This is a genomic window from Pseudoxanthomonas sacheonensis (assembly GCF_031455975.1).
Lineage (GTDB): Bacteria > Pseudomonadota > Gammaproteobacteria > Xanthomonadales > Xanthomonadaceae > Pseudoxanthomonas_A > Pseudoxanthomonas_A sacheonensis_A.
Map to the genome: position 1 here is coordinate 447,681 of NZ_JAVDTT010000003.1, position 42,464 is coordinate 490,144.

Below are 42,464 nucleotides of genomic sequence, written 5' to 3' on the forward strand. Positions count from 1 at the left end.
CGAACTGCCGGAACCGATCGCCAGCGGCCATGACGTGCTGGTTCGCGTCGAAGCGGTTTCGGTCAATCCCGTCGACACCAAGATCCGTTCGCCCAAGCCGCAGGTGGAAGCGCAGCCGAAGGTGCTGGGCTATGACGCCGCGGGCGTCGTCGAAGCCGTGGGCGAAAACGTCACTCTGTTCAAACCCGGCGACGAGGTCTACTACGCCGGCGACGTCACCCGCAGCGGCAGCAATGCGCAGTTCCAACTGGTGGACGAGCGCTTGATCGGCCGCAAGCCGGCGACGCTGGATTTCGCCCAAGCGGCCGCCCTGCCGCTGACCGCCATCACCGCCTGGGAATTGTTGTTCGAGCGCATGCCCTTCTCGATCGATACCGCCCCCATCGATATGGAAGGCAACACGCGTTCACTGCTGATCATCGCCGGCGCTGGCGGTGTCGGTTCCATCGCCATCCAGCTGGCCCGGCATGCCGGCTTCACCGTGATCGCCACTGCCTCGCGCAAGGAAACCATCGACTGGTGCGAGTCGCTAGGCGCTCATCACGTCATCGACCACCGGCAACCGCTTGCGCCGCAACTCGCGGCGTTGGGATACGCGCAGGTCGATGTGGTGCTCAACCTGGCCGATACCGACCGCTATTGGGAGACCGTCGGCGAAATCATCGCCCCGCAGGGCCACGTGGGCCTAATCGTGGAGCCTAGCGGCTTGTTGAAGATCGGCGATCCCTACAAGGCCAAATGCATCGGCATCCATTGGGAAATGATGTTCGCCCGCGCGCGCTTCAAGACACCGGACATGATCGAACAACATCGCCTGCTCAACCGCGTGGCGAGCCTGATCGACGCAGGCGAACTGCGGACCACGCACACCGAAACCATCGGCGCCATCAACGCCGCCAATCTGCGCAAAACGCACCGCCGACTGGAATCCGGAACCACCATCGGCAAGCTGGTGCTGGCGGGCTGGTAGGCGCATGGGATTCCTTCCTTTCGACAACCGAGGATACGGTGGATGAGCTTGTCCGCATGGTCGCTGTTCTGCGCTTTATCGCTGATCACCGCGTTCAGCCCCGGCCCCGCCGTTCTATTGGCGGTATCCAATGCAGCGACGCTGGGCATGCGTCGGGCGCTGGTCAGTTCGGCCGGCAATGCGGCCGGAGTCGTTCTGGTGTCGGCGACCGCGATGCTGGGTCTGGGCGCGCTGTTGAAGACGTCCGCATGGCTGTTCGGCGCGCTCAAGCTGGCGGGTGCGGTCTACCTGATCTATCTGGGTATTCGGCAATGGCGCAACCGGACCAGCGTCTTCGACGCGGCATCGCATGCAGTGGGAGCGAGGGCGCAGCCGATCGCACGGCTGTTCCTGCAAGGGTTGCTGGTGGCAACGACCAATCCCAAGAGCATCCTGTTCTTCACCGCGCTGCTTCCGCAGTTCATGAGCAGCGAAGTACCAGTGATGCGTCAGTTCCTGGTGCTGACCTTGACCTTCGCGGCCTGCACGGTGATCTCGCATCTCTGCTATGTCGGGTTGGTACGTGGCATGGGCCGCTGGTTCGCCAGCAGCGCCCGTGCGCGGTTGTTCAATCGCCTGTCCGGAGCGATGTTCGTGGTCCTCGGCGTCGGTTTGCTGCGCCTGCGCAACAATCACGCGGCCTGAGTAGCGCCGAAAACACCGACATGCGGAAGAAGGCAGCGCCGACTGGAACTGAGCGTCGCAGGCATGCGCTGCGTGCGGCCGATAGAATCGTTTTCCGCACCGGATAGCACGCATGGCTCTTCCTCCCCTGTTCGTACGCCGTTTCGCTCAACTCCTCCTAGGCCTCTTCCTCTATGGAATCGGCATCAGCCTGATGGTGCGCGCCAGCGTGGGCATCGCGCCGTGGGACGTGTTGACCCAGGGTCTATCCGAACAGACAGGCTGGTCGTTCGGCGCGCTGACCAACGTGATCGGCCTGGTGGTGCTTCTGCTGTGGATCCCGATTCGCCAGAAACCCGGGCTGGGCACCGTGCTCAACGTGCTGCTGATCGGACCCAGTGCGCAGTTGGGACTCTGGCTGTTCCCCGAGTTCCAGGGACTCTGGCAACAGGTGCCGGCCTTCGTCGCTGGATTGTTGGTTCTAGCGCTGGCCACTGGCATGTATATCGGCGCGAATTTCGGTCCCGGCCCGCGCGACGGCCTGATGACCGGCCTGCACCGGCGCACCGGCTGGCCGATCGGTCGGGTGCGCACGTTGATTGAAGCGTCCGTCCTGCTCGCAGGCTGGGCGATGGGCGGCGATGCGGGTTGGGGAACGCTGGTATTCGCCCTCTCCATCGGCCCGCTGTGCGCGGTCACGATGCGCTGGTTCGCGGCCAAACCGCGCGCGCTGGCCGGCGATGTCGTCGCCGAAGCCGCACCGCAGGAAAGCTGAGCACGCACGCCAGCCTTGCCGGAGGCGGGGATAACCGGCATCGTGCATGCTTCCGTACGCACACGTATCCGCTGCATGACGCCTTCGCCCAGCCCGCTGCCGTCCACGACGGAAGCCGCCAACCCGCATTACCCGCACCTGTTCGCGCCGCTGGACCTGGGTTTCACCCGGATCCGCAACCGGGTACTGATGGGTTCCATCCATACCGGGCTGGAGGACCGCGCCAGCGATTTCCCCAAACTGGCCGCCTACTTCGCCGAACGCGCCCGGGGCGGGGTGGGTCTGATGGTGACCGGCGGTTTCTCGCCGAACCTGGTCGGTTGGCTCAAGCCCTTCGGCGGAAAGTTGTCCTGGCCGTGGGAAGTGCGTCCGCACAAGTTCGTCACCCAAGCCGTGCACGACAACGGCAGCAAGATCTGCCTGCAGCTGCTGCACGCCGGGCGTTACGCCTACCACCCCTTTTCGGTCGCGCCGTCCAAGCTCAAGGCGCCGATCAATCCGTTCACTCCGCGCCAGCTTTCCGCGCGTGGCGTGGAGCGGCAGATCACCGCCTATGCTGACGCCGCGCGCCGCGCGCGCGAAGCCGGTTACGACGGGGTAGAGGTGATGGGCTCGGAAGGCTATTTCATCAACGAGTTCACCGCCCCGCGCACCAACAAACGCACCGACGCTTGGGGCGGCACGCCGGAGAAGCGCATGCGCTTCGCGGTGGAGATCGTGCGCCGCGTGCGCGAGGCCTGCGGTCCGGACTTCATCATCATCTACCGGCTTTCGTTGTTGGACCTGGTGGAAGACGGCAACCAGTGGGAAGAGATCGTGGCGCAGGCCAAGGCCATCGAAGCGGCGGGCGCGACGATCATCAATTCCGGCATCGGTTGGCATGAAGCGCGCATTCCCACTATCGTCACTTCCGTGCCGCGCGCGGCCTTCGTCAACGTCACCGCGAAATTGCGCCCGCACGTGGCGTTGCCGCTGATCGCGACCAACCGCATCAATATGCCGGAGGTCGCCGAACGCATCCTCGCCGACGGCATCGCCGACATGGTGTCGCTGGCGCGGCCGCTGTTGGCCGATCCGGACTGGGCCAACAAGTCGCGCGCCGGCAAACCGAATTCCATCAACACCTGCATCGCCTGCAATCAGGCTTGTTTGGATCACGTGTTCGAAAACAAGCACGCCAGCTGCCTGTTGAACCCGCGCGCCTGCGCCGAGACGGAGTTGAACTACCACAAGACCTTCGCGCCGAAACGCGTGGCGGTAGTCGGAGCCGGGCCTGCCGGCCTGGCGTGCGCGACGGTCGCCGCCGAGCGCGGCCATCGCGTGACCCTGTTCGACGCCTCCGGTGAGATAGGCGGGCAGTTCAACTACGCGAAAAAAATTCCCGGCAAGGAGGAATTCCACGAAACCCTCCGCTACTTCACCCACAAGCTGGAGGAAACCGGCGTGGAAGTGAAATTGGGCGTGCTTGCGACCGCGCAGGATCTTTCTGGTTTCGATGAAGTGGTGCTGGCCACCGGCATCCTTCCGCGTCAGGTGGAATTTCCCGGTTCCGATCACGCCAAGGTGATCAGCTATCTGGATGTCCTCAGCGGCCGGGTCAAGGTCGGCGGACGTGCGGCGATCATCGGCGCTGGCGGTATCGGTTTCGACGTGGCCGAGTACCTGGTGCACGAAAGCCCGCATTCCGACCAAGGCTCACCCACTCTGGACCCGGCACGCTGGATGGCCGAATGGGGGGTGGACCCGACCTTCGAAGCGCGCGGCAGCCTGGTGCCGCCTAGACCGGAGCCCCCCTCGCGCGAGGTCTGGCTGCTGCAGCGCTCGCCCGGCAAGCCCGGAGCCCGTCTGGGCAAGACCAGCGGCTGGGTGCACCGGGCCACTCTGAAGGCCAAGAAAGTGCAGATGCTGGGCGGGGTGGAATACCTGGGGGTGGACGACGCCGGCCTGAAAGTCCGGATCGACGGCGTCGAACAGGCCTTGCCGGTGGACCACGTCGTCATCTGCGCCGGCCAGGAGCCCCGCCGCGAGCTGCAGGTCGAGCTGGAAGCGGCTGGCATTTCTCCCCACCTGATCGGCGGCGCCGACGTAGCGGCGGAGCTGGACGCCAAGCGCGCGATCGACCAGGGAAGTCGACTGGCAGCCGCCCTGTAGGGCGGGCACTGCCCGCCGCTTTTTGCTGGCATTTGGAGGCGGCGGGCAATGCCCGCCCTACGTGCTTGCGGTCGAAGCTGACCCGGGTCCAGAGTAAAGACTCCATTTCCAATCAAGCACTTAGCCTGATTGTCAAGCTCACGGGTTCAGGCCAGGTTAGGTCTTCGGCCCTTACCTTGCGCCAACTTTTTCGGCCCGCCCCCGTTTCAACTGGCGAGCCATCCCGGCCCTGATCCACCTTTCTGGCCGGTCCTGGGCAGCTTGTCGCAGCAGCTGCCTCCCCATGACGCCCTGACGCCGTGTCTATCCAAACGCACCTTCCCCAAAGGAGGCGCGTGGACGCTGCCAAGACGGAGCAAGGAGTTCGATTAGTGAAACTGGCCTGGATCCTCTGGCTGTCGCACATGTTGCCGCAGCCTGCCGCAGACTCGCTCTGCCTCAGCACCACCGTCTACCTGGAAGCCCGCGACCAGACCCTCCGCGGCCAGCAGGCCGTGGCCGAGGTCGCCCTGCGCCGCCTCGACAGCGGCCTGTGGGGCGACTCGATGTGCGAGGTGGTCACCGCCCGCAAGCAGTTCGCCCCCACCCTGGTCGCCCCCGGCACTCGCTTGCAGAATTCGGATGCGTGGGCCGCCTCGATCAACGTGGCCCTGGGCGCCGAACGCAACTGGGCGCTGCCGCCCGGTCAGCGCAAGGAAATCGTCCCCGGCGCCAGCCACTTCATGGCGCACAACATCGCCAGTCCCAGTTGGCGCAACGCCTATCAGGTAGCGACCATCGGCGACCACACTTTCCTGCGCGTGCAGAAGCTCAAGCCGCGCTCGTAACGAAGTCTCCGACGAAGCATTGACGCTCGTCATCGACAACGTCGAAACGGACTGGGAAACTCCCGGTCCGTTTTCACTTGGAGACACGCATGAAGCTTTACACCAAACCGGGCGCGTGTTCGCTCGCCGACCACATCACATTACGTTGGATCGGCAAGCCGTTCGACCTGCAGGTAATGGACGGCGTGGGAATGAAAACGGCGGAATACCTGAAGCTCAATCCAGCCGGCGCCGTGCCTGTGCTCGAGGTCGATGGATGGGCATTGACGCAGAACGCGGCGATCCTGAATTTCCTCGCCGACAGTTTTCCGGAATCGGGACTCGGCGGCGACGGCACCTTGCGGAGCCGCGCGGAAATCAATCGCTGGCTCGCCTTCCTCAATGCCGATGTGCACCCCTCTTTCCACCCCATATTCGGATCGACGCGCTACCTGGGCGATGAGTCGCTCATCGAACTGAGCAAGAACAACGCACGGCAGAAACTGCGTGGCTTGTTCGAACGTCTGGATGCGCAGCTGCAGGGCAAGGACTGGCTTACCGGCACGCGCTCCATCGCCGATCCCTATTTGTTCGTGACACTGCGCTGGGCCAGGAGCACGCAGGTGGACCTGTCAGGCCTGGATAATCTGGAACGCTTCTTCGTCCGCATGCGCAGCGATGACGGCGTGGCCGCGGCGATGCAGGCCGAAGGCTTGTAGTGCTGCGTCGAGACGCGGTGACGTACCGCGTCTTCGATCAGGCCTGGACTTCGGCGCGCGTGCGCGTCAGCCACTCGGTGGCGAAGGTATGGTCCTTGGCTTTGGTGAGCGCGGTGGCGATCTCCGGAAGCAGCGCAAGCAAAGCGTCCACGTCGGCGCATTTCTCCACCTTGAGCTGCAGGAAATATCCCTTCAGGCCCAAGTGCCTCCGCACGGTGTCGGTCACGATTTCGTACAGCCGCCGATAGCGACCGAAGTCGGCCGGTAGCTGGACCTCGCCAGGCAAGGGGCCTGCGGCCGCAGCCAGTTCGGCTAGCGTCGCCGATGTCGGGGTCGGGGTCGGCGCAACGGGAGGCGCGGGAGAGGCAGGCGGCGCGGCGGGCGCTGGAGGTACGGCCGGATCATTGCGCTTGACCAGCCCCATGACCAGCAACTGTTCCAATGCATCCTCGGGCGCACGCAATCCGGTCATCAGGTCGCGCAGCTGTGCCTGGTCGCGCTGTCCATCGACCATCAACAACAGCGAACGCAGCGACGCGGGCAACTTGCGGCCGCGATCCTGGATTTCCTGCTTGCCCGCATCGGTCTTGTAATACAACTCGCCCACTCTTATTCCCCCAGACCGGCGTTGCGCACGGTCGTCCCATTACGGATATTTCCCCAAGTATAGGGTTGCAGAGAAGGTGCTGACGGTCCGTTATGGAAGTCACAGAAAGGCCACGGCCACACGCCGTGCGGTCGGAGTCCCCTTCCCCGTCTAGAGTCCCACCCGCGGTCGATATGGCGTTGGTCGGAGCGGGACCGGGCCTACGACTCCCGGCAGGAATCAGAACGCGTCGCCCGGCACCCGTACCGCGCCTTCCATCAGCACCCGTGCGCTGCGGCTCATGACCGCTTTGGTGACCGTCCATTGTCCATCGACCTGCTCCGCTTCCGCACCCACCCGCAGGGTTCCGGACGGATGGCCGAACGTGATTACCTCGCGAGTGCCGCCGCCGGCCGCCGCGTTGACCAGCGTCCCCGGCACCGCGGCGGCGGCGGCGATCGCCACCGAAGCCGTGCCCATCATCGCGTGGTGCAACTTTCCCATGGACATCGCACGGGCCAGCAGGTCGATGTCGGCCGCAGGCACGAGCTTGCCGCTGGAGGAGACGTAGTCCTTCGGCGATGCGACGAACGCTACCTTCGGCGTCAGCGGACGTCCCGCGGCCTGGGCCACGTCGCCGATCAATCCCATGCGCACGGCACCGTGGGCGCGGATCGCCTCCAGTTTGGCCAAGGCGGCCTTGTCTTCGTTGATCGCACCCTGCAGTTCGGTGCCGTCATAGCCCAACTCGGCGGCGTCGACGAAAATGGTCGGCACGCCTGCGTTGATCATGGTGGCTTTGAACGTCCCTACTCCGGGCACCTCGAGAGAGTCCATCAGGTTGCCTGTAGGGAACATCGCGCCGCCACCCTCGCCCTCGCCTTCATCGGCGGGATCCAGGAACTCCAGTCGCACTTCGGCGGCCGGGAAGGTCACGCCGTCGAGCTCGAAGTCTCCGGTTTCCTGCACCTCGCCATTGCTGATCGGCACGTGCGCGACGATGGTCTTGTCGATGTTCGCCTGCCAGATGCGCACCGTGCAGAGGCCGTCGCGCGGGACGCGTGCCGGGTCGAGCAGGCCGTTGGTGATCGCGAACGGGCCGACTGCCGAAGACAGATTGCCGCAGTTGCCGCTCCAGTCGATGAAGCTGTCGTTGATCGGAACCTGTCCGTACAGATAATCGACGTCGTGGCCTGGCTGCTTGCTCTTAGAGAGGATGACGATCTTGCTGGTGCTGGACGTCGCCCCGCCCATGCCGTCGGTGTGCTTGCCGTACGGATCCGGCGAGCCGATCACTCGCAACAGCAACGCGTCGCGCGCCTTGCCCGGCACCTGCGCCGCGGGCGGAAGATCTTCAAGGCGGAAGAACACGCCTTTGCTAGTGCCGCCGCGCAGGTAGGTGGCGGGGATGCGGATTTGCGGAACCTGAGACATGTGAGCGACCTAGTTGGAGTAATTTCATTTGAACCCCTCTCTCGCTTGCGGCGCCCGTAGGATGTGCAAGGCTGAGAAGGGTTCCTTCACAGTGCCTTGGATGATTCCAGGAAGTCCTGCGCGAAACGCTGCAGCACGCCACCCGCTTCGTAGATCGATACTTCTTCGTCGCTGTCCAGCCGGCAGGTCACCGGCACTTCGACGCGCTCGCCGTTCGTGCGATGGATCACCAGCATCAGGTCGGTGCGCGGCGTGCGTGCGCCGATCACGTCGAAGGTTTCGGTGCCATCAATGGCCAGCGTCTTGCGTGTCGTGCCTGGCTTGAATTCCAGCGGCAGCACACCCATGCCGATCAGATTCGTGCGGTGGATGCGCTCGAAGCCTTCCGCTGCGATAGCTTCAACACCGGCAAGACGCACGCCCTTCGCGGCCCAGTCGCGCGAAGAACCCTGACCGTAGTCGGCGCCGGCGATGATGATCAGCGGCTGCTTGCGTTCCATGTAGGTTTCGATGGCCTCCCACATGCGCATGACCTTGCCTTCCGGCTCCACCCGGGCCAGCGAGCCTTGTTTTACGCTCCCGTCCGGATTGCGCACCATTTCGTTGAACAGCTTGGGATTGGCGAAGGTGGCGCGCTGCGCGGTGAGATGATCGCCGCGATGGGTCGCGTAGGAATTGAAGTCCTCTTCCGGAAGACCCATTTTTTCCAGATATTCGCCGGCGGCGCTGTCCAGCATGATCGCATTGGACGGCGACAAGTGATCGGTGGTGATGTTGTCCGGCAGCACCGCCAGCGGCCGCAAGCCGAGCAGCGTGCGTTCGCCGGCCAGCGCGCCCTCCCAATACGGCGGACGACGGATGTAGGTGCTCTGCGGACGCCAGTCGTACAACGGCTCCACTTTCGGGCCGTGTTCCACCCGCAGCGCGAACATCGGGTTGTAGACGCTGCGGAACTGCTCCGGCTTCACCGATGCCTTGACCACCGCATCGACCTCTTCGTCGCTCGGCCAGAGATCCTTCAAGCGGATTTCCCTGCCCTCGACCACGCCCAGCACATCTTTTTCGATATCGAAACGGATGGTGCCGGCGATGGCATAAGCCACCACCAGCGCCGGCGACGCCAGGAACGCCTGCTTGGCGTAGGGATGGATGCGTCCATCGAAGTTGCGGTTACCCGACAGCACCGCGGTGGCGTACAGATCGCGGTCGATAATTTCCTGCTGGATCGCCGGATCCAGCGCGCCGGACATGCCGTTGCAAGTGGTGCAGGCGAAAGCCACGATGCCGAAACCCAGTTTCTCCAGCTCCGGCAGCAAGCCGCCTTCCTGCAGATACAGCGCTACCGCCTTGGAGCCGGGCGCGAGCGAGGATTTCACCCAGGGCTTGCGGCTCAGTCCCAGCCGGTTGGCATTGCGCGCCAACAGCGCCGCTGCGATCACGTTGCGCGGATTGCTGGTGTTGGTGCAGCTGGTGATCGCAGCGATGATCACCGCGCCGTCCGGCATCAGTCCGGGCACTTCTTCCCAGGCGCCGGCGATGCCTTTGGCCGCCAGGTCGCTGGTCGCGACGCGCGCATGCGGGTTGGACGGCCCGGCCATGTTGCGTACCACGCTGGAAAGGTCGAAATGCAGCGCGCGCTCGTATTCGACGTTCTTCAAGCTGTCGGACCATAGCCCGACGTGCTTCGCGTAGGTTTCCACCAGCCGCACCTGCGCGTCTTCGCGGCCGGTGATCCGCAGGTAGTCGAGGGTCTGCTGGTCGATGGAGAACATCGCCGCGGTGGCGCCGTATTCCGGCGCCATGTTGGAAATGGTGGCGCGATCGCCCAGGGTCAGTGCGGCCGCGCCCTCGCCGAAGAACTCCAGATAGGCACCCACCACCTTGGACTTGCGCAGGAACTCGGTCAGCGCCAGCACGATGTCGGTAGCGGTGATGCCGGGTTGCGGCTTGCCCGCCAGTTCCACGCCCACGATATCCGGCAGGCGCATCCACGAGGCGCGGCCGAGCATCACGTTCTCGGCCTCCAATCCGCCCACGCCGATGGCGAGTACGCCCAGCGCGTCGACATGCGGGGTGTGGCTGTCGGTGCCCACGCAAGTGTCCGGGAAGGCGACGCCGTCGCGCGCCTGCACCACCGGCGACATCTTCTCCAGATTGATCTGATGCATGATCCCGTTGCCCGGCGGGATCACTTCCATGTTCTTGAAAGCTTGTCGGGTCCATTCGATGAAATGGAAACGATCCTCGTTGCGGCGATCCTCGATCGCGCGATTCTTGGCGAACGCATCCGGGTCGTAGCCGCCGCATTCCACCGCTAGCGAGTGATCGACGATCAACTGCACCGGCACGACCGGATTGACCTGGGCCGGATCGCCGCCCTGCTCTGCGATTGCATCGCGCAGACCCGCAAGATCGACCAGCGCGGTCTGGCCGAGGATGTCGTGGCAAACCACCCGTGCCGGAAACCAGGGAAAATCCAGGTCGCGCTTGCGTTCGATCAGTTGCCGCAGCGACGCGGTCAATGCGGCCGGATCGCAACGGCGGACCAGATTCTCAGCCAGCACCCGCGAGGTGTAAGGCAGTTTGTCGTAGGCGCCGGACTGGATGGATTCGACCGCTTCGCGCGCATCGAAATAATCCAGCGAGGCGCCGGGCAAAGGTTTGCGGTATTGCTGATTCATGGCTGGCGATCCGAAAGAGATTGGCTGGCCGACTGGCGCAGAAGAGCAAAACTGCAGAAGGCGCGAGGAAGACGCGCCCGCCGCAGCGGTTCAGCGCTTGTCGAGCGGCACGAAAGCCAGATCTTCCGGTCCGGTGTAATTCGCGCTGGGACGGATGATCTTGCCGTCGATGCGCTGCTCGATCACGTGCGCGCTCCAGCCGCTGGTGCGGGCGATCACGAACAGCGGCGTGAACATCGCCGTGGGCACGCCCATCATGTGGTAGCTGACCGCGCTGAACCAATCCAGGTTGGGGAACATCCTCTTTATGTCCCACATCACCGTCTCCAGGCGTTCGGCGATGTCGTACATCTTGCGGCTGCCCTGCTCGTCCGACAATTCGCGCGCCACTTCCTTGATCACCTGGTTGCGCGGATCGCCGGTGGTGTAGACCGGGTGGCCGAAGCCGATCACGACTTCCTTGCGCTCGACACGCGCCTTGATGTCCTGCTCGGCTTCGTCGGGCGATTCGTAGCGCTTCTGCACCTCGAACGCGACTTCGTTGGCGCCGCCGTGCTTGGGGCCGCGCAACGCGCCGATGCCGCCGGCGATGGCGCTGTACATGTCGCTGCCGGTACCGGCGATGACGCGGCAGGCGAAAGTGGAGGCGTTGAACTCGTGCTCCGCGTACAGGATCAGCGAAGTGTGCATCGCCTGCACCCACGAGTCGCGCGGCTTCTCGCCATGCAGCAGGTGCAGGAAGTGGCCGCCGATGCTGTCGTCATCGGTATCGGTGTCGATGCGCTTGCCGTTATGGCTCCAGTGGTACCAGTACAGCAGCATCGGCCCCAGCGAGGCCATCAGCTTGTCGGCGATGTCGCGCGCGCCCGGATGGTTGTGATCGTCCTTCTCGGGGGATACGCAGCCCAGCACGGAGACACCGGTGCGCATCACGTCCATGGGATGCGCCGATGCGGGCAATTGTTCCAACGCCGCTTTCACCGCCGCCGGCACGCCGCGCAGCGATTTCAGCTTGGCCTTGTAGCTGGCCAATTCGGCGCGGTTGGGCAGCTTGCCGTGCACAAGCAGGTGGGCGATCTCTTCGAACTCGGAGGCCCGGGCGATATCCAGGATGTCGTAGCCGCGGTAATGCAGATCGTTGCCGCTGCGGCCCACCGTGCACAGCGCGGTGTTGCCGGCGGCGGTGCCGCTGAGGGCGACGGACTTCTTGGGCTTGAAGGGGACTGCTTCGGTCATCTCAACTCCTCGATGTGATGGAAGCCCCTCTCCCGTCGGGAGAGGGGTTGGGGTGAGGGGCTATGGAGTCCAGTTGATTCCGGCCTCATGACTGCGTTCGTCCCTCATCCGCCCTTTGGGCACCTTCTCCCGAGGGGAGAAGGGAAAAGCTATTTCTTGGCGGCAAACAGCGCATCCAACTTCTGCTCGAACTCGTGATAGCCGATGCGCTCGTACAATTCCTCGCGCGTCTGCATGAGGTCCACCACATTCTTCTGGTGGCCATCGCGACGGATCGCGGTGTATACGGCTTCGGCGGCCTTGTTCATGGCACGGAATGCCGACAACGGATAAAGCTGGATAGCCACACCAACCGAGGCCAATTCCTCGCGGGTGAACAACGGCGTCTTGCCGAACTCGGTGATGTTGGCCAACACCGGCACCTTCACCGCATCGACGAAGCGGCGGTAGGTCGGCAGGTCGTAGGCGGCTTCGGCGAAGATGCCATCGGCGCCGGCTTCGACGCAGGCGATGGCGCGCTCGATGGCCGCATCCACGCCGTCGACCTGGATGGCGTCGGTGCGCGCGATCAGGAAGAAGTCCGCATCGGTCTTGGCGTCGGCCGCGGCTTTCACGCGATCGGCCATTTCCCCGGCGGTGACGATTTCCTTGCCGGGACGGTGACCGCAACGCTTGGCGCCTACCTGGTCTTCGATATGGCAGGCGGCGGCGCCGGCCTTGATCAGCGATTTCACCGTGCGCGCGATGTTGAACGCGCTGGGGCCGAAACCGGTATCGATGTCCACCAGCAGCGGCAAATCGCAGACGTCGGTGATGCGGCGTACGTCGACCAGCACGTCGTCGAGCGTGTTGATGCCCAGATCGGGCAACCCCAGTGAACCGGCGGCGACACCGCCACCCGACAGATAGATGGCGCGATACCCAGCGCGCTTGGCCAGCAGCGCATGGTTGGCGTTGATGGCGCCGATCACCTGGAGGGGCGATTCGGTGCCCAGCGCGGCGCGGAACTTCACTCCCGGTGAAGCAGGGGCGCCAGCGGACGGGTTGCTCATTGCGGCAGGACTCCTTTTGGGTCGTCTTGTCCGCCGCAGCGCGGAGCGCCGGACGGTTGAGGTGCGCGAATGGTACGCCCCTCCTCGGGCTGCGAATCTGGCATCATCCAGAGCATTGATCAATCTTGATTAATTCAATCAATATATACCCATGCACCCTGACCCGACGCGCACTGACCTGCTCTCCGCCCGCGATACCTGCGAGATCCTCGGCATCAACCAGGCCACGCTGTATGCCTATGTCAGCCGGGGCCTGCTGGAATCGCGCCCCGGCCCGGACCACCGCAGCCGCCTGTATTCACGGCAGGACGTGGAACGGCTGGCGCAGCGCAAGCAGGCTGGGCGCGGCGCGGCACGCGGCGCTGCGCAGAGCCTGGATCGCGGCCTGCCGGTGTTGGAGACGCGGATTTCGTTGATCCGGCCCGACGGGCCGTACTACCGAGGCAAGTCCGCGATCGCTGCCGTGCACGACGGCGCCACCCTGGAAGACATCGCACGCCTGCTCTGGGATTGCGGCGAACAGGATCCGTTCGCCGTGGAAATCGATCCGCACTGGCCGGCGACGGTGGCGGCGATCGCTGGCGATGCACGCCTGCCACCGCTGGAGCGCGCCATGTCCGCGATCCCGCTGCTGGCGCTGGAAGTGCGCCACTCCTTCAATTCCGCGCCGCGCGTGCGCCACGAGATCGCGGCCACGTTGCTGCGGCACAACGCGGCGCTGCTGGTCTCGCAGGCTCCTTTCGCCGGACCGGTGCATCGTCTGCTTGCGCAGTGCTGGAGACCGGACGACGAAGTTTTCGCGGAATTGGTCCGCGCCGCACTGGTGGTCTGCGCCGATCACGAACTGAACGTCTCGGCCTTCGCCGCGCGCGTGGTCGCGTCCACCGGCGCGCATCTGCACGGCACGGTATGCAGCGGCTTGGCGGCGCTTTCGGGTCCACGTCACGGCGGCGCAACGGCGCGCGCGCATGCCCTGATCGCCGATGCGGGCGAGGCGCCGTCGGTGCGCGATTTCATCGCCACCCGCTGGCAGCGCGGCGACGACTTGCCGGGCTTCGGCCACGCGCTGTATCCGCACGGCGATCCGCGCGCCGCCGAGATCCTCGCCCGTCTCCGCGAAACGCAGACCGACTCGCCGATGATGTCGCGGCTGGAGGAAATCATCGCGGTCGCCGAGGAAATCAGCGGTCAACGCCCGAACATCGATCTCCTGCTGGCCTCGATCTGCCAGGTCCATGGATTGCCGGCCACGCCGGCGCTGGTGATGTTCGCCGCCGGACGCCTGGCCGGCTGGCTTGCGCATGCGCTTGAGCAACAGGCGCTGGGAAGGCTGATCCGTCCTCGCGCCAGTTACACAGGAGTGACTCCGTCGTTGGAGGAGTGAGTGAGGCTTTGCCGAGCCGCACCTCGCATATGCCTCGACGTTCTGCTTGTCGTCAGCGCTCCGTTCTCTATCGACCGTCATCCCGGCGAATGCCGGGACCCATCTTCGGCTGCTCGGACAATTCCGCAGCAGTTGGCAGCCCAGCGTTCGATTGAGACGGCGTTCGGCAAGTGCGTCCGATCTGAAGGATGGGTCCCGGCATTCGCCGGGATGACGACTTCAATAATGCACGTTCGTTGAGTTCAAATACCCATTTTTGAAGGCCATGCAACACGGCGACCCGCACCCGGCGCTGTCGTCGTGCGTTTCAGCTACCCACTTCCGGTCCGCGCAGCAGCGCCTTCCTGATCTCTTCCAGCGAGTTGGGATCGTCCAGCGTGGACAGGTCGCCGGGATCGGTGCCCTGCGCCAATGCCTGCAGCGAGCGTCGCAGCAATTTTCCCGAGCGCGTCTTGGGCAAGGCATTGACGATGTAAACGCGTGCCGGGCGCGCAACCGCGCCCAGGTCGTGCTCCACTGCACGACGCATGCCATGGGCGGCGGCAACACGCTCGTGCGGCTCTTCGGTATTTTTCCGCAAGGTGGCGAACACCACCGGCACTTGTCCCTTCAGTTCGTCGTAAACACCGATAACCGCCGCCTCGGCGACCCCGCCGTAGCCGGAAACGGATTCCTCGATCTCGCGCGTACCCAACCTATGCCCGGCTACGTTGATCACGTCGTCGGTGCGCCCCAGGATGAAGGTATAGCCGTCTTCGTCGCGGATCGCCCAATCCAGCGAGCTGTACAGCAATTCTTTGAAATGGCTGAAGTAGCTGCTGACGAAACGCGCGTCGTCGTTCCAGATCGTGGTCATGCAACCGGGCGGCAACGGCGGCTCGATCACCAGCACCCCTTTCTGATCGGCGGCGACTTCTATGCCGCTGCTCTCGTCGATGACCTTCATCTTATAGCCGAGATTGGCGAAACCAGGCGAACCGAATTTGACCGGTTTCATGTCCAATCCCGGCAGCAGCGTGATCGCCGGCCAGCCGGTTTCGGTCTGCCAGTAGTTGTCGATGATCGGCTTGCGCAGCGCGTCGTGGATCCAGTGCGCGGTGGGCTCGTCCAACGGCTCGCCGGCGAGAAACAGGTATTGCAGTTTCGAAAGATCGTGGTTGCGGATGAAGCTGGCGTCGTACTTCTTCAATACGCGGATAGCGGTAGGCGATGAGAACATCGTCCGCACCCCGTACTTTTCGCACAACGACCACCAGATGCCGGCATCGGGATTGAACGGTAATCCTTCGTAAAGCAATGAAGTCGCGCCGCCGATCAGCGGCCCGTAGACGTTGTAGGAATGCCCCACCGCCCAGCCGACATCGGAAGTAGAAAACATCGCTTGACCCGGTGCGACATCGAACACGGTGCGCATCGACAGCGCCAATGCCACCGCATACCCGCCCACGTCGCGCTGCACGCCCTTGGGCTTGCCGGTGGTGCCGGAGGTGTAGAGCAGGTAGCTGGGTTCATTGGACTCCAACCATTCCACCGGCACCTCGGCGTCGCCCACTTCGGCGCGCAGGGTGGCGTAGTCCACATCGCGCCCTTCCACTTTAGGCAGGGCCGCATCCAATCCGCGCGATACGATCAGAACCTTGGGCGGCGGCGCGGCCGATTCGGCGCAGGCTTGGTCCACCAGCGTCTTGTACGGGATCACCTTGCCTCCGCGCATGCCTGCGTCGGCGGCGATCAGCAGTTTCGGCGCGGCATCGTCGATGCGCAGCGCCAGGTTGTGCGCGGCGAACCCGCCGAACACCACCGAATGCACTGCGCCGATACGAGCGCAAGCCAGCATCGCGAACACCGCTTCGGCCATGTTGGGCATGTAGATGACCACCCGGTCGCCACGGCCCACTTCCAGTTTCCGCAGGATCGCGGCGAAGGCGTTCACTTCGCGGTACAACTCCGCATAAGTGATTTCGCGAGTGACGTTGGTTTCTGTGGAAATGGCGACCAGGGCCAACTGGTCCGCGCGCTCGGCCAGGTGACGATCGACCGCGTTGTAGCAGAGGTTAGTCTCGCCGCCGACGAACCACTTGCGGAACGGCGGATTGGAGTAGTCGAGTATTTTCTGCGGCGATTTGTGCCAGTGAATCGCCTTTGCTTCCTCCGCCCAGAAAAGCTCGGGTTGTTCGATCGACTGGCGGTAGACCTCTTCGTAGCGCATGCGAACCCCCAGAGCAATTCCGGTCCCCCAGCATAGTCCGAACGCTGGTCGTGAGCCGTCCGACCTTGGTCGCATGGCCCAACCCGTCGCGCAAGAGACCCGGTAAGTTTCCGGCTTGCTGATTTGCACCGCCCCGCAAGCGCAGCCTAAGCGAGCGGAAGCACACGCTCCGCTTGCGCCAGGCTGTCGTGCAGTTCGCGCACCTGTTCAACCACCGGGTCCACGCCGCCCCTGCCAAGCGAACGCATATAGCTGCAGGATGCGAAATTCGCCGCCAGGCGCTCGTATTCCGCCACCCACCGCTGACGGTCTGGCATGCGCTCCGGATTGATCGGCCACACGCCAGGGCGTGGCCGCAGATGCTGCGAGATGCCAATCCGCCAGGGCTTAGGGCTGACCCGCGCACGGAAGCAATGCTGGCGCACGCACATCAGCGCATAGATAGGATCAGTCTGGAGCGAGCTGAAGCAGGCTTCGACTTCAGGTTCGCGGGGATCGAAGGCGCGATGCATCGCCAGTAAGCGGAAACCGGCAGGCGTGCGGTATTGACGCAAGTTCCAATCCGGATGGCTTTCCACAAAGGCATCTATGCGCCGGTTTGCGCGACCTTCCACGCCACCTTCTTTCTTCAACTTGGCCTTCTGGATGCGTTTTACGTTCCAGCGGGCAACCATCCATCCGAGGACAAGGACGAGCAATCCGATCCCCCACCTTCCACTCCAGAAGCCAGCTGTAATCGCAGCGGCAAACAGCAGCCACCTGATCCAGCTGTCCAGACGAACGTCGATTCTTTCGTCAAAATCGATGTCCACAAACAGCGCATTCGGCGTGTTCAGGCACAAGGCGCCGTAGGAATTTCGCGTGATTACGCTGTCGCCGTGTCGGGCAATGACTTCTTCCCGGATAGGCAAGCCCTCGGCACCGTTGTAGGACTGCTTGTGTTCGCGACGCTGCAGTTTTTCGCCTGCCAGTATGCGATCGAATGCTTCGCGCACACGTGTATCGGCATGGATTTGCGCATCCTCCATGCTGCTATCGGACCATCCGAAACGACGGACGGTGATCTGCTTGCCGCGCGCACGATGTTGCAGCCGTGCTTCGGCCCAATACTGTGGAACGATCAAATCATTGCTCCTTGGTTCCCAACTGCGGGCGCGGCGAAACTCGTGAACGAAAAACGCCGGGGTTTGCCCGGCGTTTTATCTTGACGGAGCGGTCTAACTCAGCCCAGCAGATGCGCCACGCCGGCGCGCTCTTCTTCCAGTTCGGCCAGGGTCTTGTCCATGGCCGCGCGGCTGAAGGCGTCGATTTCCAGGCCTTCCACGCGGGTGTACTCGCCATTGGCGGTGATCACCGGCACGCCGTACATCACGCCTTCGGGAATGCCGTAGCTGCCATCGGACGGTACGCCCATGGTGACCCATTTGCCGTTGCTGCCCAGCACCCAATCATGGATGTGGTCGATGGCGGCGTTGGCGGCCGAAGCGGCCGACGACAGACCGCGCGCTTCGATGATCGCTGCGCCGCGCTTGCCCACCTGCGGGATGAACGCATCGCTATTCCAGGCCGCATCGTTGATCTTGTCCTTCAACGAAGCGCCATTGACGGTGGCGAAGCGATAGTCCGGATACATGGTCGGGCTGTGGTTACCCCACACGATCAGGTTCTCGATGTCGCCCACCGCAACGCCGGCCTTGTTGGCCAGCTGCGACAACGCGCGGTTGTGGTCCAGGCGCAACATCGCGGTGAAGTTCTTGGCGGGCAGGTCCGGCGCCGACTTCATGGCGATATAGGCGTTGGTGTTGGCCGGGTTGCCGACCACCAGCACCTTCACGTTGCGGCTGGCGACTTTGTTCAGCGCCGCGCCCTGAGCGGTGAAGATCTTGGCGTTCTCCAGCAACAGATCCTTGCGTTCCATGCCCGGGCCGCGCGGACGCGCGCCCACCAGCATGGCCACGTCGACGTCCTTGAACGCCACTTCCGGATCGTCGGTGCCGACCACGCCGGCCAGCAGTGGGAACGCGCAGTCTTCCAGCTCCATGATCACGCCCTTCAGCGCGGCCTGGGCCTTGTCGATCGGCAGCTCCAGCAACTGCAGGATCACCGGCTGGTCCTTGCCCAGCATTTCGCCGGAAGCGATGCGGAACAGCAAGGCGTAACCGATCTGGCCGGCGGCGCCGGTGACGGCAACTCGAACGGGGGTCTTCATGGTGCGAATCCTCAAAAATGTTGTGGCGGGCAACGGGCGCCCGGCGGGTTACTTCAACTCGGCGAAGAATTCCTGGATCCGCTGCATACCGGGCGCCAGTTGCGGCGTCGGGCAGGTGTAGCTGATCCGCAGCGCGCGCGGCTCGCCGAATGCCGAACCCGGCACGCAGGCCACGCCCTTGGCTTCCAGCAACGCGTTGCAGAAATCGATGTCGTTGCCGATCACTTTGCCGTCGTGCGATTTGCCGAAGGCGACGCTGATATCCGGAAACACGTAGAACGCACCCTGGGGACGCGGGCAGACCACGCCCGGTATTTCGGCGAGCGCGGCCATGACCAGGTCGCGCTTGCCCTGGAATTCCACGTTCTTGGCTTCGGTCACGTCCTGCGGGCCCGACAGCGCGGCGATCGCCGCGGCCGTGGTCACTTCGGGGATGTTGGTGATGTGGTTGGAATTGAGCGTGGTCACCGCCTGCGCGATGGCCTCGGGACCGGCCATGAAGCCGACGCGCCAGCCCGGCATGCCATAGGTCTTGGACAGCGAATCGACGAACACGGTGCGCTCGCGCAGTTCCGGGCGCGCCTGCACGAAGTTGTAGTACTCCAGCCCGTCGAACAGCATGCGGTTGTAGATGTCGTCGGTGATGATCCAGGTCTCCGGATACTTCACCAGCACTTCGGCCAGGGCGATGATTTCTTCCTTCGTGTAGACCATGCCGGTCGGGTTGGAAGGATTGTTGAACAGGAACACCTTCGGCTTTGTGGCCAGCGCGGCGTCGAGCTGGGCGACGGTCAGCTTGTAGTCCTGGCTGGCCGGGCACGGCAGTTCCAGGATCTTCGCGTTGACGATCTCGGCGATGTCGACGTAGGTGGTCCAGTACGGCGCCGGGAAGGCGATGGTGTCGCCCTCGTCCAGCAACGCTTCGGCCAGGCTGTAGAGCACATGCTTGGCGCCGATGCCGGTGGACAGATTCGCGCGGGTGTAACCGGTCAGCCCAAGGTCTTCCATGTGTTTGAGGAACGCATCCAGCAGCGCGTCGGCGCCGCGATTGGAACCGTACTGGCCCGAATCCTTGGCCAGCGCATCGCGCGCAGCCTGGTAGACGTGTTCGCCGGGCAGGAAATTGGGAACGCCGATAGAGAAACTGATGATGTCGCGACCGGCGGCCTTGAGCTTCTTGGCCTTTTCGGCGACCGCCATGATCGCGCTGGGCTTGGCGCGGCCCATGCGTCCTGCTAACTGGAGCATTGCGAAAACCTCGTGGGGTGAGGAACAGACTTGCTAGGGGCAGACTGGCTGCCGCGGACCGTTTATTGCGGCGCAAAATTTTAGCATGGCCCGCCAGTCGGTTTGCCGTTGCGGGAGGGGTCTAAAAACCCCTCCCGCCCCAGCCTGGCGCTTCAGGCACTCAGGTGGCGGTTCCACTCGGCCACGCGCTCGGCGTTGGCTGCCAGCACGGCGGAGGCGTCGCCCTCGATCTTCACCGAAGCGATGGCGTCGCCGCCGGCGACGCTGTCGACCACGTCCAGGCCTTCGATGACCTTGCCGAACACGGTGTGCTTGCCATCCAGCCACGGGGTCGGCACGTGGGTGATGAAGAACTGGCTGCCGTTGGTGTTGGGGCCGGCATTGGCCATGGACAGCACGCCGCGGTCGTGGCGCACGCCGTTGTTGGTTTCATCCTCGAAACGGTAGCCCGGGCCGCCGCGGCCGGAACCTTCCGGGCAGCCGCCCTGGATCATGAAATCGGGGATGACCCGGTGGAAGTTCAGGCCGTCGTAAAAGCCGCGCTGGGCCAGGTTGACGAAATTAGCCACCGTCAACGGGGCCTTGTCGGGATACAGCTCGATCTTGATGGGGCCGCGGGCGGTGTCGAAGGTGGCGGTCAGGGACATTGGGGACTCCGTGGTTGTAGGAATGAGGGGGATTTCGGATGAATTGGGGCGAATTTGCCGATCAAAACCGCCTGGGGCGGCCGGATTCGGCGGATTTAGATGCCTATCCGTGTCGATCTGGAGCTAAAGCGCAACCGTAACCCGCTATAATACGCGGCTTCCTTCCCTGCCCCGAGCGCGGCTCCAAAATCGCGCCTTTCGTCATGTCCATTCAGAACCTCCGCAATATCGCCATCGTCGCCCACGTCGACCACGGCAAGACCACCCTCGTCGACTGCCTGCTCAAGCAGTCGGGCACGTTCAGCGAACGCACGGTCACCACCGAGCGGATGATGGACAGCAACGACCAGGAAAAGGAACGTGGCATCACGATCCTGTCCAAGAACACCGCCATCAATTGGCAGGGCAACCGCATCAATATCGTCGACACCCCCGGACACGCCGACTTCGGCGGCGAAGTGGAGCGCGTGCTGTCGATGGTGGATTCGGTGCTGATCCTGGTCGACGCGATGGACGGCCCGATGCCGCAGACCCGCTTCGTCACCCAGAAGGCGTTCGCGATGGGCTTCAAGCCGATCGTGGTGGTCAACAAGATCGACCGTCCGGGCGCGCGTCCGGACTGGGTGATCGACCAGGTGTTCGACCTGTTCGACAAGCTTGGCGCGACCAACGAGCAGCTCGACTTCCCGATCGTCTACGCCTCGGCGCTGCATGGTTACGCCAGCCTGGACGACGCCGCCCGCGAAGGCGACATGACCCCGCTGTACGAAGCGATCATGAAGCACGTTTCGCCGCCGGACGTGGATCGCGAAGGTCCGTTCCAGATGCGCATCAGCCAGTTGGACTACAACAACTTCGTCGGCCTGATCGGCGTCGGCCGCATCCAGCGCGGCAAGGTCCGCACCAACATGCCGGTCAGCGTGATCGACCGCCACGGCAAGAAGCGCCAGGGCAAGGTGCTGCAGGTGCTCGGCTTCATGGGCCTTGAGCGCATCGAAGTGGAGGAAGCCGAAGCGGGCGACATCGTCGCCATCTCCGGCGTGGCCGACCTCAGCATCTCCGACACCCTGTGCGCGCTGGATACGCCGGAAGCGCTGCCGGCGCTGACCGTCGACGAGCCGACCATCTCGATGACCTTCCAGGTCAACAATTCGCCGTTCGCCGGCAGCAAGGAACACAGCGGCGGCAAGTTCATCACCAGCCGCCAGATCCGCGAGCGCCTGGAACGCGAGACCCTGCACAACGTGGCGCTGAAGGTCGAGGAAGGTTCCGATCCGGACAAGTTCCTGGTTTCGGGCCGCGGCGAGCTGCACCTGTCGGTACTGATCGAAACCATGCGCCGCGAAGGTTTCGAACTGGCCGTGTCGCGTCCGGAAGTCATCATCAAGGAAATCGACGGTAAGCAGATGGAGCCGGTCGAGCAGCTGGTGGTCGACATCGAAGAACAGCACCAGGGCGGCGTCATGGAAAAGCTGGGCATCCGCAAGGGCCAGCTGAAGAACATGGAGTCCGACGGCAAGGGGCGCGTGCGCCTGGATTACATGATCCCGGCCCGCGGCCTGATCGGGTTCCAGAACGAATTCCGCACCCTGACCCAGGGCTCGGGTTTGCTGTTCCATGTATTCGACCACTACGGCCCGAAGGAACAGGGCGCCATCGCCAAGCGCCAGAACGGCGTGATGATCGCCAATGCGCCCGGCGCCACCCCGGCCTACTCGCTCGGACCGCTGGAAGAGCGCGGCAAGCTGTTCGCAGCCGAAGGCGACAACGTCTACGAAGGCCAGCTGATCGGCATCCATTCCAAGGACAACGACCTGACCGTCAACGCCATCAAGACCAAGCCGCTGACCAACATGCGCGCTTCGGGCAAGGACGACGCCATCAAGCTGACGCCGGCGATCAAGTACACGCTGGAACAGGCGCTGGACTTCATCGAGGACGACGAGCTGGTCGAAGTCACCCCGAAGGAAATCCGCCTGCGCAAGAAGTTCCTCAGCGAAAGCGACCGCAAGCGCGCCTCACGCGCCGCCTGATCGATCTCGCTGGATCAGCACGTCGTAGCGACGGTGACGGAAACGCCTTACAACCCGGCCCCGCAAGCGCATCCGGGTCTGCATGTGCTGGCCCTGTTCGAGGGCCTTAAGGGTCTGCTGGCCCTGATTGCGGCCGCCAGCCTGGAAGTGCTGGGGCCGCAGCCGTTGCGGCACCTGATCGCCGTACTGATCGCCAAATTCAACCTCAATCCGGTTCATGGCACCCTGCCCTCGCTGCTGGACGCCATCAACCCCGGCGCCGTGCATCTGGCGGTGGCGGTGGTGTCGCTTTATGCCGTCTGGCGCCTGATCGAAGCCTGGGGCTTGTGGCGGGCCAAGGCTTGGGCGTCCTGGCTTGGCTGCGTGGGCACCGCAGCCTACCTGCCGCTGGACGTGTACGCGCTGTACCGCCACCACGGCTGGCACACCTGGACGGTGCTGGTGCTCAACCTGATCGTGGTGGCGGTGCTGGCACGCGACCTGGTCAAGCGGCATGCGTCCGCAAGCTAGGGCCTGTTAACGCTATTGGGAGGGTCACGCCGCCGCTGAGTGCGCGTGGGGCAAGGAGGAATGAGGAAGTGTATGTCGATACACGACCGAATGAGGACGCCGCCCCGCGTGCACTCAGCGGTGGCCCTGCGGGTTGCTTGTCCCAGGCCGCCAGACGCCCGCGCGCGGCTTGAACAGGCGGCCAGCCTGTCGCGGCACCACGCACGAACGCCTGGCGGCCTGGGACAAGCAACGTGACCCTCCCAATAGCGTTAACAGGCCCTGGATTGCGCGTTCCGCGGACGCTGAGTAGCCTGTCCTGCGCAGCTCCTTGCAAGGGTGGAACTCAATGCGGCGCATACCGTTTTTGCTGGCCTTCATGCTTGCGCTTGGCGCATGCGATTCCAAGGCGCCTGACGGCGTTCCGCCGGCGGGGACCGAACCGACCGATTTCATCTTCGCCGAAATCGACATCAACGACCTGCAGACCCGCATGCAGAGAGGCGAACTGGACAGCCGCACGCTGACCCAGGCCTACCTGGACCGCATCGCCGCCATCGACAAGGCCGGGCCGACCCTCAATGCGGTGATGGAGATCAACCCCGACGCGCTGAAGGAAGCCGCCCTACGCGATGTCGAACGCAAGACCAATTCCGTTCGCGGACCTCTGCACGGCATCCCGATCCTGCTCAAGGACAACATCGGCGCCACGCCCATGGCCAACTCCGCCGGCTCGCTGGCGCTGAAGGATTTCCGCCCCGCGAACGACGCTTTCCTGGTGCGGAGGCTTCGCGAAGCGGGCGCTGTGATTCTAGGCAAGACCAACCTTAGCGAGTGGGCCAATTTCCGTTCCACCCGCTCCACTTCCGGCTGGAGCGCCCGTGGCGGGCAGACACGGAGTCCTTATGCCTTGGATCGTAATCCCTGCGGTTCCAGCTCCGGCAGCGCGGTGGCGGTGTCGGCGAATCTTGTGGTGGCGGCGATCGGCACCGAGACCGACGGCAGCATCATCTGCCCCGCTGCGATGAACGGGCTGGTGGGATTGAAACCCACCGTTGGCCTGGTGAGCCGCGAGGGCATCATCCCCATTTCTTTCAGCCAGGACACCGCGGGACCGATGACCCGCAACGTCTCCGACGCCGCCTATCTGCTGACCGTACTGGCCGGTCGCGACAACGCCGACCCGGCGACCGCCAATACCGCCTGGAACACCACCCTGGACTACCACTCGCATTTGAAGGCGGACGGATTGAAAGGCGCGCGCATCGGCGTGATGCGCAGCAAGCTGTCGATCCATCCAGACGCCGCCGCCGCGATGGAAGTGGCGATCAGCACCATGCGCGAAGCCGGCGCCACCGTCGTTGATGCCGAGATTCCGACCGATGACCAATGGTCGGACGACGAAAACACGCTGTTGCTGTACGAATTCAAGGCCGGCCTGGAACGCTACCTGCAGAAACAAAATGCGCCGCTGAAGACCCTGTCGCAGTTGATCGGCTACAACCAGCAATATCCCACTTCGGAAATGCCGTTCTTCGGACAAGAGCTGTTCGAACAGGCCAACGCCAAGGGCGGGCTGGGCGAGATGGAATACATCAGCGCCAGATCGCGCGCACGCCGCCTCGCCGGCCCCGAAGGCATCGACGCCGCACTCAAGGCGCAACAGCTGGATGCATTGATCGCCCCCGCCACCGGCCCTGCCTGGGTGACCGACCCGCTGACCGGCGACCACTTCCCCGGCGCCGGTTACGGCGCAGCGGCCGTGGCCGGTTATCCCAGCCTGACCATTCCGATGGGCAGCAGCAATGGATTGCCATTGGGTATCGTCTTCATGGGCGCCGCCTGGAGCGAACCGCGGCTGATCGAACTGGGCTACGCCTACGAGCAACTCACGCGTGCGCGCATGCCGCCGCAGTACTTGCCCAGCCTGACGAGCTCCGCCGCCCGCAAATCCGCGCGCTGACCCAACAGCGACGATCCGCCTCCGTCCTCCTCCCTCAGAAGGGCAACGAGCTCGCGTGCGAATCTATCGCGCCGCGGGCGCAGCCAGCTGGTTCTGCTTGCGCACGATCGACATCGCGATCTCCAGCGACTGCTCGTAGTTCAGACGCGGATCCACGGTGGAGCGGTAGGCGCGTTCAAGATCGATGTCGGTGAGTTCGCGCGCGCCGCCGGTGCATTCGGTCACATCCTCGCCAGTGAGCTCCAGGTGCACGCCGCCCAGACGCGTGCCTGCGGCCGCATGCAGATCGAACGACTGCTCCACTTCGCCACGGATATTGTCGAAGCGGCGCGTCTTGTAACCATTCGACGTGCTTTCGGTATTGCCGTGCATCGGATCGCACACCCACAACACACGACGGCCGTCGCGGCGCACCGCATCCAGCAGCGGCGGCAGCTTTTCGACGATCTGCGCGGCCCCCATGCGATGGATGAAGGTCAGGCGTCCCGGCTCGTCTTCCGGATTGAGGATGTCGATCAGGCGCAACAGCTGGTCCGGATTCACCGAAGGCCCGACCTTCAACGCGATCGGGTTGCGCACGCCGCGCAGGTATTCCACGTGCGCGCCATCGACCGCCGCGGTGCGCATGCCGATCCACGGGTAATGCGTGCTCAGGTTGAACCAGCCCCACTGGCGCGGCACTTCGCGGGTCAGCGCTTCTTCGTACGGCAGCAACAGCGCTTCGTGCGAAGTGTAGAAATCGATGCGGTTGAGGTTGTGCACTTCCGAACCGGCCAGCGTTTCCATGAAACGCACCGCATCGCCGATCGAAGTCGCCATCTGCTGGTATTCGTTGGCGTTGGGCGAATAGCCCACCCAGTTGAGGTTCCAGTATTCGGGGTGATGCAGGTCGGCGAAACCGCCGTCGATCAGTGCGCGCACGAAATTCATGGTCATCGCCGAGCGCGCATGCGCCTTGATCATGCGGCGCGGGTCGGGGATGCGCGCTTCGGCGGTGAATTCGGGCTGGTTGACCAGATCGCCGCGGTAGCTGGGCAGAGTCACGCCATCGCGGGTTTCGGTATCGGTCGAACGCGGCTTGGCGTACTGGCCGGCGAAGCGGCCCACGCGCACCACCGGCAACCGCAGGCCGTGCACCAGCACCAGGCTCATCTGCAGAAGAACCTTGAGGCGGTTGGAAATCAGGCCGGATTCGCAGTCGCTGAAACTCTCCGCGCAATCGCCGCCCTGCAACAGGAAGCGCTTGCCTTCCTGCGCCTCGGCCAGCTGCTTCTTCAGCGCGAAGATTTCCCAAGAGGTCACCAGCGGCGGCAGCTGGCGCAGTTCGCCCAGTGCCGACTCCAACGCCTCCGCGTCCGGATACGTGGGCATCTGCACCGCCGTGCGCGAACGCCAGGTGGCGGGCGCCCAGTCGGTGGGAAGATTCACGGCACGGAGATTGCGGTCGGTATTGCTCATGGTGTTGCTACTCATGGTGATGCCCTCAGCGGATCACCATGTTGCCAGATTGATGCGCCGCGTCAAAATGTCGTTACGCTTGCAACTTACGCCGGCGGAATGCGGCAAACAATGCCCAAGCGAGCAAGGCCAGGAACCAGGCAAGACTCCATTCAGGCATCGACAAGCCCAGGAAGGTCCAGTCGACCACCGCGCACTCGCCCGACCCGGTGAACACCTTGCGCAGCACATCGGCGAAAGGGAACGCTTCCATCATGTACGCCAGGTCCGGGCCGCAGGCAGGGACCTTGTCGGCGGGCAGATGCTGCAGCCAAACATGGCGGCCGGCCACCGCCAAGCCCAGGGCTGAGGCCACCAGAGCCAGACCGCCATACGCGCCACGACCGCCGACGCCCTTAGGCGAGTGCAAGCCGCCGATCAGGAACACCACCGCCAGCAGCAAGAATGCCCCGCGTTGGAATGTGCACAACGGACATGGATTCAGGCCCAACTGGTACTGGGAGTAGAAAGCGAATCCCAGCAGCGCCACACAGAGGGCGAACCCTGTCAGGAATTGGGCGCGGAACGACCAGCGGAATGGGTTCATGACAAGCCTGCTCAAAAACGATGGCGGCCATTATCTCTGCGCAAGCCCGCATCGTCACATGCCACAAGTGCCGGTTGGCCGGCTAACCCATGCCGACGGCCGGAAAAACAAAACCCCGGCTAGGCCGGGGTCTGTGTATCGCTTGCTGCAGGCTTGGATTACTCAGCCGACAGTGCCGCCGCTTCCGGACGGTCCAGCAGTTCGACGTAGGCCATCGGCGCATTGTCGCCAGCGCGGAAACCGCACTTGAGGATGCGCAAGTAGCCGCCCGGACGCGACTGGTAGCGCGGGCCCAGGGTGGTGAACAACGTACCGACCGCTTCCTTGTCGCGCAGACGCGCGAAGGCAAGGCGGCGGTTGGCGACGCCATCGATCTTGCCGAGGGTGATCAGCGGTTCCGCGACGCGGCGCAGTTCCTTGGCCTTCGGCAGGGTGGTGCGGATCAGGCCGTGCTTGATCAGCGAGGCGGCCATGTTGCTGAACATCGCCTGGCGATGGGCGCTGGTGCGGCTGAATTTGCGGCCGGCTTTCTGGTGGCGCATGGTCTTGATTCCTAGTGAATGTTGATGCTGTTGGAGTTCGCTGTCGCCATCATGGCGTTGGTACTTGGACTGCGGATGGCCCGAGCCCGTTCGTCCTGATCGGGCATCGCCGCGCACCTTCAGGCGCGTCGGCGTTGTGTTGCGTGCTTAATGTTGCATGTTCAACGGGAAACCCGCAGTCGCTGCGGGTTTCCTTTACGACTTGATCAGCCGAGCATGCCGTGCTGGGAAACGCCGGCCGGCGGCCAGTTTTCCAACTTCATGCCGAGCGAAAGGCCGCGCTGGGCGAGGACTTCCTTGATCTCGGTCAACGACTTCTTGCCGAGGTTCGGAGTCTTCAGCAGCTCGACTTCGGTTTTCTGGATCAGATCGCCGATGTAGTAGATGCTCTCGGCCTTGAGGCAGTTGGCCGAACGTACGGTCAGTTCCAGGTCGTCGATCGGACGCAGCAGCACCGGGTCCACGCCGCTGGCTGCCGGCTTGGCGGCGCCACGATCGCGGTGGGTGAAGTCGCCGAACACCGACAGCTGATCGCTAAGGATGTCGGCGGCGGTGCGCACGGCTTCCTCGGCGTCGATGGTGCCGTTGGTTTCGATTTCCAGAACCAGCTTGTCCAGGTCGGTACGCTGCTCGACGCGTGCGGCTTCCACCGCATAAGCGACGCGGCGGACCGGCGAGAACGAAGCGTCCAGCATCAGACGGCCGATGGCACGGGTTTCTTCGTCCGGACGGCGACGGGCAGCGGCCGGCTGGTAGCCGAAACCGCGCTCGATCTTCAGGCGCATATTGATCGCCGTGTCCTTGGTCAGATTGCAGATGACCAATTCCGGATTCAGGATCTCGACGTTGTGGTCGGTCTTGATATCGGCTGCGGTAACGACGCCCGGGCCCTGCTTGGCGAGGGTCAGGGTGGAGCTGTCGCCGGTGTGGATGCGGATAGCGACGTCTTTCAGGTTCAACAGGACTTCAAGCACGTCTTCCTGCAGGCCTTCGATGGTGCTGTATTCGTGCAGAACGCCGTCGATCTCGACTTCCGTGATGGCGAAGCCGGGGATGGACGAGAGCAGCACGCGACGCAGCGCATTGCCCAGGGTGTGGCCGTAGCCGCGTTCCAGCGGCTCGATCACTACTTTGGCGCGATTGTCGCCAAGGCGTTCGATTTGCGGGCCGCGGGGGCGCAGCACCTGCTGTGTGGTAACCGTCATGTTGCTTGGTCTCCTGCAAATCCCCGGCTGATCCGGGGATTCGTGATGGGATTACTTCGAGTACAACTCGACGATCAGCGCTTCGTTGATGTCGGCAGGCAGATCTGCACGATCCGGCACGGCCTTGAACACGCCGCTGAACTTCTTCGAGTCCACTTCAACCCACGAGGGGCTGAGATCCATCTGCGCCGAAACGGTCAGGGATTCCTGCACGCGCAGCTGTTTCTGGGCTTTCTCGGACAGTTCGATCGCGTCGCCGGCCTTGATCTGGTAGGACGGCAGATTGACCGACTTGCCGTTGACCAGCACGCCACGATGCGACACCAACTGGCGCGCGGACGGGCGGGTGATGGCGAAGCCCATGCGGTAGACGACGTTGTCCAGACGGGTTTCCAGCAACTGCAGCAGGTTCTCGCCGGTGTTGCCCTTCTTGGTCGAGGCCTTCTTGTAGTAGTTGCGGAACTGACGCTCCAGCAGGCCGTAGATACGCTTGACCTTCTGCTTTTCGCGCAGCTGGGTGGCGTAGTCGGACAGCTTGCCCTTACGGGCGGTAGCGCCGTGCTGGCCGGGCTTCTGCTCCAGCTTGCACTTGGAATCCAGCGCGCGCGCCGGGCTTTTAAGGGAAAGATCGGCGCCTTCGCGGCGGGCGAGCTTACAGGTAGGACCAATATAACGAGCCATTTCTCTTCAGCTCCTCAGACGCGACGCTTTTTGGGCGGGCGGCAACCGTTATGCGGGATAGGCGTAACGTCGATGATGTTGGTGATTTTGTAACCAACGTTGTTGAGCGAACGCACCGCGGACTCGCGGCCCGGGCCGGGGCCCTTGATGCGTACTTCCAACGACTTCAGACCGTAGTCCAGTGCGGCACGGCCGGCCTTTTCGGCGGCGACCTGTGCGGCGAACGGCGTGGACTTGCGGGAACCGCGGAAACCCGCGCCGCCCGAAGTGGCCCACGACAGCGCATTGCCCTGGCGATCGGTGATGGTGACGATGGTGTTGTTGAAAGAAGCGTGGACGTGGGCGACGCCGTCGGTGACGACGCGCTTGATCTTCTTCTTTACTTTTGCTGCTGCTGGTTTGGCCATGATTCGCGCCCCTTACTTCTTGATGGCTTTGCGCGGACCCTTACGGGTGCGTGCATTGGTACGGGTGCGCTGGCCACGCAGCGGCAAGCCACGGCGATGGCGCAGGCCGCGGTAGCAGCCCAGGTCCATCAGGCGCTTGATCGCCATACCCACTTCGCGACGGAGGTCGCCTTCGACGATGAACTTGCCGATTTCGGCGCGCAGGCGCTCGACTTCCGGCTCGGACAGGTCACGGATCTTGGTGGTGGAAGTGACGCCTGCGGTTTCGCAGACCTTCTTCGACCGGGTACGGCCAATGCCGTAAATGCTCTGCAACCCGACCCAGACGTGCTTCTGGGCAGGCAGGTTGACACCTGCGATACGCGCCATGACGCGATTCTCCAACTGTGTTTGATGGCCCGATTGCAGGCAAATCCGTGAGGATTCAGTGCAAGCCGGCGGAGTGAACTACGAATTTTAACAAGATCTCGGGTTTCTGGGAAGCCCTGGCAAGCCGAAGCTTGCCGGGACCACGGCATGGGGAGTGTGCCCATGCTCCGGCGCCGGAATCTGCCTGGTGCGGGTCGCTTCCAGCTTTCGCCTTCTTCGTCCCGTCCCGCCCCGCGCTACTCTTGCGCAGGGACCGGCTGATTCTCACCTGCGCACGAGATCGCTGCACAGGCCGCCCATCTAAGTTGTGGCTGGCCGCAGGCGTAACGCCATGCGGGCCGGCCTGGGTATCGCCTCAGCCCCGCGCCAAACCGCCGCGCGAGCCGCCTTTCAGGTTCGCCTTCTTCAACAGGCTTTCGTACTGGTGCGACATCAGATGCGCCTGGACCTGGGCGATGAAATCCATCACCACCACCACCACGATCAGCAGCGAGGTGCCGCCAAAGTAGAACGAGGTGCCCAGTTGGGTACGCATGATTTCCGGCAGCAGACAGACCGCGACCAGATACAGCGAACCCACCGCGGTCAGACGGGTCAGGACCGCATCCACGTAATCGGCGGTCGCCTTGCCTGGGCGGATGCCCGGGATCAGCGCGCCCGACTTCTTCAGGTTGTCGGCCGTTTCCTGCGAATTGAACACCAGCGCCGTATAGAAGAACGCGAAGCCGATGATCATCGCCGCGAACACGATCATGTGCAGCGGTTCGCCCGGCGCCAGCGCCTGGGAGATGCGCTGCAGCCACACGGTCGAGGAGGACTGGCCGGACCACAGCGCCAGCGTGGCCGGGAAGGCCAGAATGCTGGAAGCGAAGATCGGCGGGATCACACCGGCCATGTTGAGCTTGAGCGGCAGGAACGAGGTCTGGTTCATGTACGCATTGCGTCCGCCCTGGCGGCGCGCGTAATTGACCGTGATCCGTCGTTGTCCACGCTCCACGAACACCACGAAGTAGGTGAACGCAGCGACGGTCAGCGCAATCAGGATCAAGGCGATGGCGCTGATGGTGCCGTTGCGGAAACCCTCGATCGTGTTGATCACCGCCACCGGCAAGCCGGCCACGATGCCCGCGAAGATGATCAGCGATACGCCGTTGCCGACGCCGCGCTCGGTCACCTGCTCGCCCACCCACATCAGGAAGATGGTGCCCGCGGTCAATGCCACCACGGCGGTCAGCACGAAACCCATGCCCGGGCTGTACACCACCGGCATGCCGCCCGGCGCGACCTGGTTCTGCAGGGCCCCCGCGATACTGCCGCCCTGCACCACCGCCAGCAACACCGCGCCCATGCGCGAATACTGGGTGATCTTGCGGCGGCCGGATTCGCCTTCCTTCTGCATCGCTTTCAGCGACGGAAAGATGTGCACAGCCAGCTGGAACACGATGGACGCCGAGATATAAGGCATCACGTTAAGCGCGAAGATGCTGAAACGGTGCAAGGCGCCGCCCGAGAACATGTTGAACATGTCCACGATGCCGCCGCCCTGCGCCTGCATCATCGCCAGCATCGCATCGGGGTTCACGCCGGGAACCGGAATGAAGCAACCGATGCGGTAGACGATCAGCGCACCGACCACGAACAGCAGACGCTGGCGCAGTTCAGTGAACTTGCCCAACCCGCCTACGCCGCCTGCGTTGCCTTGCGCCATTCTGCGATTACTCCTGCACGCTGCCGCCGGCGGCTTCGATAGCCGCCTTGGCACCGGCCGTGGCGGTGATGCCCTTGAGCACGAACTTCTTGGTCAGGTCGCCCTTCTTGACGATCTTGGCGCGCTTGGCCGAGGTCGGCACCAGCTTGGCGGCACGCAGGGCGGCGAAATCGATCTCGCCGGCCTCGAGCTTGTCCAACTGGTAGGACAGCACTTCGGCGCAGTCCAGCTTCAGCTTGGAGCGGAAACCGACCTTCGGCAGGCGCTTGATCAGGGGCATCTGGCCGCCTTCGAACTTGGCCTTGATCTTGCCCTTGCCCGAACGCGCGAACGAACCCTTGTGGCCGCGGCCGCAGGTCTTGCCCAGGCCGGAGCCGATACCGCGGCCGACGCGCTTGCGGTCGGTGCGGGCGCCTTCGCCAGGCTTGAGTGTATTGAGATGCATATCGATTACTCCTCGACGCGCACGAGGTAGTGAACCTTATTGATCAGGCCGCGTACCTGCGGGCTGTCCTTCAGTTCACGCACATCGTTGAGCTTGTTCAGGCCCAGCGCCTTCACCGACAAACGGTGGATGCCCTGGGAACCACGCAGGCCGCGCACCAGGCGGACCTTGACCGTACCGGTCTTGTTGGACTCACTTGCCATAATTGAGTTCCTCGATTTTCTTGCCGCGCTTGGCCGCGATGCGGGCCGGCGACTGCATGTCGCCCAGACCCTTCAGCGTGGCGCGCACCAGGTTGATCGGGTTGCGCGAGCCGACGGCCTTGGCCAGCACGTTCTTCACGCCCACCGCTTCCAGCACGGCGCGCATGGCGCCGCCAGCGATCACGCCGGTACCTTCGGAGGCCGGCTGCATGTACACGCGCGCCGCGCCGTGGCCGGCCTTGACCGGGTGCCACAAGGTGCCGTTGTTCAGGTCGACGTTGAGCATGCCCTTGCGCGCATATTCCATCGACTTCTGGATGGCGACCGGCACTTCGCGCGCCTTGCCGTAACCGAAACCGATCTTGCCGTTGCCGTCGCCCACCACCGTCAACGCGGTGAAGGTGAACTGGCGACCGCCCTTGACCGTCTTGCTGACGCGGTTGACCGCGACCAGCTTCTCGATCATGCCGTCGTCTACTTTCTCTTCGCGGTTGCGGTCGCGATCACGACCCCGCGGTGCACGTTCTTCAGCCATTTCCAGATTCCTTGATTAAGTAAGTGATTACGGCTGAGCCGCTTATAGTTGTGGAATGTTGCGGTGAACCGCAGCCGCGAACAGAAGTCGCGGTGCGTCCGGCAGAATCCCCTGACGGCGGGTTAAAGCGTGGGGACGGGCCCCACCTGTTTCAATATGCGTGCGTCAATCAGAACTGCAGACCGGCTTCGCGGGCCGCATCGGCCAGGGCCTTGATGCGGCCGTGGTAGCGGTAGCCGGAACGGTCGAAGGCGATCTTCAGGATGCCGGCGGCCACGGCGCGCTCGGCGATGACCTTGCCCACGCGGGCGGCGGCGTCGCTGTTCTTGCCGTTCTTCAGGCCTTCTTTCACATCGGCCTGCAGCGTGTTGGCGGCGGCGATGACCTTGGAGCCGTCGGCGCTGAACAGCTGCGCGTACAAGTGCTGGCCAGTGCGCAGCACCGACAGGCGGGGCACGCCGAGCACACGGATGTGGGCGCGGGTGCTCTTGGCGCGACGGAGACGGGCGGTGTTCTTGATGCTCATGATCTTGATCCTTGGGAAGCGGATAGGCCTTAGGCCTTCTTGGCTTCCTTGCGAATGATGACTTCGTCGGAGTACTTCACGCCCTTGCCCTTGTAAGGCTCCGGCGGACGGAAACCGCGAATCTTGGCGGCCACTTCACCGACGCGCTGCTTGTCCGAGCCCTGCACCAGGATTTCGGTCTGGGTGGGGGTGGAAATGGTGATGCCTTCGGGGGTCTTGAACAGCACCGGGTGCGAAAAACCCAGCGACAAGTTCAGATCCTTGCCAGCCATGGCGGCGCGGTAACCGACGCCCACCAGCTCAAGCTTGCGCTCGAAGCCTTCCGAAACGCCCTTGACCATGTTGGCCAGGATCGCGCGGATGGTGCCGGTGATCGCGTCATCGGCAGGAGTGGTCGGCGACAGGTTGAGGCTGCCGTCTTCCACTTTGATCTCGACGCCCGACGGCTTGATCAGCGACAGCGTGCCCTTCGGGCCCTTGACGCTCAGCGTGTCGGTCTGGTTGTTGAATTCGACGCCCTTGGGCAGGGTGATCGGCAGTTTGGCTACACGGGACATACGTTTACTCCCTTAAGCCACGAAGCACAGGACTTCACCGCCGACGCCATGCTGGCGCGCCTGCGAGTCGGTCATGATGCCCTTGGAGGTGGAAATGATGGCGACGCCCAGGCCGTCGAGCACCTTGGGCAGGTCGGCCTTGCCGCTGTACTTGCGCAGGCCCGAACGCGAAACGCGGGTCAGGCGCTCGATCACCGGCTTGCCTTCGAAGTACTTCAGCACGATCTCAAGCTGCGGCTTGTTGTCGACGGTGTTGACGCGCGAATCGGCGATATAGCCTTCGGCCTTCAGCACGCCGGCGATGGCGACCTTGATGTTGGAGGACGGCATCTTCACCGTCGGCTTGCCTACAGCGGCCGCATTCTTGATGCGGACCAGCATGTCGGCGATGGGATCAGTCATGCTCATTGCGTATTACCCTTTGAGTAGCACCGATATCCGCTTTCGCGAAAATCTTAGGTTGGTTGAATTTTACCAGCTGGCCTTGCGCAGGCCGGGAACGTCGCCGTTCATTGTCGCCTTGCGCAGCATGTTGCGGCCCAGGCCGAACTTGCTGTAGACGCCGCGCGAGCGGCCGGACAGTGCGCAACGGTTGCGTTCGCGGCTCGGCGACGAATCGCGCGGCAGCTTCTGCAGCTTGGTCACGGCTTCCATCTTTTCTTCGTACGACGCGCTCTGGCTGGAGATGGTCTTCTTCAGCGCTTCGCGCTTGGCGGCGTACTTCTTGGACAGTTTGGCCCGCTTCAGATCGCGGTTAACCATTGAGGTCTTTGCCATTGCTCAGGTTTCCTTGCGAATCAGTTGCGGAACGGGAATTTGAAAGCTTCGAGCAGCGCCTTTGCTTCGGCGTCGGTCTTGGCGGTGGTGGTGATGGCGATATCCATGCCGCGGATCGCGTCGACCTGGTCGAAGTCGATTTCCGGAAAGATGATCTGTTCCTTCACGCCCATGTTGTAGTTGCCACGGCCGTCGAACGAGCGGCCGGACACGCCGCGGAAGTCGCGCACGCGCGGCAGCGAGACGTTGACCAGGCGATCGAAGAATTCGTACATCCGCGCGCGGCGCAGGGTGACCTTGCAACCGATCGGCCAGCCGTCGCGGATCTTGAACGACGCCACCGAAACGCGCGACTTGGTCGTGATCGGCTTCTGGCCGGTGATCTTGGCCAGGTCGGCGACCGCGTTTTCCAGGATCTTCTTATTGGTCGCGGCTTCGCCCACGCCCATATTGATGGTGATCTTGGTGATCTTCGGCACTTCCATCGGATTGGAGTAGCCGAATTTCTCGGTCAGGCTGGGAACAACCTGTTCCTTGTAGAACTTTTCGAGACGGGTGGTCATGACTTCATTCCTTAGGCGTCGAGCGCCTCACCGCTGGAGCGGAACACACGCAATTTGCGTCCATCCTCCAGCACCTTGAAACCGATACGCTCGCCCTTGCCGGAAGCCGGGTTGAACAGCGCGATATTGGAGATGTGCATCGAAGCTTCACGCTCGACCACGCCGCCGGCGACACCCGCCTGCGGATTCGGCTTGGTGTGGCGCTTGATGATATTGACGTTGGACACGATCACGCGATCGCCGTCCACACGCACTACGTCACCACGCTTGCCCTTGTCCTTGCCGGCGATGACGACCACCTGGTCGCCCTTCTTGATACGGTTCATATATATGTCCTCGGCTCAGAGCACTTCAGGCGCGAGCGAAACAATCTTCATGAACTTCTCGGAACGCAGCTCGCGGGTCACTGGCCCGAAGATGCGGGTACCGATCGGTTCCTGCTTGTTGTTGAGCAATACGGCGGCGTTGCCGTCGAAGCGGATCAGCGAACCATCGGGACGGCGCACACCCTTGCGGGTACGTACCACGACGGCGTCGTAGACTTCGCCTTTCTTGACTTTGCCACGCGGGATGGCGTCCTTGACGGTCACCTTGATGATGTCGCCAATGTGCGCGTAGCGGCGCTTGGAGCCGCCCAGCACTTTGATACACATCAGTTCCTTGGCGCCGGAGTTGTCGGCCGCGTCAAGGTAGCTCTGCATCTGGATCATGATTCAGGTTTCCTTGTTAGACGGCCGCACGGGTGACGATTTCCACCACGCGCCAGTTCTTGGTCTTGGACAGCGGGGCGATTTCGACCACGCGCACCACGTCGCCTTCGTTGCAGGCGTTGTCGGCGTCGTGGGCGTGCAGCTTGCTGGAACGGCGGATGTACTTGCCATACAGCGCATGCTTGACCTGACGCTCCACCAGCACGGTGACGGTCTTGTCCATCTTGTTGCTCACGACACGGCCTTCGACCGTGCGCTGCGATTTTTCTTTGTTGTCGCTCATCACGGCGGTCCTTACTTCTTGCTGCCGAGCAGGGTCTTGACGCGAGCGATCTCGCGACGAACCCGCCGGGTTTCATGGGTCTTAGGCAGCTGACCGGTGACCTGTTGCATGCGCAGGGAGAACTGCTCCTTGCGCAGGTCGGTCAGATGTTCGTTCAGCTGGTCGGCCGACTTCTCACGGAGTTGTTTGAGTTCCATTAGCGCACCGTCCGGGTAACGAAAGTGGTGGTCACGGACAGCTTGGCCGCAGCCAGGCGGAACGCCTCGCGTGCGATTTCTTCGGTGACGCCTTCGATTTCATAAATCATGCGGCCCGGCTGGATCTGCGCCACCCAGTATTCCACGTTGCCCTTACCGGAGCCCATGCGGACCTCGATCGGCTTCTTGGTGATGGGCTTGTCGGGGAACACGCGGATCCACATCTTGCCGCCACGCTTGACGTAACGACTGATGGAACGGCGCGCGGCCTCGATCTGGCGCGCGGTCAATTGGCCGTGCGCGGTGGCCTTCAGGCCGTACTCGCCGAAACTGACGAGATTGCCGCTCCAGCTCAGGCCGTCGTTGCGGCCCTTGTGCTGCTTGCGGTACTTGGTACGTTTTGGTTGCAACATGGCCGATTACCTCGCGTCACGGTCACGGGCCGGACGCGACGGACGTTCGCTGCGCTCGGGGCGCGCTTCGTCCTGCTTTTCCTGGCCAATCTGGGAGAAGTCGAACACTTCACCCTTGTAAACCCACACTTTGATTCCGATGATGCCGTAGGTGGTCTTCGCCTCGGCAAAACCGTAGTCGATGTCGGCGCGCAGCGTGTGCAGCGGCACGCGACCTTCGCGGTACCACTCCGAACGGGCGATTTCCGCACCGTTCAAACGGCCGGCGACGTTGACCTTGATGCCCAGGGCGCCAAGGCGGATCGCGTTGCCGACGGCGCGCTTCATCGCGCGACGGAACATGATGCGGCGCTCGAGCTGCTGGGCGATCGACTCGGCAACGAGCTGCGCGTCCAGTTCCGGCTTGCGCACTTCGGTGACGTTGATGTGCGCCGGGACGCCCATCAGGTCGCTCACTTCCTTACGCAGCTTCTCGATGTCCTCACCGCGCTTGCCGATCACCACGCCCGGACGGGCGGTGTGGATGGTCACGCGTGCGGTGTTGTTCGGACGCTCGATCAGGATCTTGGAGATACCTGCCTGCGCCAGCTTCTTGCGCAGCATTTCGCGCACCTTGAGGTCGGCAGCCAGATACTCGGCATACAGGCCCTTCTTGGCGAACCACTTGGAGTTCCAGTCCTTGGCGATGCCCAGGCGGAACCCGATCGGATGAACTTTATGACCCATCGTTTTTTCCTTCCGCCTTTACTTGCCTGCGCCCACAACCACAGTGATGTGGCTGGTGCGCTTGAGGATACGGGTGCCGCGGCCCTTGGCCCGCGCCATGAAACGCTTCAGCGACGGACCTTCGTCGACCATGATGGTCACGATCTTCAGTTCGTCGACATCGGCGCCCTGGTTGTTCTCGGCATTGGCGATCGCCGACTCAACCACTTTCTTGATCATGTGCGCCGCTTTCTTGTCCGAGAACTTCAGCAGGTTGACGGCGCGTTCGGCTGACAGACCGCGCACCTGGTCGGCGACCAGGCGGGCTTTCTGTGCGGAGATGCGCGCGGTGCGCAGGATGGCTTTAGCTTCCATGGTCATCTCCTTAACGCTTGCCCGGCGCGGCTTTCTTGTCGCCACCGTGACCCTTGAAGGTACGGGTGACGGCGAATTCGCCGAGTTTGTGGCCGACCATGTTCTCGTTGACCAGCACCGGGATATGGTTCTTGCCGTTGTGCACGGCGATGGTGAAACCCACCATCTCCGGCAGAATCATCGAACGACGCGACCAGGTCTTGATCGGACGCTTGCTGCCACCGGCGGCCTCCACCTTCTTGATGAGGTGATGGTCGACGAATGGGCCCTTCTTGAGTGAACGTGCCATGGTCGATTAGCCCCTACGATCGCGGACGATGAATTGCTGGGTGCGCTTGTTATGGCGCGTCTTGTAACCCTTGGTCGGCACGCCCCACGGCGTGACCGGATGCGGGTTGCCCTGGCCTGCCTTGGCCTCACCACCACCGTGCGGGTGATCGACCGGGTTCATGGCCGCGCCGCGAACGGTCGGCTTGATGCCGCGCCAACGCTTGGCACCGGCCTTGCCCAGCTTCTCGAGGCTGTGCTCGCTGTTGCCGACTTCGCCGATGGTCGCGCAGCACTCGATCTGCACCTTGCGCATTTCGCCGGAGCGAAGACGCAGCGTGGCGAAACCTTGCTCGCGTGCGACCAACTGCACGCCGGCGCCGGCGGCACGGGCGATTTGCGCGCCCTTGCCCGGCTTCATCTCAATGGCGTGCACCGTGGTGCCGACCGGGATGTTGCGCAGCGGCAGGGTGTTGCCGGCGCGGATCGGGGCATCGCTACCCGCGATGACCTGGTCGCCCGCCTTCAGACCCTTCGGCGCGATGATGTAACGGCGTTCGCCGTCGACATAGCAAAGCAGCGCGATGTGTGCGGTGCGGTTCGGATCGTATTCGATGCGCTCGACGCGGGCGGGGATGCCGACCTTGTCGCGCTTGAAGTCGATCAGACGGTAGTGCTGCTTGTGGCCACCACCGATGTGACGGGTGGTGATGCGGCCGTGATGGTTACGGCCACCGCTCTTGCTTTGCGGCTCGAGCAACGGCGCATGCGGCGCGCCCTTGTGCAGGTCGGGCGTCACGACGCGGACCGCGGAACGGCGACCGGGCGAAGTGGGCTTGAATTTCATTAATGGCATGGGATGTTCCTCAGGCCTTGGCGGTTACGTCGATGGCCTGGCCTTCGGCCAGACGCACATACGCCTTGCGCCAGCTGCCGCGGCTGCCGGTGCGGTTACGGAAGGACTTGTTCTTGCCCTTGACGTTCAGCACGTTGACGCCTTCGACCTTGACGTCGAACAACTGCTCGACCGCGGCCTTGACTTCGGCCTTGGTGGCGGTGCTCGAGATTTCAAAGACGTATTGGTTGGAGACTTCCTGCAGGCGAGCGGTCTTCTCGGAAACCCGAGGAGCGCGCAGCACGCTGAAGATTTTTTCTTTGCTGAATTTAACGGTCGTGCTCATGCCAGCCACTCCTCGATCTTCTTGACCGCATCGGCGGTGATTACGACGGTGTCGGCGCCGACCAGCGAGGCCGGGTCCAGACCCTGCACGTCGCGCACTTCCACATAGGGAAGATTGCGGGCGGACAGGTACAGATGCTCGGAAGCCTCTTCGGTCACGATCAGCGGACGACGACCGACTTCCAGACCCTTGAGCTTGGCGATCAGACCGGTGGTCTTGGCCGAATCGACGTCGAACGAGTCGACGATCATCAGACGGCCCTGACGGTTGAGCTCCGACAGGATGGCCTTCATCGCTGCGCGGTACATCTTGCGGTTGACTTTCTGCTCGAAGCTGCGCGGCTTGGCCGCGAAGGTCCTGCCGCCGCCCACGAAGATCGGAGCGGTCAGGGCGCCGTGACGTGCACCGCCACCCTTCTGCTTCTTGGACTTCTTGGTGGTGCCATTGACTTCCGAGCGCGTCTTCTGCGCCTTGGTGCCGGCGCGGCCCGCATTGCGGTACGCGACCACGACCTGGTGGACCAGATCTTCACTGAATTCGCGGCCGAACACTTCGTCGGAAACCGACAACTTGTTGGCGCTGCCTGTGATGGCAAGTTCCATCATCGTTCTCCCTTATCCCTTGCTCGACGGACGCACGATCACGTCGCCACCCGGGGCACCCGGCACTGCGCCACGAATGGCGATCAGTCCGCGCTCGACATCAACTTTCACAACTTCCAGATTCTGCGTGCTCTGGTTCACTGCACCCATGTGTCCGGACATCTTCTTGCCCGGAAACACGCGGCCCGGTGTCTGGCGCTGACCGAGCGAACCCGGCTGGCGATGCGACAACGAGTTACCGTGGGTGGCGTCACCCATGGTGAAGTTCCAACGCTTGATGGTGCCTTGGAAGCCTTTGCCCTTGGTCACGCCCTGGACGTCGACCTTCTGGCCCACTTCGAAGATGTCGGCCTTGATTTCGCCGCCGACGGTGAAGTCGCCCAGCTTGTCGTCTTCGACGCGCAGTTCCCACAAGCCACGGCCGCCTTCGACCTTGGCCTTGGCCAGGTGACCGGCTGCCGGCTTGTTGATCAGCGCGGCACGGCGCGTCCCCACCACCACCTGCACGGCGCTGTAGCCGTCGGTTTCGGGGGTCTTGAGCTGGGTGATGCGGTTCGGAGTTGCTTCGATCAGGGTGACCGGGATGGACTTGCCATCTTCGGTGAACACCCGGGTCATGCCAGCCTTGCGGCCGACCAGACCCAACGAATATTTCTTCGCGGTCATGTCAGTGGCCTCAGGTCAGCTTGATCTGGACGTCGACGCCGGCAGCCAGTTCGAGCTTCATCAGCGCGTCCACGGTCTTGTCGTTGGGGTCGACGATATCGAGCACGCGCTTGTGCGTGCGGGTCTCGTACTGGTCACGCGCGTCTTTATCGACGTGCGGCGAGGTAAGGATGGTGTAGCGCTCGATCTTGGTGGGCAGCGGGATCGGGCCGCGCACTTGCGCGCCGGTCCGCTTGGCCGTTTCTACGATCTCGCTGGCCGAACGGTCGATCAGGCGATGATCGTACGCTTTGAGCCGGATCCGGATCTTTTGGTCCGCCATGACGGTGTTCCTTGGTTAAAAGAGCGACGGGCGCGGCCTCTGGGATGCCTTGCCCCGGTTAATCTTGCTGGTTATTTCCCCGCTAGCCGCTGCTGGAACCCGCGACCGCAATGTGGGGATTCGTCCTGAAAAGCTAGGCGGCCCGGTAAACCGGCCCGCCCAGACAGAAAAGTATAAGACGCGTGAATCACCCCGTCAATAGCGGGGGCGCCAATTCTGGCAATCACGCGACATTTCCTTGTCTGGCGAACACGAGGCGCTTCCTGCACCTCTTTTCGCGGTAGCCGGCGACCTCCCAGGAGGCGCTGGCGGATACTGCAACAACACGCCCGGCCTGAAAGCCGGGCGCGAATAATACACTTAGTTTTGGAGCTTTGCCAGCATCTCGGCGGCTTATTTGTGGATCCCCGCGTTCGCAGGGATGACGCTGCTTCTTTGTCCCGCTGAGACCATGGATCCCCGACAAGAGCACCCGGGGATGACGGTTTTGGCAAAACCGTGGCCGCTAAGCGGCTACGGGCCAATCCGTCGGTCTGGATCCCCGCTTTCGCGGGGATGACGACCTGACAAAGCCGGTTGGGCCACGGCCCAACCGGGTCAGGGCGTCACTTGATGATCTTCGCCACCACGCCGGCGCCGACCGTACGGCCGCCTTCGCGGATCGCAAAACGCAGGCCTTCGTCCATCGCCACCGGGTTGATCAGCGTCACCACCATCTTCACGTTGTCGCCCGGCATCACCATCTCCACGCCTTCCGGCAGCTCAACGGCGCCGGTGATGTCGGTGGTCCGGAAGTAGAACTGCGGACGGTAACCCTTGAAGAACGGGGTGTGACGGCCGCCTTCGTCCTTGGACAGGACATAGACCTCGGCCTCGAACTCGGTGTGCGGCTTGATCGAACCCGGCTTGCACAGCACCTGGCCGCG

Annotated in this window: 49 protein-coding genes and 1 pseudogene (1 of these 50 only partly in view); 10 read left to right on the forward strand and 40 right to left on the reverse strand. The window is 63.4% G+C overall.

Annotated features, from left to right (window positions below):
- From J2W94_RS14335 to J2W94_RS14360, 6 genes are all read left to right on the forward strand, one after another.
- Positions 1–970 carry the 3' portion of a zinc-binding alcohol dehydrogenase family protein gene (locus J2W94_RS14335; RefSeq protein ID WP_310094746.1) on the forward strand. The gene continues 62 nt to the left of window position 1, outside the view, so the window shows 970 of its 1,032 coding nt (coding positions 63–1,032); its start codon lies off the left edge, out of view; the stop codon is at positions 968–970.
- Between the two features lie 42 nt (positions 971–1,012).
- The gene (locus tag J2W94_RS14340) at positions 1,013–1,654 is read left to right on the forward strand and encodes a LysE family translocator (RefSeq protein WP_310094749.1); all 642 of its coding nucleotides are present in this window, start codon (positions 1,013–1,015) and stop codon (positions 1,652–1,654) included.
- 112 nt (positions 1,655–1,766) lie between these two features.
- Positions 1,767–2,408 (forward strand): YczE/YyaS/YitT family protein, encoded by a 642-nt coding sequence (locus J2W94_RS14345; RefSeq protein ID WP_310094753.1) that lies wholly within the window; start codon positions 1,767–1,769, stop codon positions 2,406–2,408.
- A gap of 75 nt (positions 2,409–2,483) precedes the next feature.
- On the forward strand, positions 2,484–4,559 hold the full coding sequence (locus tag J2W94_RS14350) for an NADPH-dependent 2,4-dienoyl-CoA reductase (RefSeq protein ID WP_310094755.1): 2,076 nt from the start codon (positions 2,484–2,486) through the stop codon (positions 4,557–4,559).
- A gap of 371 nt (positions 4,560–4,930) precedes the next feature.
- Entirely contained in the window at positions 4,931–5,386 is a 456-nt protein-coding gene (locus J2W94_RS14355; RefSeq protein ID WP_310094757.1) for a cell wall hydrolase, read from the forward strand.
- A gap of 89 nt (positions 5,387–5,475) precedes the next feature.
- A complete protein-coding gene (locus tag J2W94_RS14360) occupies positions 5,476–6,084 on the forward strand; it encodes a glutathione binding-like protein (RefSeq protein ID WP_310094760.1) in 609 nt (202 codons plus the stop codon).
- A 37-nt stretch (positions 6,085–6,121) separates the two neighbouring features.
- Here the strand turns inward: J2W94_RS14360 and J2W94_RS14365 are convergent, their stop codons facing one another.
- The 5 genes from J2W94_RS14365 to prpB all read right to left on the reverse strand — a co-directional run bounded on the left by J2W94_RS14365 (position 6,122) and on the right by prpB (position 13,073).
- Positions 6,122–6,691, reverse strand: a complete 570-nt coding sequence (locus J2W94_RS14365; RefSeq protein WP_310094763.1) for a hypothetical protein — start codon at positions 6,689–6,691, stop codon at positions 6,122–6,124.
- Between the two features lie 219 nt (positions 6,692–6,910).
- Positions 6,911–8,104 (reverse strand): 2-methylaconitate cis-trans isomerase PrpF, encoded by a 1,194-nt coding sequence (gene prpF, locus J2W94_RS14370; protein WP_310094765.1) that lies wholly within the window; start codon positions 8,102–8,104, stop codon positions 6,911–6,913.
- A gap of 86 nt (positions 8,105–8,190) precedes the next feature.
- A complete protein-coding gene (acnD, locus tag J2W94_RS14375) occupies positions 8,191–10,785 on the reverse strand; it encodes a Fe/S-dependent 2-methylisocitrate dehydratase AcnD (protein WP_310094767.1) in 2,595 nt (864 codons plus the stop codon).
- A 90-nt stretch (positions 10,786–10,875) separates the two neighbouring features.
- Positions 10,876–12,021 (reverse strand): bifunctional 2-methylcitrate synthase/citrate synthase, encoded by a 1,146-nt coding sequence (gene prpC, locus J2W94_RS14380; RefSeq protein WP_310094769.1) that lies wholly within the window; start codon positions 12,019–12,021, stop codon positions 10,876–10,878.
- 149 nt (positions 12,022–12,170) lie between these two features.
- On the reverse strand, positions 12,171–13,073 hold the full coding sequence (prpB, locus tag J2W94_RS14385) for a methylisocitrate lyase (protein WP_310094771.1): 903 nt from the start codon (positions 13,071–13,073) through the stop codon (positions 12,171–12,173).
- 151 nt (positions 13,074–13,224) lie between these two features.
- On the opposite strand from prpB, the gene J2W94_RS14390 reads away from it, so the two are divergent.
- Positions 13,225–14,457 carry a citrate synthase family protein gene (locus J2W94_RS14390; RefSeq protein ID WP_310094773.1) on the forward strand — a complete coding sequence of 411 codons (1,233 nt, stop codon included), beginning with the start codon at positions 13,225–13,227 and terminating at the stop codon, positions 14,455–14,457.
- 307 nt (positions 14,458–14,764) lie between these two features.
- On the opposite strand, the gene prpE is transcribed toward J2W94_RS14390, so the two are convergent.
- The 5 genes from prpE to J2W94_RS14415 form a co-directional block, all read right to left on the reverse strand.
- Positions 14,765–16,666: a propionate--CoA ligase gene (gene prpE, locus J2W94_RS14395; RefSeq protein ID WP_310094775.1), complete on the reverse strand. Its 1,902-nt coding sequence runs from the start codon at positions 16,664–16,666 to the stop codon at positions 14,765–14,767.
- Positions 16,667–16,812: 146 nt separating this feature from the next.
- Positions 16,813–17,790: a hypothetical protein gene (locus J2W94_RS14400; protein WP_310094777.1), complete on the reverse strand. Its 978-nt coding sequence runs from the start codon at positions 17,788–17,790 to the stop codon at positions 16,813–16,815.
- A 98-nt stretch (positions 17,791–17,888) separates the two neighbouring features.
- Positions 17,889–18,875 carry a malate dehydrogenase gene (locus J2W94_RS14405; RefSeq protein ID WP_310094780.1) on the reverse strand — a complete coding sequence of 329 codons (987 nt, stop codon included), beginning with the start codon at positions 18,873–18,875 and terminating at the stop codon, positions 17,889–17,891.
- Between the two features lie 48 nt (positions 18,876–18,923).
- Positions 18,924–20,123 carry an aminotransferase class I/II-fold pyridoxal phosphate-dependent enzyme gene (locus J2W94_RS14410; protein ID WP_310094782.1) on the reverse strand — a complete coding sequence of 400 codons (1,200 nt, stop codon included), beginning with the start codon at positions 20,121–20,123 and terminating at the stop codon, positions 18,924–18,926.
- 152 nt (positions 20,124–20,275) lie between these two features.
- On the reverse strand, positions 20,276–20,770 hold the full coding sequence (locus J2W94_RS14415; protein ID WP_310094785.1) for a peptidylprolyl isomerase: 495 nt from the start codon (positions 20,768–20,770) through the stop codon (positions 20,276–20,278).
- Between the two features lie 203 nt (positions 20,771–20,973).
- Between J2W94_RS14415 and typA the strand changes: the two genes are divergently transcribed.
- The 3 genes from typA (at position 20,974) to J2W94_RS14430 (ending at position 25,255) form a co-directional block, all read left to right on the forward strand.
- Positions 20,974–22,803, forward strand: a complete 1,830-nt coding sequence (gene typA, locus J2W94_RS14420) for a translational GTPase TypA (RefSeq protein WP_310094788.1) — start codon at positions 20,974–20,976, stop codon at positions 22,801–22,803.
- 33 nt (positions 22,804–22,836) lie between these two features.
- On the forward strand, positions 22,837–23,313 hold the full coding sequence (locus tag J2W94_RS14425; protein ID WP_310094791.1) for a DUF2127 domain-containing protein: 477 nt from the start codon (positions 22,837–22,839) through the stop codon (positions 23,311–23,313).
- A gap of 328 nt (positions 23,314–23,641) precedes the next feature.
- The gene (locus J2W94_RS14430; protein WP_310094795.1) at positions 23,642–25,255 is read left to right on the forward strand and encodes an amidase; all 1,614 of its coding nucleotides are present in this window, start codon (positions 23,642–23,644) and stop codon (positions 25,253–25,255) included.
- 63 nt (positions 25,256–25,318) lie between these two features.
- Here J2W94_RS14430 and J2W94_RS14435 read toward each other — a convergent pair whose 3' ends face one another.
- From J2W94_RS14435 to J2W94_RS14580, 30 genes and pseudogenes are all read right to left on the reverse strand, one after another.
- On the reverse strand, positions 25,319–26,713 hold the full coding sequence (locus J2W94_RS14435) for a class II 3-deoxy-7-phosphoheptulonate synthase (RefSeq protein WP_310094901.1): 1,395 nt from the start codon (positions 26,711–26,713) through the stop codon (positions 25,319–25,321).
- Positions 26,714–26,786: 73 nt separating this feature from the next.
- Entirely contained in the window at positions 26,787–27,299 is a 513-nt protein-coding gene (locus tag J2W94_RS14440; RefSeq protein ID WP_310094798.1) for a disulfide bond formation protein B, read from the reverse strand.
- 158 nt (positions 27,300–27,457) lie between these two features.
- On the reverse strand, positions 27,458–27,841 hold the full coding sequence (gene rplQ, locus J2W94_RS14445; RefSeq protein ID WP_310094801.1) for a 50S ribosomal protein L17: 384 nt from the start codon (positions 27,839–27,841) through the stop codon (positions 27,458–27,460).
- 206 nt (positions 27,842–28,047) lie between these two features.
- Complete coding sequence (locus J2W94_RS14450) at positions 28,048–29,046, reverse strand: DNA-directed RNA polymerase subunit alpha (RefSeq protein ID WP_093289969.1); 999 nt, start codon at positions 29,044–29,046, stop codon at positions 28,048–28,050.
- Between the two features lie 51 nt (positions 29,047–29,097).
- Entirely contained in the window at positions 29,098–29,727 is a 630-nt protein-coding gene (gene rpsD / locus J2W94_RS14455; RefSeq protein WP_162350134.1) for a 30S ribosomal protein S4, read from the reverse strand.
- Between the two features lie 14 nt (positions 29,728–29,741).
- Positions 29,742–30,134 carry a 30S ribosomal protein S11 gene (gene rpsK, locus J2W94_RS14460; RefSeq protein WP_093289967.1) on the reverse strand — a complete coding sequence of 131 codons (393 nt, stop codon included), beginning with the start codon at positions 30,132–30,134 and terminating at the stop codon, positions 29,742–29,744.
- Between the two features lie 12 nt (positions 30,135–30,146).
- Positions 30,147–30,503: a 30S ribosomal protein S13 gene (rpsM, locus tag J2W94_RS14465; protein ID WP_093289966.1), complete on the reverse strand. Its 357-nt coding sequence runs from the start codon at positions 30,501–30,503 to the stop codon at positions 30,147–30,149.
- Between the two features lie 355 nt (positions 30,504–30,858).
- Positions 30,859–32,211 (reverse strand): preprotein translocase subunit SecY, encoded by a 1,353-nt coding sequence (secY, locus tag J2W94_RS14470; RefSeq protein ID WP_310094812.1) that lies wholly within the window; start codon positions 32,209–32,211, stop codon positions 30,859–30,861.
- A gap of 7 nt (positions 32,212–32,218) precedes the next feature.
- Positions 32,219–32,656, reverse strand: a complete 438-nt coding sequence (rplO, locus tag J2W94_RS14475) for a 50S ribosomal protein L15 (protein ID WP_430540613.1) — start codon at positions 32,654–32,656, stop codon at positions 32,219–32,221.
- Positions 32,657–32,661: 5 nt separating this feature from the next.
- Positions 32,662–32,859, reverse strand: a complete 198-nt coding sequence (rpmD, locus tag J2W94_RS14480) for a 50S ribosomal protein L30 (RefSeq protein ID WP_093289963.1) — start codon at positions 32,857–32,859, stop codon at positions 32,662–32,664.
- Positions 32,849–33,394 (reverse strand): 30S ribosomal protein S5, encoded by a 546-nt coding sequence (gene rpsE, locus J2W94_RS14485; RefSeq protein ID WP_310094817.1) that lies wholly within the window; start codon positions 33,392–33,394, stop codon positions 32,849–32,851. The genes rpmD and rpsE overlap by 11 nt, the downstream gene beginning before the upstream one ends.
- Before the next feature lie 169 nt (positions 33,395–33,563).
- Positions 33,564–33,920 (reverse strand): 50S ribosomal protein L18, encoded by a 357-nt coding sequence (gene rplR / locus J2W94_RS14490; protein WP_310094820.1) that lies wholly within the window; start codon positions 33,918–33,920, stop codon positions 33,564–33,566.
- A gap of 29 nt (positions 33,921–33,949) precedes the next feature.
- Positions 33,950–34,477 carry a 50S ribosomal protein L6 gene (gene rplF, locus J2W94_RS14495; RefSeq protein WP_310094823.1) on the reverse strand — a complete coding sequence of 176 codons (528 nt, stop codon included), beginning with the start codon at positions 34,475–34,477 and terminating at the stop codon, positions 33,950–33,952.
- Between the two features lie 12 nt (positions 34,478–34,489).
- Positions 34,490–34,885 carry a 30S ribosomal protein S8 gene (rpsH, locus tag J2W94_RS14500; RefSeq protein WP_310094826.1) on the reverse strand — a complete coding sequence of 132 codons (396 nt, stop codon included), beginning with the start codon at positions 34,883–34,885 and terminating at the stop codon, positions 34,490–34,492.
- A gap of 63 nt (positions 34,886–34,948) precedes the next feature.
- Positions 34,949–35,254, reverse strand: a complete 306-nt coding sequence (gene rpsN / locus J2W94_RS14505; protein ID WP_310094830.1) for a 30S ribosomal protein S14 — start codon at positions 35,252–35,254, stop codon at positions 34,949–34,951.
- Between the two features lie 20 nt (positions 35,255–35,274).
- On the reverse strand, positions 35,275–35,817 hold the full coding sequence (rplE, locus tag J2W94_RS14510) for a 50S ribosomal protein L5 (protein WP_310094834.1): 543 nt from the start codon (positions 35,815–35,817) through the stop codon (positions 35,275–35,277).
- A gap of 11 nt (positions 35,818–35,828) precedes the next feature.
- Positions 35,829–36,143, reverse strand: a complete 315-nt coding sequence (rplX, locus tag J2W94_RS14515) for a 50S ribosomal protein L24 (protein ID WP_093289956.1) — start codon at positions 36,141–36,143, stop codon at positions 35,829–35,831.
- 15 nt (positions 36,144–36,158) lie between these two features.
- Positions 36,159–36,527 (reverse strand): 50S ribosomal protein L14, encoded by a 369-nt coding sequence (rplN, locus tag J2W94_RS14520; protein WP_042614221.1) that lies wholly within the window; start codon positions 36,525–36,527, stop codon positions 36,159–36,161.
- A 16-nt stretch (positions 36,528–36,543) separates the two neighbouring features.
- Positions 36,544–36,810, reverse strand: coding sequence for a 30S ribosomal protein S17 (gene rpsQ / locus J2W94_RS14525; protein WP_093289955.1), 267 nt, complete (start codon positions 36,808–36,810; stop codon positions 36,544–36,546).
- An 11-nt stretch (positions 36,811–36,821) separates the two neighbouring features.
- Positions 36,822–37,007, reverse strand: coding sequence for a 50S ribosomal protein L29 (gene rpmC, locus J2W94_RS14530; protein ID WP_162315256.1), 186 nt, complete (start codon positions 37,005–37,007; stop codon positions 36,822–36,824).
- The gene (gene rplP, locus J2W94_RS14535; RefSeq protein WP_093289953.1) at positions 37,007–37,420 is read right to left on the reverse strand and encodes a 50S ribosomal protein L16; all 414 of its coding nucleotides are present in this window, start codon (positions 37,418–37,420) and stop codon (positions 37,007–37,009) included. Before rplP ends, rpmC begins: the two co-directional genes overlap by 1 nt.
- Positions 37,421–37,426: 6 nt before the next feature.
- Entirely contained in the window at positions 37,427–38,146 is a 720-nt protein-coding gene (rpsC, locus tag J2W94_RS14540; protein WP_310094842.1) for a 30S ribosomal protein S3, read from the reverse strand.
- Between the two features lie 18 nt (positions 38,147–38,164).
- Entirely contained in the window at positions 38,165–38,500 is a 336-nt protein-coding gene (rplV, locus tag J2W94_RS14545) for a 50S ribosomal protein L22 (RefSeq protein WP_093289951.1), read from the reverse strand.
- A 10-nt stretch (positions 38,501–38,510) separates the two neighbouring features.
- Positions 38,511–38,789 carry a 30S ribosomal protein S19 gene (gene rpsS / locus J2W94_RS14550; protein WP_093289950.1) on the reverse strand — a complete coding sequence of 93 codons (279 nt, stop codon included), beginning with the start codon at positions 38,787–38,789 and terminating at the stop codon, positions 38,511–38,513.
- A gap of 6 nt (positions 38,790–38,795) precedes the next feature.
- A complete protein-coding gene (gene rplB / locus J2W94_RS14555) occupies positions 38,796–39,623 on the reverse strand; it encodes a 50S ribosomal protein L2 (protein WP_310094848.1) in 828 nt (275 codons plus the stop codon).
- A 10-nt stretch (positions 39,624–39,633) separates the two neighbouring features.
- On the reverse strand, positions 39,634–39,948 hold the full coding sequence (gene rplW / locus J2W94_RS14560) for a 50S ribosomal protein L23 (RefSeq protein WP_310094851.1): 315 nt from the start codon (positions 39,946–39,948) through the stop codon (positions 39,634–39,636).
- A complete protein-coding gene (gene rplD / locus J2W94_RS14565) occupies positions 39,945–40,550 on the reverse strand; it encodes a 50S ribosomal protein L4 (RefSeq protein WP_310094853.1) in 606 nt (201 codons plus the stop codon). Before rplD ends, rplW begins: the two co-directional genes overlap by 4 nt.
- A gap of 12 nt (positions 40,551–40,562) precedes the next feature.
- Positions 40,563–41,216: a 50S ribosomal protein L3 gene (rplC, locus tag J2W94_RS14570; RefSeq protein WP_093289946.1), complete on the reverse strand. Its 654-nt coding sequence runs from the start codon at positions 41,214–41,216 to the stop codon at positions 40,563–40,565.
- A gap of 10 nt (positions 41,217–41,226) precedes the next feature.
- Positions 41,227–41,538: a 30S ribosomal protein S10 gene (gene rpsJ, locus J2W94_RS14575; RefSeq protein ID WP_036212661.1), complete on the reverse strand. Its 312-nt coding sequence runs from the start codon at positions 41,536–41,538 to the stop codon at positions 41,227–41,229.
- A 605-nt stretch (positions 41,539–42,143) separates the two neighbouring features.
- Positions 42,144–42,464: pseudogene (locus J2W94_RS14580) on the reverse strand (hypothetical protein); the annotation flags it as partial.

Bases quoted from the DNA above. Each gene is read 5' to 3' on its own strand.
- rpmD (WP_093289963.1), bottom strand. From the start codon at position 32,859: ATGGCAAGTGAGTCCAACAAGACCGGTACGGTCAAGGTCCGCCTGGTG.
- prpC (WP_310094769.1), bottom strand. From the start codon at position 12,021: ATGACCGAAGCAGTCCCCTTCAAGCCCAAGAAGTCCGTCGCCCTCAGC.
- rplB (WP_310094848.1), bottom strand. From the start codon at position 39,623: ATGCCATTAATGAAATTCAAGCCCACTTCGCCCGGTCGCCGTTCCGCG.
- rpsQ (WP_093289955.1), bottom strand. From the start codon at position 36,810: ATGAGCGACAACAAAGAAAAATCGCAGCGCACGGTCGAAGGCCGTGTC.
- typA (WP_310094788.1), top strand. From the start codon at position 20,974: ATGTCCATTCAGAACCTCCGCAATATCGCCATCGTCGCCCACGTCGAC.
- rplQ (WP_310094801.1), bottom strand. From the start codon at position 27,841: ATGCGCCACCAGAAAGCCGGCCGCAAATTCAGCCGCACCAGCGCCCAT.
- J2W94_RS14340 (WP_310094749.1), top strand. From the start codon at position 1,013: ATGAGCTTGTCCGCATGGTCGCTGTTCTGCGCTTTATCGCTGATCACC.
- J2W94_RS14360 (WP_310094760.1), top strand. From the start codon at position 5,476: ATGAAGCTTTACACCAAACCGGGCGCGTGTTCGCTCGCCGACCACATC.
- rplE (WP_310094834.1), bottom strand. From the start codon at position 35,817: ATGACCACCCGTCTCGAAAAGTTCTACAAGGAACAGGTTGTTCCCAGC.
- J2W94_RS14405 (WP_310094780.1), bottom strand. From the start codon at position 18,875: ATGAAGACCCCCGTTCGAGTTGCCGTCACCGGCGCCGCCGGCCAGATC.
- J2W94_RS14415 (WP_310094785.1), bottom strand. From the start codon at position 20,770: ATGTCCCTGACCGCCACCTTCGACACCGCCCGCGGCCCCATCAAGATC.
- J2W94_RS14350 (WP_310094755.1), top strand. From the start codon at position 2,484: ATGACGCCTTCGCCCAGCCCGCTGCCGTCCACGACGGAAGCCGCCAAC.
- J2W94_RS14390 (WP_310094773.1), top strand. From the start codon at position 13,225: ATGCACCCTGACCCGACGCGCACTGACCTGCTCTCCGCCCGCGATACC.
- J2W94_RS14435 (WP_310094901.1), bottom strand. From the start codon at position 26,713: ATGAGCAATACCGACCGCAATCTCCGTGCCGTGAATCTTCCCACCGAC.
- rpsC (WP_310094842.1), bottom strand. From the start codon at position 38,146: ATGGGTCATAAAGTTCATCCGATCGGGTTCCGCCTGGGCATCGCCAAG.
- rpsJ (WP_036212661.1), bottom strand. From the start codon at position 41,538: ATGGCGGACCAAAAGATCCGGATCCGGCTCAAAGCGTACGATCATCGC.
- rpsM (WP_093289966.1), bottom strand. From the start codon at position 30,503: ATGGCGCGTATCGCAGGTGTCAACCTGCCTGCCCAGAAGCACGTCTGG.
- rplC (WP_093289946.1), bottom strand. From the start codon at position 41,216: ATGACCGCGAAGAAATATTCGTTGGGTCTGGTCGGCCGCAAGGCTGGC.
- rpsE (WP_310094817.1), bottom strand. From the start codon at position 33,394: ATGGCTGAAGAACGTGCACCGCGGGGTCGTGATCGCGACCGCAACCGC.
- prpB (WP_310094771.1), bottom strand. From the start codon at position 13,073: ATGAGCAACCCGTCCGCTGGCGCCCCTGCTTCACCGGGAGTGAAGTTC.
- prpF (WP_310094765.1), bottom strand. From the start codon at position 8,104: ATGTCTCAGGTTCCGCAAATCCGCATCCCCGCCACCTACCTGCGCGGC.
- rplR (WP_310094820.1), bottom strand. From the start codon at position 33,920: ATGAGCATCAAGAACACCGCCCGTCTCCGTCGCGCCAAGAGCACCCGC.
- rplW (WP_310094851.1), bottom strand. From the start codon at position 39,948: ATGAGCACGACCGTTAAATTCAGCAAAGAAAAAATCTTCAGCGTGCTG.
- rplP (WP_093289953.1), bottom strand. From the start codon at position 37,420: ATGTTGCAACCAAAACGTACCAAGTACCGCAAGCAGCACAAGGGCCGC.
- secY (WP_310094812.1), bottom strand. From the start codon at position 32,211: ATGGCGCAAGGCAACGCAGGCGGCGTAGGCGGGTTGGGCAAGTTCACT.
- rpsD (WP_162350134.1), bottom strand. From the start codon at position 29,727: ATGGCTCGTTATATTGGTCCTACCTGTAAGCTCGCCCGCCGCGAAGGC.
- J2W94_RS14440 (WP_310094798.1), bottom strand. From the start codon at position 27,299: ATGAACCCATTCCGCTGGTCGTTCCGCGCCCAATTCCTGACAGGGTTC.
- J2W94_RS14345 (WP_310094753.1), top strand. From the start codon at position 1,767: ATGGCTCTTCCTCCCCTGTTCGTACGCCGTTTCGCTCAACTCCTCCTA.
- acnD (WP_310094767.1), bottom strand. From the start codon at position 10,785: ATGAATCAGCAATACCGCAAACCTTTGCCCGGCGCCTCGCTGGATTAT.
- rplO (WP_430540613.1), bottom strand. From the start codon at position 32,656: ATGCATCTCAATACACTCAAGCCTGGCGAAGGCGCCCGCACCGACCGC.
- rpsN (WP_310094830.1), bottom strand. From the start codon at position 35,254: ATGGCAAAGACCTCAATGGTTAACCGCGATCTGAAGCGGGCCAAACTG.
- rpsS (WP_093289950.1), bottom strand. From the start codon at position 38,789: ATGGCACGTTCACTCAAGAAGGGCCCATTCGTCGACCATCACCTCATC.
- rplV (WP_093289951.1), bottom strand. From the start codon at position 38,500: ATGGAAGCTAAAGCCATCCTGCGCACCGCGCGCATCTCCGCACAGAAA.
- rplX (WP_093289956.1), bottom strand. From the start codon at position 36,143: ATGAACCGTATCAAGAAGGGCGACCAGGTGGTCGTCATCGCCGGCAAG.
- prpE (WP_310094775.1), bottom strand. From the start codon at position 16,666: ATGCGCTACGAAGAGGTCTACCGCCAGTCGATCGAACAACCCGAGCTT.
- rpsK (WP_093289967.1), bottom strand. From the start codon at position 30,134: ATGGCCAAACCAGCAGCAGCAAAAGTAAAGAAGAAGATCAAGCGCGTC.
- rpmC (WP_162315256.1), bottom strand. From the start codon at position 37,007: ATGGAACTCAAACAACTCCGTGAGAAGTCGGCCGACCAGCTGAACGAA.
- J2W94_RS14450 (WP_093289969.1), bottom strand. From the start codon at position 29,046: ATGACGGTTACCACACAGCAGGTGCTGCGCCCCCGCGGCCCGCAAATC.
- J2W94_RS14430 (WP_310094795.1), top strand. From the start codon at position 23,642: ATGCGGCGCATACCGTTTTTGCTGGCCTTCATGCTTGCGCTTGGCGCA.
- rplF (WP_310094823.1), bottom strand. From the start codon at position 34,477: ATGTCCCGTGTAGCCAAACTGCCGATCACCCTGCCCAAGGGCGTCGAA.
- rplN (WP_042614221.1), bottom strand. From the start codon at position 36,527: ATGATCCAGATGCAGAGCTACCTTGACGCGGCCGACAACTCCGGCGCC.
- J2W94_RS14410 (WP_310094782.1), bottom strand. From the start codon at position 20,123: ATGCTCCAGTTAGCAGGACGCATGGGCCGCGCCAAGCCCAGCGCGATC.
- rpsH (WP_310094826.1), bottom strand. From the start codon at position 34,885: ATGAGCATGACTGATCCCATCGCCGACATGCTGGTCCGCATCAAGAAT.
- rplD (WP_310094853.1), bottom strand. From the start codon at position 40,550: ATGGAACTTGCCATCACAGGCAGCGCCAACAAGTTGTCGGTTTCCGAC.